At 63.9% G+C, this 48,052-nt stretch carries 39 protein-coding genes and 1 pseudogene; 10 read left to right on the top strand and 30 right to left on the bottom strand.

The genetic code is table 11. The annotated features are described in order from the left end of the window. Positions 1-64: 64 nt before the first annotated feature. From asd to QPK27_RS23195, 7 genes are all read right to left on the bottom strand, one after another. Entirely contained in the window at positions 65-1,192 is a 1,128-nt protein-coding gene (asd, locus tag QPK27_RS23225) for an aspartate-semialdehyde dehydrogenase (protein ID WP_290420545.1), read from the bottom strand. Between the two features lie 24 nt (positions 1,193-1,216). Beyond that, positions 1,217-2,287, bottom strand: a complete 1,071-nt coding sequence (gene leuB, locus QPK27_RS23220; RefSeq protein ID WP_290420541.1) for a 3-isopropylmalate dehydrogenase — start codon at positions 2,285-2,287, stop codon at positions 1,217-1,219. A gap of 16 nt (positions 2,288-2,303) precedes the next feature. Beyond that, positions 2,304-2,951, bottom strand: a complete 648-nt coding sequence (leuD, locus tag QPK27_RS23215; RefSeq protein WP_290420540.1) for a 3-isopropylmalate dehydratase small subunit — start codon at positions 2,949-2,951, stop codon at positions 2,304-2,306. Between the two features lie 46 nt (positions 2,952-2,997). Next, the gene (locus QPK27_RS23210) at positions 2,998-3,120 is read right to left on the bottom strand and encodes a hypothetical protein (RefSeq protein WP_290420539.1); all 123 of its coding nucleotides are present in this window, start codon (positions 3,118-3,120) and stop codon (positions 2,998-3,000) included. A 42-nt stretch (positions 3,121-3,162) separates the two neighbouring features. Then, on the bottom strand, positions 3,163-4,575 hold the full coding sequence (gene leuC, locus QPK27_RS23205) for a 3-isopropylmalate dehydratase large subunit (RefSeq protein ID WP_290420538.1): 1,413 nt from the start codon (positions 4,573-4,575) through the stop codon (positions 3,163-3,165). A gap of 234 nt (positions 4,576-4,809) precedes the next feature. Next, positions 4,810-6,714: a chemotaxis protein CheA gene (locus QPK27_RS23200; protein WP_290420537.1), complete on the bottom strand. Its 1,905-nt coding sequence runs from the start codon at positions 6,712-6,714 to the stop codon at positions 4,810-4,812. After that, on the bottom strand, positions 6,714-7,586 hold the full coding sequence (locus QPK27_RS23195; protein WP_290420536.1) for a protein phosphatase CheZ: 873 nt from the start codon (positions 7,584-7,586) through the stop codon (positions 6,714-6,716). The genes QPK27_RS23200 and QPK27_RS23195 overlap by 1 nt, the downstream gene beginning before the upstream one ends. 394 nt (positions 7,587-7,980) lie before the next feature. Between QPK27_RS23195 and QPK27_RS23190 the strand changes: the two genes are divergently transcribed. From QPK27_RS23190 to QPK27_RS23180, 3 genes are all read left to right on the top strand, one after another. Beyond that, entirely contained in the window at positions 7,981-8,448 is a 468-nt protein-coding gene (locus tag QPK27_RS23190; RefSeq protein WP_290420535.1) for a universal stress protein, read from the top strand. 146 nt (positions 8,449-8,594) lie between these two features. Further along, complete coding sequence (locus tag QPK27_RS23185; RefSeq protein WP_290420534.1) at positions 8,595-9,239, top strand: response regulator transcription factor; 645 nt, start codon at positions 8,595-8,597, stop codon at positions 9,237-9,239. 401 nt (positions 9,240-9,640) lie between these two features. After that, the gene (locus QPK27_RS23180) at positions 9,641-10,432 is read left to right on the top strand and encodes a Crp/Fnr family transcriptional regulator (protein ID WP_290420544.1); all 792 of its coding nucleotides are present in this window, start codon (positions 9,641-9,643) and stop codon (positions 10,430-10,432) included. Positions 10,433-10,541: 109 nt separating this feature from the next. Here QPK27_RS23180 and QPK27_RS23175 read toward each other — a convergent pair whose 3' ends face one another. The 19 genes from QPK27_RS23175 to QPK27_RS23085 form a co-directional block, all read right to left on the bottom strand. After that, positions 10,542-11,249: a hypothetical protein gene (locus QPK27_RS23175; protein ID WP_290420533.1), complete on the bottom strand. Its 708-nt coding sequence runs from the start codon at positions 11,247-11,249 to the stop codon at positions 10,542-10,544. A gap of 132 nt (positions 11,250-11,381) precedes the next feature. Beyond that, positions 11,382-12,032: a ligase-associated DNA damage response endonuclease PdeM gene (pdeM, locus tag QPK27_RS23170; RefSeq protein ID WP_290420532.1), complete on the bottom strand. Its 651-nt coding sequence runs from the start codon at positions 12,030-12,032 to the stop codon at positions 11,382-11,384. Then, complete coding sequence (locus QPK27_RS23165; protein WP_290420531.1) at positions 12,029-14,521, bottom strand: ligase-associated DNA damage response DEXH box helicase; 2,493 nt, start codon at positions 14,519-14,521, stop codon at positions 12,029-12,031. Before QPK27_RS23165 ends, pdeM begins: the two co-directional genes overlap by 4 nt. Next, positions 14,518-16,152: an ATP-dependent DNA ligase gene (locus QPK27_RS23160; protein ID WP_290420530.1), complete on the bottom strand. Its 1,635-nt coding sequence runs from the start codon at positions 16,150-16,152 to the stop codon at positions 14,518-14,520. The genes QPK27_RS23165 and QPK27_RS23160 overlap by 4 nt, the downstream gene beginning before the upstream one ends. Continuing rightward, positions 16,145-17,248, bottom strand: coding sequence for a ligase-associated DNA damage response exonuclease (locus QPK27_RS23155; RefSeq protein ID WP_290420529.1), 1,104 nt, complete (start codon positions 17,246-17,248; stop codon positions 16,145-16,147). The genes QPK27_RS23160 and QPK27_RS23155 overlap by 8 nt, the downstream gene beginning before the upstream one ends. Positions 17,249-17,252: 4 nt before the next feature. Beyond that, positions 17,253-18,968: an ATP-dependent DNA helicase RecQ gene (locus tag QPK27_RS23150; protein ID WP_290420528.1), complete on the bottom strand. Its 1,716-nt coding sequence runs from the start codon at positions 18,966-18,968 to the stop codon at positions 17,253-17,255. Positions 18,969-19,374: 406 nt separating this feature from the next. Further along, the gene (locus QPK27_RS23145) at positions 19,375-19,746 is read right to left on the bottom strand and encodes a DUF2264 domain-containing protein (protein WP_290420543.1); all 372 of its coding nucleotides are present in this window, start codon (positions 19,744-19,746) and stop codon (positions 19,375-19,377) included. Between the two features lie 30 nt (positions 19,747-19,776). Continuing rightward, entirely contained in the window at positions 19,777-19,902 is a 126-nt protein-coding gene (locus tag QPK27_RS23140; protein ID WP_290420527.1) for a hypothetical protein, read from the bottom strand. 89 nt (positions 19,903-19,991) lie between these two features. Beyond that, positions 19,992-21,560, bottom strand: a complete 1,569-nt coding sequence (ahpF, locus tag QPK27_RS23135) for an alkyl hydroperoxide reductase subunit F (protein WP_290420526.1) — start codon at positions 21,558-21,560, stop codon at positions 19,992-19,994. Between the two features lie 151 nt (positions 21,561-21,711). After that, positions 21,712-22,275, bottom strand: coding sequence for an alkyl hydroperoxide reductase subunit C (gene ahpC, locus QPK27_RS23130; protein ID WP_290420525.1), 564 nt, complete (start codon positions 22,273-22,275; stop codon positions 21,712-21,714). Between the two features lie 352 nt (positions 22,276-22,627). Beyond that, positions 22,628-23,842 (bottom strand): hybrid sensor histidine kinase/response regulator, encoded by a 1,215-nt coding sequence (locus tag QPK27_RS23125; protein ID WP_290420524.1) that lies wholly within the window; start codon positions 23,840-23,842, stop codon positions 22,628-22,630. After that, positions 23,839-24,456: a chemotaxis protein CheB gene (locus QPK27_RS23120; RefSeq protein WP_290420523.1), complete on the bottom strand. Its 618-nt coding sequence runs from the start codon at positions 24,454-24,456 to the stop codon at positions 23,839-23,841. The genes QPK27_RS23125 and QPK27_RS23120 overlap by 4 nt, the downstream gene beginning before the upstream one ends. Then, positions 24,453-25,244 (bottom strand): protein-glutamate O-methyltransferase CheR, encoded by a 792-nt coding sequence (locus tag QPK27_RS23115; protein ID WP_290420542.1) that lies wholly within the window; start codon positions 25,242-25,244, stop codon positions 24,453-24,455. Before QPK27_RS23115 ends, QPK27_RS23120 begins: the two co-directional genes overlap by 4 nt. Before the next feature lie 35 nt (positions 25,245-25,279). Then, entirely contained in the window at positions 25,280-28,810 is a 3,531-nt protein-coding gene (locus tag QPK27_RS23110; protein ID WP_290420522.1) for a response regulator, read from the bottom strand. Between the two features lie 288 nt (positions 28,811-29,098). Further along, the gene (uvrA, locus tag QPK27_RS23105; RefSeq protein ID WP_290420521.1) at positions 29,099-31,657 is read right to left on the bottom strand and encodes an excinuclease ABC subunit UvrA; all 2,559 of its coding nucleotides are present in this window, start codon (positions 31,655-31,657) and stop codon (positions 29,099-29,101) included. Positions 31,658-31,740: 83 nt separating this feature from the next. Then, complete coding sequence (locus tag QPK27_RS23100) at positions 31,741-32,982, bottom strand: nucleotide disphospho-sugar-binding domain-containing protein (RefSeq protein ID WP_290420520.1); 1,242 nt, start codon at positions 32,980-32,982, stop codon at positions 31,741-31,743. A gap of 22 nt (positions 32,983-33,004) precedes the next feature. Continuing rightward, on the bottom strand, positions 33,005-33,541 hold the full coding sequence (locus QPK27_RS23095; RefSeq protein ID WP_290420519.1) for a pyridoxamine 5'-phosphate oxidase family protein: 537 nt from the start codon (positions 33,539-33,541) through the stop codon (positions 33,005-33,007). A 162-nt stretch (positions 33,542-33,703) separates the two neighbouring features. Then, entirely contained in the window at positions 33,704-34,183 is a 480-nt protein-coding gene (locus QPK27_RS23090) for a DUF1854 domain-containing protein (protein ID WP_290420518.1), read from the bottom strand. After that, the gene (locus tag QPK27_RS23085) at positions 34,184-36,463 is read right to left on the bottom strand and encodes an ABC transporter ATP-binding protein (RefSeq protein ID WP_290420517.1); all 2,280 of its coding nucleotides are present in this window, start codon (positions 36,461-36,463) and stop codon (positions 34,184-34,186) included. It lies immediately after the preceding gene. A 329-nt stretch (positions 36,464-36,792) separates the two neighbouring features. Here QPK27_RS23085 and cphA (QPK27_RS23080) point away from each other — a divergent pair, with 329 nt between their 5' ends. The 3 genes from cphA (QPK27_RS23080) (at position 36,793) to QPK27_RS23070 (ending at position 42,540) form a co-directional block, all read left to right on the top strand. Then, positions 36,793-38,979 (top strand): cyanophycin synthetase, encoded by a 2,187-nt coding sequence (gene cphA, locus QPK27_RS23080; protein WP_290420516.1) that lies wholly within the window; start codon positions 36,793-36,795, stop codon positions 38,977-38,979. An 81-nt stretch (positions 38,980-39,060) separates the two neighbouring features. Next, positions 39,061-41,643 (top strand): cyanophycin synthetase, encoded by a 2,583-nt coding sequence (cphA, locus tag QPK27_RS23075; protein ID WP_290420515.1) that lies wholly within the window; start codon positions 39,061-39,063, stop codon positions 41,641-41,643. A 39-nt stretch (positions 41,644-41,682) separates the two neighbouring features. Beyond that, positions 41,683-42,540 carry a MaoC/PaaZ C-terminal domain-containing protein gene (locus tag QPK27_RS23070; RefSeq protein ID WP_290420514.1) on the top strand — a complete coding sequence of 286 codons (858 nt, stop codon included), beginning with the start codon at positions 41,683-41,685 and terminating at the stop codon, positions 42,538-42,540. A 42-nt stretch (positions 42,541-42,582) separates the two neighbouring features. Here the strand turns inward: QPK27_RS23070 and QPK27_RS23065 are convergent, their stop codons facing one another. Beyond that, complete coding sequence (locus tag QPK27_RS23065) at positions 42,583-42,963, bottom strand: lysozyme inhibitor LprI family protein (protein WP_290420513.1); 381 nt, start codon at positions 42,961-42,963, stop codon at positions 42,583-42,585. 271 nt (positions 42,964-43,234) lie between these two features. Here QPK27_RS23065 and QPK27_RS23060 point away from each other — a divergent pair, with 271 nt between their 5' ends. The 3 genes from QPK27_RS23060 to QPK27_RS23050 all read left to right on the top strand — a co-directional run bounded on the left by QPK27_RS23060 (position 43,235) and on the right by QPK27_RS23050 (position 45,860). Then, positions 43,235-43,693 carry a hypothetical protein gene (locus QPK27_RS23060; RefSeq protein WP_290420512.1) on the top strand — a complete coding sequence of 153 codons (459 nt, stop codon included), beginning with the start codon at positions 43,235-43,237 and terminating at the stop codon, positions 43,691-43,693. 214 nt (positions 43,694-43,907) lie between these two features. Then, positions 43,908-44,366: a hypothetical protein gene (locus tag QPK27_RS23055; RefSeq protein WP_290420511.1), complete on the top strand. Its 459-nt coding sequence runs from the start codon at positions 43,908-43,910 to the stop codon at positions 44,364-44,366. A gap of 471 nt (positions 44,367-44,837) precedes the next feature. Then, positions 44,838-45,860 carry a hypothetical protein gene (locus QPK27_RS23050; protein ID WP_290420510.1) on the top strand — a complete coding sequence of 341 codons (1,023 nt, stop codon included), beginning with the start codon at positions 44,838-44,840 and terminating at the stop codon, positions 45,858-45,860. Positions 45,861-46,099: 239 nt separating this feature from the next. Here the strand turns inward: QPK27_RS23050 and QPK27_RS23045 are convergent, their stop codons facing one another. Then, complete coding sequence (locus QPK27_RS23045) at positions 46,100-46,330, bottom strand: hypothetical protein (RefSeq protein ID WP_290420509.1); 231 nt, start codon at positions 46,328-46,330, stop codon at positions 46,100-46,102. A 348-nt stretch (positions 46,331-46,678) separates the two neighbouring features. Between QPK27_RS23045 and QPK27_RS23040 the strand changes: the two genes are divergently transcribed. Then, positions 46,679-46,831 (top strand): AlpA family phage regulatory protein, encoded by a 153-nt coding sequence (locus QPK27_RS23040; protein WP_290420508.1) that lies wholly within the window; start codon positions 46,679-46,681, stop codon positions 46,829-46,831. Between the two features lie 18 nt (positions 46,832-46,849). On the opposite strand, the gene QPK27_RS23035 is transcribed toward QPK27_RS23040, so the two are convergent. Both QPK27_RS23035 and QPK27_RS23030 read right to left on the bottom strand, forming a co-directional pair. Then, entirely contained in the window at positions 46,850-47,731 is an 882-nt protein-coding gene (locus QPK27_RS23035; RefSeq protein ID WP_290420507.1) for a hypothetical protein, read from the bottom strand. A gap of 6 nt (positions 47,732-47,737) precedes the next feature. Then, a pseudogene (locus QPK27_RS23030) lies at positions 47,738-48,052 on the bottom strand (hypothetical protein); the annotation flags it as partial.

The raw sequence follows: 48,052 nt of genomic DNA, 5'->3' as shown, positions 1-48,052 counted from the left end.
CAAGATACAAGGGTTGGCGGCTCCGCCGCCGACGCGTTCAAGCAGCGCTTGAACTACCAAACGATCAGCGCTCCAGCACGATCCGCAGCATGCGGCGCAGCGGCTCCGCCGCGCCCCACAGCAGCTGGTCGCCGACGGTGAAGGCCGACAGGTAATCCTCGCCCATCGACATCTTGCGCAGGCGGCCGACCGGGATCGTCAGCCCGCCGGTGACGGCGGCCGGCGACAGGTCGCGCATCGATGCTTCGCGCGTGTTCGGCACGACTTTCGACCACTGGTTGTGCGAGGCGATGATGTCGGTGATCTCGTCGATCGGCACGTCTTTCGTCAGCTTGATGGTCAAGGCTTGCGAGTGGCAACGCATGGCGCCGATACGCACGCACAGGCCGTCCACCGGGATCGGTTTGGCGTCGAACCCTGCGCCGCGGCCCAGGATCTTATTGGTCTCGGCGCCCGCCTTCCACTCTTCCTTCGACTGGCCGTTACCGAGGTCCTTGTCGATCCACGGGATCAGGTTGCCGGCCAGCGGCACGCCGAACTGCCTGGTCTCCTCGGCGGACAGGCCATGCTGGGTCGCCAGCACGGTGCGGTCGATCTCGAGGATGGCCGAGGCCGGGTCGTCCAGCAGCGGCTTGACGGAATTGTTGATGGTGCCGAACTGGGTCAGCAGTTCACGCATGTGCTGGGCGCCGCCGCCCGATGCCGCCTGGTAGGTCATGGAGGTCATCCACTCGACCAGGCCCTGCTCGAACAGTCCGCCCAGACCGATCAGCATGCACGACACGGTGCAGTTGCCGCCGATGTAGTTCTTGACGCCGCGCGACAGCGCCGCATCGATTACCGAGCGGTTCACCGGGTCCAGCACGATGACGGCGTCGTCGTTCATGCGCAGGGTCGACGCGGCGTCGATCCAGTAGCCGTTCCAGCCGGCCGCGCGCAGTTTCGGGAACACCTCGGTGGTGTAGTCGCCACCCTGGCAGGAGATGATGATCTCGCATTTCGACAGCTCAGCGATGTCGGTCGCGCTTTTCAGGGTGGTTTCATTTTTCGCCATCTTCGGCGCGGCGCCGCCCGGATTCGAGGTGGTGAAAAACACCGGCTCGATGTGGTCGAAATCGCCCTCTTCCTGCATGCGCTGCATCAGGACCGAGCCGACCATGCCGCGCCAACCTACCAGACCTACTAATTTCATCATCTTCCCTTGGTTAGTGTCATTTTATGCGAGCGCCGCGACCACCGCGTTGCCCATCTCTTCGGTGCCCACTTTCGTGGTCCCTGCTTCGAAGATATCCGGCGTGCGCAGCCCTTGTGCCAGCACGCGCTTGACCGCATTCTCGATGCGGTCCGCCTGTTCGGTCAGGCCAAGCGTAAAGCGCAGCATCATCGCGGCGGACAGAATGGTGGCCAGCGGATTCGCAACGCCCTGCCCCGCGATGTCCGGCGCCGAACCGTGCGACGGTTCGTACAGGCCTTTATTGCTGGCGTCGAGCGACGCCGATGGCAGCATGCCGATCGAACCGGTCAGCATCGCCGCAGCGTCCGACAGGATATCGCCGAACATATTACCAGTAACGATCACGTCGAACTTCTTCGGGGCCCGTACCAGCTGCATGGCCGCGTTGTCGACGTACATGTGTTCGAGTTGGACGTCCTGGTATTCCTGGTGCACCTCGGTGACGATGTCGCGCCAGAACTGGAACGTTTCCAGCACGTTGGCCTTGTCGACGCTGGTCACGCGCTTGCCGCGCTTGCGTGCTGCCTGGAACGCCACATGGGCGATGCGGCGGATCTCGCCTTCGGCATAGCGCATGGTGTCGAAGCCTTCGCGCTGGCCCTTGAAAGGACCGTCCGGGCATTCGCGCACGCCGCGCGGCTTGCCGAAATAGATGTCGCCGGTCAGTTCGCGGATGATCAGGATGTCCAGGCCCGAGACGACTTCCGGCTTCAGGGTCGAGGCGCCCGCGAGTTCCGGATACAGGATCGCCGGACGCAGGTTGGCGAACAGGCCCAGTTCGCGGCGCAGGCCGAGGATGGCCTGCTCGGGGCGCAGCGCGCGCTCGAGCGTGTCGTACTGGTAGTCGCCGACGGCGCCGAACAGCACCGCGTCGGCGTCCTTGGCCAGCTTCAGCGTGCCTTCCGGCAGCGGGTGGCCATGGGCCGCGTAGCCGGCGCCGCCGACGTCCGCGCTCTCCATCTCGAACGATTCGCCCAGTGCGTTCAGGACCTTGACCGCCTGCGCGGTGATCTCCGGGCCGATGCCGTCGCCCGGCAGGATCGCAATCTTCATGTGCTGCTTTCTTGTTTTAGATGGTATTGGCCAGCCACGGCTGGGCCGCGATGTGGCGCTGTTCGAAGGCGCGGATCTCATCGGCGTGACGCAGGGTCAGGCCGATGTCATCCAGGCCGTTGAGCAGGCAGTACTTGCGGAATTCGTCGATGGCGAAACCGTACGACAGGCTGCCGTCGGCGGTGCCGATGCGCTGCCGTTCCAGATCGACGGTCAGCGTGAAGCCTTCGTTCGCCTGCACCGCCTGGAACAGCGACTCGACTTCTTCTTCGCTCAGCACGATCGGCAGCAGGCCGATCTTGAAGCAGTTGTTGAAGAAGATGTCGGCGAAGCTCGGCGCCACCACGGCGCGGAAACCGTACTGCTGCAGGGCCCATGGCGCGTGCTCGCGCGACGAACCGCAGCCGAAATTCTTGCGCGCCAGGAGGATCGAGGCGCCGGCGTAGCGCGGCTGGTTCAGCACGAAGTCCGGATTGACGGGGCGGGTGCTGCAATCCTGGCCCGGCTCGCCGTGGTCGAGATAGCGCCACTCGTCGAACAGGTTGGGACCGAAACCGGTGCGGCGGATCGATTTCAGGAACTGCTTGGGGATGATGGCGTCGGTATCGACATTGGCGCGGTCGAGCGGCGCCACGATGCCCTGGTGTACGGTGAATTGTTCCATCTGTATCTTGGGGCGCCGCAGCGGGCGCCCTGCCCTTCATTGTTGTTTATCTTCCGCCGGCGCTGGTGACGACCTGGCCTACTTTCGAGACATCGCGGCCGATGCCGGAGATGGTGTTGCAGCCGGCTAGCAGGACGGCGACGAGCGAGAGAGCGAATACTTTTTTCATGATCTGTTCAAAAATTAAAACGGTGATACAGGCTATAACGCATCAGAGCGCATTCCCGAGGACACGCACGTCGACAAAGCGCCCCGCGATTCCTGCGGCAGCGGCCATCGCCGGCGACACCAGGTGGGTGCGTCCGCCCTGGCCCTGGCGGCCTTCGAAGTTGCGGTTCGAGGTCGAGGCGCAGCGCTCGCCCGGGTTCAGGCGGTCGGCGTTCATCGCCAGGCACATCGAGCAGCCCGGCTCGCGCCATTCGAAGCCGGCGGCGACAAAGATCTTGTCCAGCCCTTCGCGCTCGGCCTGCTCCTTGACCAGGCCCGAACCCGGCACCACCATCGCCAGCTTGACGTTGGCGGCGCGCTGGCGGCCGCGCACCACGCTTGCTGCGGCGCGCAGGTCTTCGATGCGCGAGTTGGTGCACGAGCCGATGAACACCTTGTCGATGGCGATGTCGCCGATCGGGGTATTCGGCTGGAGGTCCATGTAGGCCAGCGCCTTTTCGATGGCGCCGCGGCGCACCGGATCGCTTTCCTGCTGTGGATCGGGCACGCGGCCGTCGATCGCCGTCACCATCTCGGGCGAAGTGCCCCAGGTAACCTGCGGCTGGATGTCCTGCGCATCGAGTTCGACCACGGTGTCAAAGACAGCGCCATCGTCCGAATGCAGCGTGCGCCAGTAGGCCACCGCCCGGTCCCACTGCTCGCCCTTGGGCGAGAACGGACGGCCTTGCACGTACTCGATGGTGGTGTCGTCCACCGCCACCATGCCGGCGCGCGCGCCCGCTTCGATCGCCATGTTACAGACCGTCATGCGGCCCTCCATCGACAGCGCGCGGATCGCCGCGCCGCCGAATTCGATGGCGTAGCCGGTGCCGCCGGCGGTGCCGATCTTGCCGATCACGGCCAGCACGATGTCTTTTGCGGTCACGCCGGGATTCAGTTCACCCTCGACCTTCACCAGCATCGCCTTCGACTTCTTGGCCAGCAGCGTCTGCGTGGCCAGCACGTGCTCGACTTCCGAGGTGCCGATGCCGTGCGCCAGCGCGCCGAAGGCGCCGTGGGTCGAGGTATGCGAATCGCCGCACACCACCGTCATGCCGGGCAGCGTGGCGCCCTGCTCCGGCCCGATCACGTGCACGATGCCCTGGCGCTTGTCGCTCATGTCGAAGTAGGTCAGCCCGAACGCTCTGGTATTGGCGTCGAGCGTCTCGACCTGCAGGCGCGAGGTCGGGTCGGCGATGCCGGCGGCGCGGTCGGTGGTCGGCACGTTGTGGTCGGCCACGGCCAGGTTCGCGGAGGTGCGCCATAGTCCGCGGCCGGCTTCGCGCAGGCCGTCGAACGCCTGCGGGCTGGTCACTTCGTGCACCAGGTGGCGGTCGATATAGAGGACGGTGGTGCCATCGGCGTCGGCACGCACGACATGGGAATCCCAGAGTTTGTCGTAGAGCGTTTTTTGCATGGTCAATCCAGTGATGCGGTCTTGTGTGGCGCGGCTCGCAAGGAGGCGCTGCAAGACCCGGTTTTCGATTATGCCATAATCGTGCACTGCAGCACCAAGCTGGGGCGGCGCACGATTATGCCAAGGACCATACCATGCGGTAAATAATATTTGCAAGGGCTAACAGCCATGCAAATAAAAAAAGCCTGTGTCGACGACACAGGCTTTTCTCTGCGCTTTTATCGCAATGCTGCTTTATGCAGCCAGTCTGACGCTGCTGCGGCAGCCATCCATCAGGAACGACAGGCCCACCACCAGCACCAGTTCGCCTTCGGCCGAGCGCGCGGTGCCGGTGATGCCTTCCACCGTCAGCGCCGTCATCGGCTTGATCACCAGGTCGGCGGTGCCGTCCACCGCTTCCATCGCCAGGATGTACGGCTGCGGCGCGTTGATCACGATGCCGACCTTCTCGGCGGCCGCTTCGTAGCCGAGCGACAGCGCCAGCGAACGCACCGGCAGCGGACGGCCCTGGTCCTTCAGCACCGGGGCGCCGCCCACGCAGGCGAAGTCTTCTGGCAGTTCGACCACGCGCTCGACCACCGCCATCGGCAGCGCCAGCTGGGCGCCCGAGGTCGACACCAGCATGGTCGGCACGATCGACAGTTCGATCGGCAGGCGGATCGCGAACTTGGTGCCGCGGCCCAGCAGCGAATCGATGCGAATGGCGCCGCGGTTCTTCTCCACCGCGGTCTTGACCACGTCCATGCCGACGCCGCGGCCCGACACCGAGGAAGCGACTTCCTTGGTCGAGAAGCCCGGCAGGAACACCAGCTGGTAGGCGTCGTCGTCGTTCGGGGCGCCGTTCTCGCCGATCAGACCCTTGTCGATCGCCTTGCGGCGCAGCTTGACCGGGTCCATGCCCTTGCCGTCGTCCTGCAGCACGATCATGACGCTGTTGGCTTCCTGCCATGCCTTCAGCAGGATGAAGGCCTTGGCCGGCTTGCCGGCGGCGACGCGCTCTTCCGGCGACTCGACGCCGTGGTCCAGTGCATTGCGCAGCATGTGCACCAGCGGGTCGTACAGGCTGTCCACCACCACGCGGTCGACTTCGGTCTCGGCGCCTTCGATGGTCAGCTCGACGTCCTTGCCCAGGTCCTTGGCCAGCTCGCGCACCAGGCGCGGGAACTTCTGGAACAGGCGGCCGACCGGCTGCATGCGGGTCGCCAGCGTGGCGCGCTGCAGTTCGGCCGAGTAGCGCGAAGCGCGTTCCAGGGTTTCGGTGAGCGTGGCCATCAGCACCGCAGCCTGGCCTTCGAACTTGAACTGTTGCAGGCGTTCCAGCAGCACGGCGGCCTGGTTGGCGGCCTGTACCGATTCGCCGGCGACTTCCAGCAGCGCGTCGAGCTTGACGGCGTCGATACGGATGCTTTCGTCCTTGGCCGGCGCGGCGGCGGCCGGCTTGGTGTCCTGGCGGCGCTCGACGCCATCCCAGTTCTTGCCGCCGGCGGCTGGAGTAGCTGCGGCTGCGGCTGGCGCAGCGACGGCTGGCGCGGCGTCGGCGGCTGCGGCAGGCGCGGCGGCCGGAGCCGGAGCGGCTGCAGCTGGCGCCGCGGTGATCGCGTTGGCGGCCGGCACCACGGCGTTGTACATGCCGGTCCAGTCCAGGCCGTCTTCACCGGCAGGAGCGGCTGCGGGAGTGGCGGCAGCCGGGGCCGCGGCGACCGGCGCCGGTGCAGCGGCGGCCGGCGCAGGGGCGGCAGCCGGCGCACTGTCGGCCTTGCCTTCGATCGCGTCCATCAGGATGCGCTCGAGGTCGGCCGGCATCTGCGCCAGGCCTTCCGGCGGCGTACCGTTGTTCAGGTCGTTCAACTGGTCGGCCACGAAACCCGACGCCTGCAGCGCGGCTTCGATCGCCAGCGGCGTGACCGGTGCGGCGCCGGTACGCAGCGCGTCGAACAGGTTCTCGGTCAGGTGGCAGGCCGCCACCAGCGCGGGCAGGCCCATGAAGCCGGCGCCGCCCTTGATCGTGTGGAACGACCGGAACACCGCGTTCAGGGTTTCCTTGTTGTCGGGGTCGCGTTCGAGGCGCAGCAGGTGCTCTTCTACATTAACTGCCAGATCCATCGCCTCGACGACGAAATCCTTGAGCATATCGTCCATTAGAATCCCAGATCGGCAAGAAGATCGTCAACGTTATCCTGGTTCAGCGCCGCTTCCGGCACCGACGGGCCCTGCATCAGCGGCTCGGGCGCCGGCTGTGCTTTTTGCGCCAGTTTTTCCTTGATGTCGGCCGGCGCGTTGTCGCGCAGCAACTGGGCCAGCTCGCCCTCGACGGTCTGGGTGATCTTGACCACTTTCTTGATCAGCTGGCCGGTAATGTCCTGGAAGTCCTGGGCCATCATGATCTCGAGCAGGCGCGCCTTCTCGGATTCGGTGGCGACGTTGACCTGGGCCGCGAACTGGCGCGAATCGCCGGCCAGGGCCTTGAATTCATCCAGGCTGAGCTTGCCTTCGAAGAGGTCGGCCCAGCGCGTTTCCATGTCCTTGGCCTGCTTCGACAGCAGGTCCTGGGCCGGCATGCCTTCGTCCAGGGTGTTGAGCACCTTGTTGGCGGCCTGTTCGGTCAGGGTGGCGACGTATTCCAGGCGGTCCTGGGCGTCGACGATCTGCGACGAGGCTTCGTTGAGCGCCTTGTCGTAGCCCAGTTCGCGCAGCGAGTCGTGCAGCAGGCGCACGATGCCGCCCAGGCGTTCGAACATGCCGCCGGCTTCATGGCCGTCGTCGGCACTGGCGCCAGCTGCGGCCGGAGCCGGGGCCGGGACCGGTGCGGCCACGGCAGTGGCGGCCACTGCGGCAACTGCGGCGGCAGGTGCGGCGCTGGCCGACACCTGGTCGAACAGCGACTCGAGGTCGTCTTCGTCGGCGGCGGCCGGCGCAGGCTCGGGCGCCGCGGCAGGAGCTGGCGGGGCGCTGGAGCGCTGCGCCGCCACTTCCTCGAATAGTGCGTCGAAATCGTCAGCGGCGTCGGTCATAATCCCTGCTTCTCCTAAATATAAATGCGCAATGAACTGGGCAATCCTGGGGTCGTGCATCCATCCGGCCGCGTCCGGCGGCACTGAAAGATGGTCGTGAATTGACTGCGAGTGTAGCAGTGTGGTTGCCGCAGGTAAATCTCAGAGACGGCAATGCAACAAAATGGACAGGAAAACTTAATTCCGCGACAATCAAAACACGCTGTTCCTGATGCTTTTATTATGGCCGGTGTTGTATTTTGTGCGCCTCGCACTCTGCCGCTGTGGCAATGTTGCACCTGAACAGCGTCCCATCGCCCGGCCCGGCGTTTGACCGAACTCAAGGGTTTTGGTCCCGGCGGTCGTCGCCACGCACGGAGCCGTCCAGAATGGCATAGCAAAGGGAGGAGTCAGCATGTACCGCAAGATCCTGATCACCACCGACGGTTCAGCCGTCTCGCAACACACGGCCTGCGCCGGCGTCAAATTCGCGCAGCAGATGGGAGCCGAGGTGCTGGCCCTGTTCGTCGCGCCGGAATACCAGTACCCAGTGTACGTCGAGATCATTCCACCCTCCTACCCCAGCGAAGAAGAATACATCGCCCAGATGCGCCGCATGGGCGAGGAATACATGGGCAAGATCGTGCGTTCGTGCACCGGCGCCGGTTTGCAGCACAGCTGCATGACGGCGTTTTCCGATTCGGCGGCGCTCAAGATCGCCGACGTCGCCGAGCAGGAAGGCTGCGACCTGATCTTCATGGGTTCACACGGCCGCAGCGGCTGGAACCAGCTGTTGCTGGGCAGCGTCACCAACAAAGTGCTGGCGCACACCACCAAACCGGTGCTGGTGCACCGCTTGATCGCCGAGCCGGCGCCCGCCTGAGAAGGTAAGCCATGCGCGCACATCCGGCGCGTTTATTCGGCGCGTTTAACCGGCGCGCATGATTTGGCGTGACGGCGTCCCGGCAAGTAAACGATGTGCTAACCTAAACCGAGGCAGGAAACCGCTGCGGGCTCAAGGAAACGATTATGGTAAGAATCGTCATTGCCGATGACCACACCATCATGCGCGAAGGGCTCAAGCGCATCCTCGACGGCGCCGCCGAAGTCGAGATCGTCGGCGAAGCCACCAACGGCTTCGAGGTGCTGGCGCTGGTGCGCCAGGGCGGCTTCGACCTGCTGCTGCTCGATTTGTCGATGCCGGGCCGCAGCGGCGTCGACCTGATCCGCCAGGTGCGCAGCGAAGCGCCCAAGCTGGCGATCCTGATCCTGACCATGCACGAAGAAGAACAGTACGCGGTGCGCGCGATCCGCGCCGGCGCCCAGGGTTATCTCACCAAGGAGAGCGCCGGCACGCAGCTGGTCGGCGCGATCCGCAAGGTGGCGTCCGGACGGCCCTACATCAGCACCGAAGTGGCCGAGCAGCTGGCGCTGAACATCATGGCGCCGACCGAGCAACTGCTGCACAAGCAATTGTCCGACCGTGAGTTCGAAGTCTTTTCGCTGCTGGTAAGCGGCAAATCGATCACCGAGATCGGCAACAGCCTGCACCTGTCGGTCAAGACCGTCAGCACCCACAAGACCCGCATCATGCAGAAAATGGGAATGAGCTCGCTGTCCGAGATGGTGCAGTATGCGGTGGCGCACCGCCTGCTGTCGCCGATGAAAGCCTGAACCTCGATCTTTTTTGACCGCCGCGCCACAGTTTGGTGCGGTGCGTCCATGCAACAACCGTCCCGCTTCGGCCACCCCGCTTTCCCCTTCCTGACCTGCTCCGCCATTCGGGGCGCCAATGCACTGGGTCGGAAAACTCCTACAACTTCACCATCTGTCCTACCTACACATTCAGGCAACGCTGATATTCGTGCCGGACTCGTGTTGGCATACTGAATTCAGCGTTTCGACTTGCTTGCGATCCAAGTCACGGCGTCAGTCGCTAATGATTGATGCGGCGCAGTCCACTCCTTGGACTGCCAGGGTCGCCTGAAACCCTGAATTCCTTACTGGAGATGAGCATGCAGTCCCAGCCAACGTCAGACCAACGCAACGTCACCCAGCCGACCCTGCATTCCCCCATGGAGGCCGGGCGCCAGCGCCAGGGCCGACTCTGGTCCAACCTGAAAGAAGTCTGCGACCTGCTCCGCATTCCGGCCAGCGTATCGGTCAGTTCCGAAGAATTGCTGTTCCAACACGTGCAGTTCAAGACCGGCCAGCGCGTGCACACCATCGGCCAGGCCTTCGACACGCTCTACATCGTCAACTCCGGCTTCCTCAAGACCGTGCTCATCGACGAGTTCGGCAACGAGCAGGTGCTGAGTTTCCCGATGAAGGGCGACATGCTCGGCGTCGACGGCATCCACACCCGCCACTATGCCTCCGAGGCCGTGGCCCTGTCCGACTGCGACCTGATCCTGCTGCCGTTCAAAAAGCTGACCGCCCTGGGCCGCGTGCACAGCGAGCTCGAGAACATGATGTACGGCGTGATGAGCCGCGAGCTGGTGCGCGAGCAGACCATGATCGGCATGCTCGGCGCTCTGTCGGCCGAGGCCCGCGTGGCGCGCTTCCTGGTGTCGCTGGCCGACCGTTTCGCCGCGATGGGCTACTCGAGCAAGCTGTTCAACCTGCGCATGACCAGGCACGAGATTGGCAGCTATCTGGGCCTGACGCTCGAAACCGTCAGCCGCACGCTGTCGGCGTTCAACGAGATCGGGCTGATCACGGTCGACCAGCGCACCATCGGCATCAAGGATGCCGAAGCGCTCAAGACCCTGCGCCGCCTGCCGCCGTCGCGCTCGCGCACCAAGGGGGCCAAGGCGAAGGCCGAAGCCGACCAGTCGGGGGATGACCAGGTGCTGGCAACGGCCTGAGGCAACGCCAGTTTTTTCTGACTGACAAAAAACCGTCATTTCCGCGGAGTGCAGAAATGACGGTTTTTGCATTGTCAAAATAAGACCTGTTGCCGATAGCGCTATAGACTCAATCGCGCTCCAGCGACAACACCCCATCATTCACCCGCACCCGGTCGCCCTTGCGGTAGCCCGGATTGTTGTCATACTCGATCGCCTGCGTCGCATCGCTGGTATTGAAGCGCACCGTCACCCGATAGCGCTCGCGCGAGCGTACCTCGGTGGCCAGCGGACGCGCATCCGCGGTCGACGGCTGGATCACTTCCACCTTCTCGACGATTGCGCAGCTGGTGCAATAGCGGGCCACACGCGGCCGTTCGGTCTCGCGCGGCGGCGGCGGTGGCGCCGCGCCGGGTGCGCCAGCGCCCGGCGTCAGCCGCCGCTCGCTTGATGGCTGCAGCGGCACATCCGAGCGCACGATCGGCTTGGTCAGCATGCTGGCCACCGTCTGGCCGCCCAGGCGCGTGTCGGCGCGCACCTTGCTGTCCGGGCGCAGCCGATCACGGTCGCCGATCGTGTAGGTGCCGGCATACTTGCCCGGCTCGACCTCGTTCAGGTGCAGGCCGCGCGTGGCGCCGTCGATACTCAGCGTAACGCTGGCGCCGGAGGTGGCAAACACATCGAAATGCAGCTGGTTGCCGGGCGCCAGGCTGGAAATCTGCTGGACGTCGAAGCCGGTGACCATCAGCCCGTCGGTGCGTCCGCCCGAGGGCGGCACCTGGGCATGGGCCACAGTGCTGGTCAGCACTGCCGTGGCTGGGGCCGTGGCGATCGCCATGGCCAAAAGAATCCGATGAAGGCGCATAGATTTTCCTTCCGTGAAGTGAGCGGAAATACATGTATGAGCGGTCATGGTGACTGCCCTCGGTTCCACAAGAAGTTACGCCCATGAAAGGACTGGGTCGGTACGTTATCGAACGCTGTGCACGGCGTCGCCCGAGGTCACGTAGATGTTGTCGCCCGGCTCCGGCTTGACCGCATGGCCGCCGGTAAAGGCGCCGAACGACGGCAGGATCATGCGCGCCGAGCCCACCACGAAACACGGCAGGCGCAGCGCATCGAAGCGGGTCGCCAGCACGTACACCGGATGCACGTGCCCGGCCAGCGCATAGCCGGGCGTGTCGACGTCGGGATGGTGGCAGAACGCGAACGGCCCGATCGCATGCGGCTCGTCCACCAGTTCGATGCCGAGCGCCGCCGCCGGGTCGCCCGCGTGCAGGTCGTGGTTGCCGCGCACCAGCATGAGTTCGAGGTCGGGATGGCGCTGGCGCCAGGCCAGCATCGCCAGCTGGGTCGAGCTGGCGTGCGCCGCGCGCGCATGCAAGAAGTCGCCCAGGAATACCACGCGCCGTGCACCATGCTTCGCTACCAGCGCGTCCAGTCCGGCCAGGTTCTCGGAGGTGGTCCCGCGCGGCACCGGCACGCCCAGCGCGCGGAACGCCGCCGCCTTGCCGAAGTGGATGTCGGCGATGATCAGCATCTTCTCAAGCGGCCAGTACACCGCCTTCTCCGGCAGCAGCAGGAGGTTTTCGCCGGCCACGCGCACCGCCACCGCGCTCATGCCGCCGCCGCTTTCTCGAGTTCGCGCACCATGCGCGCCACCCGGTCGCTGAGTTTCTCGGTGCTGACCTTTTCGCGGAAGCGCTCGACCATCAGCGCGAAGCCAAATGGCGTGGCGCGCTTGACTTCGCAGTAGGCGATGCGGCGCCCGTGCAGTTCGTCCAGCGTATCGCGCAGGCGCGTCAGTTCCAGTTCCTGCTCCATCACCTCGCGCTCGGCCTGGGTCAGCAGCAGGTTGCCCGCGTCGTGCTTGCGGAAGACCTCGAAGAACAGCGACGACGACGCCTGCAATTGCCGGTTGGATTTTGGCTGCCCCGGATAACCCGAGAACACCAGCCCGGCGATGCGCGCCACTTCGCGGAAGCGCTGCTGCGACAGCTGGGTCGCGTTGAGGCTGTCGATCACGTCTTCCAGCAGCCGCTCGGTGTCGAACAGGCCCACGCCCGCCCCGGTCGGCGCATCGAACGCACGCGCCCAGTCCACCGGCTCGGGCGCCATCAGCTCGAAGCCGTAGTCGTTGATGGCGATCGAGAACGTGATCGGCTGCACCCGTCCGACGCGAAACGCGAGCAGGGAAGCCAGCCCCATGTGCACCGAGCGCCCCGCGAACGGATACACGAACAGATGGTAGCCCTCGCGGCTCTTCATCGACTCCAGCACCAGGGTTTCCGACGTTGGCAGCGCCGACCACTTTTCCTGGATCTCGATCAGCGGCTGGATCGCCCGCATCTCGGGGCCGTCGAACACGCCCTGCGCGGCCAGGCGCAGCTCTTCCAGCGCGGCGTGCGCCAGCTCGTTCGACATCGGCATCTTGGCGCCCTGCCAGCGCGCGATCGCGCCTTTCGTGCCGGTGGCGCGCTTCACGAACGCGGTCAGCTCGTGCACGCGCACGAATTCCAGGATGCGCCCGCCGAACAGAAAGCGGTCGCCCGGCTTCAGGCGCGAGATGAACGATTCCTCGACGCTGCCGATGCGGCCCCCGCTCATGTATTTCACTTGAATGGTCGCATCCGACATGATGGTGCCGATGCTCATCCGATGGCGCCGGCCGATGGCCGTATCCGGCACCCGGTACACGCCCTCTTCGTCCGGCAGCACGCGCCGGTATTCGGGATACACGGTCAGGCTCTGGCCGCCGCGCGCGACGAAGTCGAGCGCCCACTGCCATTCTTCGTGCGTCAGGTGGCGGTACGACCAGGCCTGGCGCACTTCCTCATACAGCTCTTCGGAACGGAAGCCCCCGCCCAGCGCGATCGTCACCATGTGCTGCACCAGCACGTCGAACGGTTTGTTCGGCACGTAGCGCCCCTCGATGCGGCGCGCCGCCACCGCCTTGCGCGCGCCGGCCGCTTCCAGCAGTTCCAGGCTGTTGGTCGGCACCAGCGTCACGCGCGACACGCGCCCCGGCGCATGGCCGCTGCGCCCGGCGCGCTGCAGCAGCCGCGCCACGCCCTTGGCGCTGCCTACCTGCAGCACCCGCTCGACCGGCAAGAAGTCCACGCCCAGGTCCAGGCTGGCGGTGCAGATCACCGCTTTCAGGACGCCGTTCTTCAGCCCCAGCTCGACCCATTCGCGCACCTCGCGGTCCAGGGACCCATGATGCAGCGCGATCAGGCCGGCCCAGTCGGGACGCTCTTCCAGAATGTTCTGGTACCAGATCTCGGACTGCGAGCGGGTGTTGGTGAACACCAGCGTCGCCTCGTGCCCCTCGATCTCGCGGATCACGGGACCGAGCATCTGCAGGCCGAGGTGGCCGCCCCACGGAAAGCGCGACACGTTCTCGGGGATCAGGCAATCGACCACGATCTGCTTGCGGGTGTCGCCTTCGACCAGCGTTCCCGCATTGTCGCCGTCGGCGCCGCCGAGCAGCACCTGGCGCGCCAGGTCCAGGTTGCCCATCGTCGCCGACACGCCCCACACCAGCAGTTCCGGACGCCAGCGCCGCAGCCGCGCCAGCGCCAGCTGTACCTGCACCCCGCGCTTGCTGCCCATCAGTTCATGCCACTCGTCGATGATGATCATGTCGAGGTTGCGGAACTGCTCATGCGAGGCAGCGTTGCTGAGCATGAGCGTCAGGCTCTCGGGCGTGGTCACCAGCGTGGCCGGCATGCTGCGCGTCTGCCTGGCGCGTTCGCTGGCCTTGGTGTCGCCGGTGCGCGCGCCGATGCGCCACTCGGGCATCAGTTCGGCGGCGGAGTCTTCCAGGGCGCGCTGGGTGTCCGCAGCCAGTGCGCGCATTGGCGTGATCCACAGCACGCGCAGCCCGGCCCTGGCACGGCCGGTTTCGAGGCCGGCACGCTGCAGCGCCGCGAACCAAACCGCGAAGGTCTTGCCAGCGCCGGTGTTGGCATGCAGCAGCCCGGACTTCCCGGCCAGCGCGGCATCCCACACCGCGCGCTGGAACGGGAACACGGTCCAGTTGCGCTCGGCGAACCAGGCGTCGATGCGGCGGCTGACCGGGTTGTCCATCACGACATCGCTACGACTCATGCGCTGGCCGCTCCCAGCAAACCCTTGAGCGTATCGAGTGTGTCGGCCTCTTCCACCGGCTTGTCGGTGCGGCGGCGCAGGATGCGCGGGAAGCGCACCGCGATGCCGGCCTTGTGACGTGGCGACAGCGCGATGCCCTCGAAGCCGATCTCGAACACCATGGTCGGCTTGACCGAACGCACCGGTCCGAATTTCTCGATCGTGGTGCGCCGGATCGCGTTGTCGACCTGGGCGATCTCGGCGTCGGTCAGGCCTGAATACGCTTTCGCGAACGGCACCAGCCTGCGTTCCTCGCCCTCGCCGTCCCACACCGCGAAGGTGTAGTCGGTGTACAGCGACGCGCGCCGGCCGCTGCCCGGCTGGGCGTACAGCAGCACGGCGTCGATCGCGTACGGGTCGATCTTCCACTTCCACCAGGTGCCGACGTCCTTGGTGCGGCCGACGCCATACTGGGCGACGCGCGACTTGAGCATCATCCCTTCCACGCTGCGCTCGCGCGAGCCGGCGCGCAGCTTGGCCAGTTCTTCCCAGCTGTCGGCCACCACCAGCGGCGACAGGCGCAGCTGCGGCGCATCGAGCTTGGCGATTTCGGCCTCCAACAATGCGCGCCGCTCGTGCTGTGGCAGGTTGCGCAGGTCGACGCCGTCGAGTTCCAGCAGGTCGTAGCAGCACAGCACCGCCGGCAGCTCGGCCAGCAGCTTGGCGCTCAGGGTCTTGCGGCCGATGCGCTTCTGCAGGTCGGCGAATGGCGACGGCATTGGAGAATCCGGCTGCCAGATCAGGACTTCGCCGTCCAGCACCATGCCATCCGGCAGGCGCACCGCGGCCAGCTCGGGAAAGCGCTCGGTGATCAGGTCTTCGCCGCGCGACCACAGATAGCTCTGGCCTTCGCGCCGTACCAGCTGGGCGCGGATGCCGTCGTACTTCCATTCGACGATCCAGTCGTCGGGCTCGCCCAGCTGCGCCGGATCGCCATTGAGTTGGTGCGACAGGAAGAACGGATACGGCTGGCCGCCGCGCAGCTTGTGTTCCTCGTCCGACTGCTCGGCGATCAGTTGCAGGAAGCCGGCGGCGGTCGGCTTCACGCGGCCGTCGGTCCAGCCCATCAGGCGCTGCGCGATCAGTTTGCTGTCCACCGCCGCGATCGCGGCCAGCGCGCGCGTCACCAGGAGCTTCGACACGCCGACGCGGAAACCGCCGCCGATCAGTTTGATGAGCAGGAAGCGCTCGCGCCAGTCGAGTTCATTCCAGTACGAGAACAGCGCCTCGCGAACACGCAGTGGTTCCGCGCCGCGCAATGGTGCGATGCGCTCTTCCATCCACACCGCCAGGCCGATGTCCGAGCGTTCGGTCGGCGGCGGCAGGATGTGGGCGATGGTCTCGGCGAAGTCGCCGACCGCGTGATACGACTCGTCGAAGAGCCACTCGTCCAGCGCCGCGTATTCGATCGCGTACTGGCGCAGCAGCTTGGTCGGCACCGCCTGGCGCGGCTTGCCGCCGGCCAGGAAGTACACCGCCCAGGCCGCGTTCTCGGGCGTGGCGCTGGAAAAGTAGGCTTGCAGCGCCTCCAGCTTGCGCGTGGTGGAGGTGGTTTCGTCGAGGTCGGCGTACAGGCGGGCGAATTCACGCATCGGCGTTTCTCCCCTGTTCTCCCGCCGCGCCAGTCTTCGCCCCCTCGACATTGTCCTCTTCCCTGGCAGCCTCCTTCGAGGCGGCTGCCCCGGCGGGCGGCGCCGACTCGTCCTCTTCCTCGTCGCCGTACTCGGTGTCGAAGCCCGAGGCATCCAGCCCGTTCTGGCACAGCCAGCGCACCAGCGTCGGAATCGAACCGTGGGTCACGATCACACGCTCCGCTTCGGTTGCCTTGATCGCACTCATCAGACCCGGCCAGTCGGCGTGGTCCGAGAGCACGAAGCCGCGGTCGACACCGCGCCGCCGGCGTGCGCCGCGCAACAGCATCCAGCCGCTGGCGAAGGCATCGCTGTAGTCGCCGAAACGCTTCATCCATGGCGAACCGCTGGCCGACGGCGGCGCCACCACCAGCGCGCGCCGCAACGCCGCCTTGTCGATGTCGCTCACCAGCACCGTCGGTGGAATCTCCACGCCCTCGGCGCGGTAGGCGCGGTTCAATGGCTCGACCGAGCCGTGGCAGACGATCGGCCCGATGCTTGCGTCCAGGCCTGCCAGGATGCGCTGCGCCTTGCCGAAGGAATACGCAAACACGACGGAACAGCGGCCCTCGTCCGCATTCTTGCGCCACCAGGCGTTGATCTCGTCCATCAGTTGCTGCTCGGGCTGCCAGCGGTAGATCGGCAGGCCGAAGGTCGATTCGGTGATGAAGGTATCGCAGCGCACCGGCTCGAACGGGTCGCAGGTTTTATCGGGCTCGACCTTGTAGTCGCCCGACGCCACCCACACTTCGCCGCCGCATTCCATGCGCACCTGCGCCGAGCCAAGAACGTGCCCGGCCGGATGCAGAGAGATCGAGACGCCGTTGTGGGTCACCCGTTCGCCGTACTGCAGGCTGTCGACCGAGATATCGCCCAGGCGCGACTTGAGCACGCCGATGCCGGGCGCCGCCGCCAGGTAGTGGCCACTGCCAGTGCGCGCATGGTCGCCGTGCGCGTGCGTGATCACGGCGCGCGGCACCGGACGCCATGGATCGATGTAGAAATCTCCCGGTACGCAGTACAAGCCTTCCTTGCGAACGACGACCATGTCCCCCATCGGCTTATTTCCTCGCGCGGCTGGGTTTCAGGAATTCGGCCATGAAGCTGCGCGTTTCGCCGTCCGGGAATTCGAGCGTGACCTGGTCGCCGGCCACTGCCACCACCACGCCGACGCCATACTTGGCAGACTTGGCGCGCGCGCCGACTTCATAGTGCGGCCCGGTCGGTTCCGGTTCCGGCTCGCGGTCGAACTCGTCGTCGCGGATCTCGATGTCTTCCAGCAGCGCCGCCGGCGGATTGCGGCAGTTGTCGCACTTGCAGCACTTCTCGAAGCCGTCCACGGTGTCGCCGAAGTAGTCGAGCATCAGCTTCCAGCGGCAGAAGCCGCTGACGGCGTAGCTGACCATCTGCTCCAGCGCCTCCTTGTCGTGCTCCTGCTTCTGCACGTAGACGTCGGCCAGTTCGGCGAATACACCCGGCTTCGGTTCGCTGTTGGCCGGGACGTATTCGAGCTTGCGGTTCTGGCGCAGCAGCTTGGCGTCCTTGAGCAGCTTGAGGCAGACCTTGATGTTGGCGTCGGCCAGGTCTTGCAGCGCCTCGTCGAGGCGCTCGATCGTCACCGCGCCGTCATCGGCCAGGCCGCGCACGGCGGCGTGCACCAGCTGCAGTTCGTCGGCGCTGGGATAATGCTTCATCAGGAAAAATTGCTGAAGGCGCTTGTCGTCCTGCAGGAACAGCAGCGTGCACTTGGCATCCAGGCCGTCGCGCCCGGCCCGGCCCGATTCCTGGTAGTAAGACTCCAGGTTGGCCGGGATCTGCAAATGGATGACGAAGCGGGTATCGCTCTTGTCGATGCCCATGCCGAAAGCATTGGTGGCGACCATCACGCGTCGTTCGCCTTCCATGAACAGGTCCTGGTTCACCTTGCGCTCGGCCGCAGGCAGTTTGCCATGGTAGATCGTGACCGACTCGCCGGCTGCTTCCAGCACTTCCAGCATTTCCTCGGCGGCCTTGACGGTGGCGGCATACACGATACCGACGCCCGGCGTTTCCTGCACCAGGCGCAGCGCCTGCTGGTACTTTTCCTGGGGATTGGTCACCTGCACCACCCCATAGTGCAGGTTGGGCCGGTACACGCCGGTGTTGATCACGTTCAGCTTGCGTCCCAGCTGCTTGCCGATGTCGGCGATGCATTCGTCGGTGGCGGTGGCGGTCAGGGCCAGCACCGGCGGCTTGCCGATCGCCTGCAGCGCGCTGCTCAGGCCGATGTAGGCGGGACGGAAATCATGGCCCCACTGCGAGATGCAGTGGGCCTCGTCGATGACCACGATGTCGAGCTTGACCTTCTGCAGCACCGCGATGAACTCGGGAGAGACCAGCCGCTCCGGGGTGCAGAACACGATCTCGCAGGCTTCGGTCTCGATGGCCTCGATTGCGGCGTGTTCTTCCTCGGCGTTCAGGCTGCTGTTGACCTGGACCGATCGGATGCCGAGCTCTTCGAGCTTCTCGAGCTGGTCCTTCATCAGCGAGATCAACGGAGAGACGACGATGGTGATCCCTTCCAGCATCTTGGCCGGGATCTGGTAGCACAGCGACTTGCCGCCGCCGGTGGGCATGATGGCCAGGGTGTCCTTGCCATCCAGGACGCTGTCGATCACCCGCTGCTGGCCATCGCGCAGACTGGCGATACCAAAGATGGTGTTGAGAAGACGGCGAATGGTGTTGCGGCGCACGGCGAGCAGGCCGCGGTGCATGAGGGTGGGGTCGTGTCGGGTCATGATGGCCCAACTTTATATTTCACCCCTGTGACTCGACTATAGGACGCAGCCTACTTCAGGCGTAGGAGCGCCTCTTTCGGCCGGTCGAACGCGTGACAAATATGCGACAAGGATTGTGTTCGAAGTTTATTCCTACAGTGCGACGGATTTTTTGCCGATGCCGTAGGCGACGACGGCTGACTATCATGTCACCATCATCAACAGCATTGCATCACTCGGGAGAACCATCATGTCGCGCCGCCATCCAATGACGTGGACCGCAGTCCACCTGGCCTTAGCCAGCGCAGCCACCTGGTTCCTGCTCGAGTCGGGCGCGCTGTCGAGCGCGGTGATGTTTTCGTTCCATTGAAGCTGACGATGAGCGTAGCGGTGCAACCCCGCGCTGGCGGGCTGCATTGGCAACTCGTCAATAATTTACCGCATAGTCCTTCGGGAAGGCCACACCGTTGAACGCCTTCTTCTGCGTCCAGTCCTGAGCCGGCGCAGTCCAGAACGCATCATCCGCCGGCAGGCCCAGCGCCAGCAGCCCGGCCGAAGCAATGTACATGCTGCCGTTGTTCGAGTACGAGTCGCCCAGCGTCGGCTGATGTCCGCGCAAGCCGATCGTCAGATAACCATCCTTCGTAAAATTGCCCGGCGCATCCCAGAGCGCCCGGTGCGCCGCGTGCAGCGCGGCGCGCACCTGCCCTTCCGGCAATGACTTCGGCAATTGCTTGCGCCAAGCCAGCAACGCCAGCGGCCGGAATACGGCGGTACGATGCCAGCGTCCGCATGAAATGACGACGTTGCATGGTATCTCCTCGAATGATTATTTGCGCTCGGCCAGGCGCGCCATCTCCGCTGCCGCCAGCAACACCGCACCCACCCCGAAGTGGGCGGTCGAATCGCGATCGACCACCTGGCCGGGAATGCATGATCCATGCAGTTTTTTCATGCGCCAGACGAAAAAAAACGCCACTTCCCACAGGGAAATGGCGTTTGTCTTGTCGCGTGGCGGACCGTCACGGTCCGCCGGATGTTGTTTTAAGCAGCCTTCTGCTCTTCCTCTTCCACCGGCTGGCGGATCAGGTAGTCGAACGCGGCCAGCGAAGCCTTGGCGCCCTCGCCCACGGCGATGACGATCTGCTTGAACGGCACCGTGGTCACGTCGCCGGCGGCGAACACGCCCGGCATCGAGGTGTGGCCGCGGGCGTCGATCTCGATCTCGCCATGCGCCGACAGTTCGATCGTGCCTTTCAGCCACTCGGCGTTCGGCACCAGGCCGATCTGCACGAACACGCCTTCCAGGTCCAGCTTGTGGATCTCGCCGGTATTGCGATCCTTGTAGCTCAGGCCGTTGACGATCTTGCCGTCGCCGTGGATCTCGGTGGTCTGGGCCGACTTGATCACCTTCACGTTCGGCAGCGAGTGCAATTTACGCTGCAGCACTGCATCGGCGCGCAGCTCATTGCCGTACTCGATCAGCGTCACTTCCTTGACGATGCCGGCCAGGTCGATCGCCGCTTCCACGCCCGAGTTGCCGCCGCCGATCACCGACACGCGCTTGCCCTTGAACAGCGGGCCGTCGCAGTGCGGGCAGTACGCCACGCCGTGGTTCTTGTACTCTTTTTCGCCCGGCACGTTGATTTCGCGCCAGCGGGCGCCGGTCGAGACGATCACCGACTTGGCCTTCAGCACTGCGCCGCTTTCGGTGTGCACTTCGATCAGCTTGCCGCCCACCAGTTTATTCGCACGCTGGGTGTTCATGATGTCGACGTCGTAGTGCTTGACGTGCTCTTCCAGGGCGACGGCGAATTTCGGGCCGTCGGTTTCCTTCAGCGACACGAAGTTCTCGATCGCCAGCGTATCGAGCACCTGGCCGCCGAAGCGGTCGGCCAGCACGCCGGTACGGATGCCTTTGCGCGCCGCGTAGATCGCGGCGGCCGCGCCGGCAGGACCGCCACCGACGATCAGCACGTCGAACGGCTCTTTCTTGCTCAGCTCAGCAGCTTTCTTTTCGCCGCCCTTGACGTCGATCTTCGACAGGATCTCTTCGACGTTCGTGCGGCCCTGGCCGAAGTGCTGGCCATTCAGAAACATCATCGGCACAGCCAGGATCTGCTTGTCTTCGACTTCTTTCTTGAACACGCCGCCGTCGATGGTCACGACCTTGATGCGCGGGTTGATCACCGACATCGTGTTCAGTGCCTGCACCACTTCCGGGCAGTTGTGGCACGACAGCGAGATGTAGGTCTCGAACACGTAGTCGCCGTCCAGGCTGGCGATCTGGTCGATGACCGATTGCTCCAGCTTGATGGTGTGGCCGCCGACGTGCAGCAGGGCCAGCACCAGCGAGGTGAATTCGTGGCCCAGCGGGATGCCGGCGAAACGCACGCCGATATCGGTGCCGACGCGGTTGATGGCGAACGACGGGGTGCGCTCATTCGCTTCCTGGCGCACGGTGATTTTGTTGGACAGCTCGGCGATTTCGCGCAGCAGTTCTTCCATTTCGCGCGATTTCGGCGAATCGTCGAGCGACGCAACCAGCTCGATCGGCTGCACCACTTTTTCCAGATAGGCTTGCAACTGTTTCTTCAGGGTTGCGTCAAGCATGATGTTTTCCTTGTATTGATTACGGATGTGATGTCGAGAGTGCTTAACAAAAGCTTCGGCCGAAGACTCAGTAAAAGTCTTTGATAGGCACTCTAATGAAGCGGGCCGCCGCAGCGGCCCGCTCAGGGGTGCTACTGAACTACCTTACTGCTTAGATCTTGCCGACCAGGTCCAGCGACGGGGTCAGGGTTTCGGCGCCTTCGGTCCACTTGGCCGGGCAGACTTCGCCTGGGTGCGAAGCGACGTACTGGGCAGCCTTGACTTTACGCATCAGTTCCGACGCGTCGCGGCCGATGCCGTTGTCGTGCACTTCCATGACCTTGATCTGGCCTTCCGGATTGATGACAAAGGTACCGCGCAGTGCCATGCCTTCTTCTTCGATCATGACTTCGAAGTTACGCGACAGGGTGCCGGTCGGGTCGCCGATCAGCGGGTAGTTGACTTTCTTGATCGCGTCCGAGGTGTCGTGCCATGCCTTGTGGGCGAAGTGGCTGTCGGTCGACACGCCGTAGACGTTGACGCCCAGCTTTTCGAATTCTGGCTGGAACGCTGCCAGATCTTCCAGTTCGGTCGGGCAGACGAAGGTGAAGTCGGCCGGGTAGAACATCACCACCGACCAGGTGCCCTTGAAGTTCTCTTCGGTCAGGTCGATGAACTTGCCGTTGTGGTAAGCGGTTGCTTTGAACGGCTTGATCTGGGTGTTGATGAGGGACATGGAATCTCCTGTTTGGGGTTGATGAAACGTGATGACAAGCAGTTTATCGTTCTGCCCGCCGTTTGTGAAATTGATTGATCCGATATTCTTGATTGATTTTACCTATCAGTCAAGTGCGGCTCGGCCTGTTCGTAAAGAACGGGCCGTCATCGAAACTCGCACAGTGTGTCGCAAATGGCAAGCGGGTGCAACCCGCGTTTCGTTTGGATGGGGGGTGCGTAGGGTTGGCGGCTTCGCCGCCGACGCGTTCAACTCCGGCATGATTGACCACGACGCGGACACGGTTTGAACGCGTCGGCGGCGTAGCCGCGGGGCCGCCGAGGCCAACCCTACGATAGCTACTGCGGGGGCTTCAAGCGTCCGCTTCGGCGCACACCGGATGCTCGGTGCACGGCAGCACCAGGCTGAAGGTCGAGCCCTCGCCCGGGGTGCTGGTCACGCGCAGTTCGCCGCCGTGCGAGATCGCCAGCTGGCGCGAGATGTACAGGCCCAGCCCCAGCCCCTTCGGCTCGCCGTTGCGCGCGCCGCGTTCGTAGGGCTCGAAGATGCGCTCGAGGTCGGCCGGGGCGATGCCCTTGCCGTGGTCGCGCACGTCGATGCGCACCAGGTCGCCGTCGCGCTCGACGCTCACCTGCACCGGTTCGCCGCAGCCGTAGCGCAGCGCATTGGTCAGCAGGTTGACGATCACCTGCTCGACCCGGAACTCGTCCCAGCAGCCGGTGACGGGCGCATGCGGCAGCAGGGTCAGGGAGTTGCCGGTGGTGGCCGCCTGCAGCGACAGGTCGCTCACCACCCGCTCCAGCAGGTGCATCAGTTCGACCTGGGCCGGACGGATCGACAGCTTGCCGCTGCGCATGCGCGAGACGTCGAGCATGTCGTCGATCAGGCGGATCATCGACTTGATCTGGCGCTCGTCGCGCTGGATCATGCCTTCCATCTGCTGCGGCCCGAAAGCGGCGGTATTGCCGCGCTTGAGTTGCAGGCTGCGCATCTGGGTTTCCAGGAACAGCGTATTGAGCGGCGTGCGCAGCTCGTGCGCCACCAGCGACATGAATTCGTCGCGCATCTTGAGCGAGCGCTGCAGTTCCTGCTGGGTCTGGTTCAGTTCGCGCAGCAGGGTTTCCTGTTCCTGGCGGCTTTTCTCGAGCGCGATCATCTGGCGCGCCGTTTCGCGCCGCTGCTGGTCGAGCGCCACGAACACGTTGACCTTGCTGCGCACCGCGTCCGAGTCGAGCGGCTTGTACATGAAGTCGACCGCGCCGGTTTCATAGCCCTTGAAGGCGTAGTCGAGCTCGCGTCCGGCGGCCGACACGAACACGATCGGAATGTGCCGGGTGCGCGAGGTCGAGCGCATCATCTCGGCCAGTTCGAAACCGTTCATGCCCGGCATTTGCACGTCGAGGATGGCCAGCGCGAATTCGTGCTGGAGCAGCAGCGCCAGTGCGTCCTCGCCGGAACTGGCCTGGTGGATCACGCGCTGGTCGTGGCGCAGCAGGGCTTCGAGCGCCTGCAGGTTTTCGGGCAGGTCGTCGACAATCAGGATCTTGCTATGTTCTTGTTCGCTCATGGTGTCTCCAACAGGGGCAGCACGGTGCGGATGCCGGACAAGGGCAGCACCAGGTGCGGGGCGCAGCGCCGGATTGCCTCCTGGGGCATGGTATTGGACTGGGCTTCTTGTGGGTCTTGTACGATGGTCAGGCCGCCCTGTTCGCGGATCCGGCACATGCCATCGGCGCCGTCATAATTGGCGCCGGTCAGCAGGATGCCGACCATTTTCTCGCCGTACACGTCGGCGGCCGATTCCATCAGGACATCGATTGCCGGGCGCGCAAAATGCACCGGCGCTTCGCAGCTGAGCGAAAAGCTGCGGTCGTTCTCGATCGACAGATGATAGCCGGGGCCGGCGAAATAGACATTGCCCGCTTCGATCGGCTGCTTGTCGCGCGCCTCGACCACCGGCAGCGCGGTGCGGGCGTCGAACAGCGGCGCCAGGCGGCTTTCGCGGTCGGCCGGCACGTGCAGGATGCAGGCGACTGCCGGACGGAAGTTGCCCGGTAACGTGGGCAGCAGCGCGACCAGGGCATCGACTCCGCCGGCGGAGCCGCCGATCACGACCAGCTCGACCTGGCGGCCTTTCATCAGGGGCGCCAGCTGCTGCTCGGGAGTCGCAAGGTGCTTCATGCAATCACCTTGCGGAACAGGCGTTCGCGCCGCGCCAGCGGCTCGAAGCGCTCGGCGTAGCTGGAAAAGTCGATGCTTTCCTTGCTGCCCAGGCCCAGGAAGCCGCGGTGGCACAGCGACTCGTGGAACAGGCCGAACACACGGTCCTGCAGGCGCCGGTTGAAATAGATCAGCACGTTGCGGCAGCTGACGAAATGGGTTTCGGAGAACACGCTGTCGGTCGCGAGGCTGTGGTCGGCGAAGGTGACGTTTTCCATCAGCTCGCGGTCGAACAGCGCGCCGCCATAGGCCGCCGTGTAATAGTCCGAGAACGCGGCCTTGCCGCCGGCCTTCTGGTAGTTCTCGGTGTACAGGCGCATGCGCTCGAGCGGGAACACGCCGCGCCGCGCCGCTTCCAGCGATTCGGGATTGATGTCGGTGGCGTAGATGATGCTGCGCTCGAGCAGTCCTTCTTCCTTGAGCAGGATCGCCATCGAATACACTTCTTCGCCGGTGCTGCATCCCGCGATCCAGATCTTCAGCGACGGATAGGTTTTCAAGAGCGGCACCACCTGCTCGCGGATCGCCATGAAATATTCCGGATCGCGGAACATCTCGGTGACGGGAATCGTCAGGTATTGCAGCAGCTGGGCGAAGCCGTTCGGCTCGTGCAGCACCTTCGATTGCAGCTCCGAGACGGTGTCACATTCCATTTCGCGCATGGCGACCAGCACCCGGCGTTTCTGGGAAGCCCCGGTGTAGTCGCGGAAATCGTAGTTGTATTTCAAATACACGGCTTCGACGAGCATCCGCAGCTCGATGTCGAAGTCGCTTGGTGGCTTGCTCAAATGCGCTCCAGGGTCGGCATCCAGACTCGCAGCAGCGAGTACAGGCGGCTCAGGTCGATCGGTTTGGCCAGGTAATCGTTGGCGCCGGCGGTCAGGCATTGTTCCTGGTCGTCCTTCATCGCCTTGGCCGTGATGGCGATGATCGGCAGGCGGTCGAAGCGGCCGTCGGCGCGGATGCGGCGCGTCGCTTCCAGGCCGTCCATGCCCGGCATCATGATGTCCATCAGCACCAGGTCGATGCCCGGCACTTCATCCAGTTTGGCAATAGCTTCAAAACCATTCCTGCCGACTTCGACCTTGGCGCCGCGCTGCTCCAGCGCGCTGGTCAGTGCAAACACGTTGCGCACGTCGTCGTCCACCAGCAGGATGGTACGCCCTTCGAACACGCGGTCGCGTCCGCGCACGGCTTTCAGCATGTTCTGGCGCTCGCTCGACAGCTCGGACTCGACCTTGTGCAGGAACAGCGTCACTTCGTCCAGCAGGCGCTCGGGCGAACGGGCGCCCTTGATGATGATCGACTTCGAGTAGCGCAGCAATTGGGCTTCCTCGTCGCGCGTCAGGTTGCGCCCGGTGTACACGATCACCGGCGGGAACGAGCACAGCTCTTCCTGCGACATCCGTTCGAGCAGCTCGCCGCCTTGCATGTCGGGCAGCTTGAGGTCGATGACCATGCAGTCGAAGATTTCGTTTTTCAGCAGCTTGAGCGCTTCGCTGGCGGTGCCGACGGCGGCGATCTCGACGTCGTCGTCCTTGATCAGCTGGGTCACGCTGTCGCGCTGGCGTTCGTCGTCCTCGACCAGCAGCACGCGCTTGATCTTCTGGGTCGATTTTTCCTGCAGCTTGCGGAACACCTCTTCCAGTTCCTCGCGCGAGCTCGGTTTGAGCGCATAGCCGATCGCGCCCAGGTGCAGCGCTTCGCCGCTGCTCTCGATGCTCGACAGCACGTGCACCGGGATGTGGCGGGTGGATGGATTGTCTTTCAGCTGTTGCAGCACGGTCAGGCCGGAACGGTCCGGCAGGCGCACGTCCAGAAGAATGGCGTCGGGGCGCTGGCTGGCGGCCAGGGCGATGCCTTCGTCGGCGCTCATCGCCACCAGGCAGCGGTAGTCGAGCTCGTGCGCCAGGTCGTACAGGATGCGCGCGAACGGGGCTTCGTCTTCCACCACCAGCACGGTGCGGCGGCCGCCCGCGGGCTTGTCGCGGTCGTCCGGGAAAGTGGCCAGCGGCTCGGCCTCGGCGTGCGCCGCCGTCGCGGCCGCCGATGGCGGGGCGCTGATCTGGATGGTCGAGGTCGGCGCCGTGGCGGGCGCCGAGAAGACCGGCGCCGACACATTCGCCACGCTGGCGCTGCCGGCCACGATCGGAGCGGACGCCGCCGGCGTGGCCGGGATGCCGCGCGGCAGGGTCAGGGTGAACACGCTGCCCTCGCCCGGCGCGCTCGAGACGGCCATGCTGCCGCCCAGCAGGCGGGTCAGGTCGCGCGAGATCGACAGGCCGAGGCCGGTGCCGCCGAAGCGGCGGCTGGTGGTGCCGTCGGCCTGGTGGAAGGCATCAAAAATCTTTTCCTGCTGGTCCGGGGCGATGCCGATGCCGGTATCCTGCACCCGGAACGCTACTGCGCCGTCCGGCGCGACCAGCACGTCCATGCTGACCGAACCGCTGTCGGTGAATTTCACGGCGTTCGACAGCAGGTTCTTGAGCACCTGCTCGATGCGCTGGCGGTCGGTGTGCAGCGTGGCCGGCACGTCCGGCGCCACCGTGACCTTGAAGTCGAGCTGCTTTTGCAGCGCCAGCGGCTCGAAAGTGCGCACCAGGCCTTCGACCACGCGCCGCACCGGCACGTCTTCCGGCACCAGCTCCAGCTTGCCGGCCTCGACCTTGGAGATGTCGAGGATGTCGTTGATCAGCTGCAGCAGGTCGTTGCCGGCCGAATAAATGGTCTGGGCGAAGCGCACCTGCTCGTCGCTCAGGTTGCCGCTGGTATTGTCGGCCAGCAGTTTCGCCAGGATTAGCGAGCTGTTCAGCGGGGTGCGCAGCTCGTGCGACATATTCGCCAGGAACTCGGACTTGTAGCGGCTGGCGCTCTCGAGATCGATGGCGCGCTGTTGCAGCTGTTCTTGCGCCGATTGCAGCGCCGAGTTCTTCATGTCCAGGTTCAGCGCCTGCTCGGCCAGCTGGTCGTTGGTGGTGCGCAGCTCGGCCTGCTGGTTTTCCAGCGCCGACTGCGATTCTTCCAGCGCGCGCGACTGTTCTTCCAGTTCTTCGTTGGCGGTGCGCAGTTCTTCCTGCTGCACCTGCAGTTCTTCGTTCAGGGTCTGGCTTTCTTCCAGCGCGTCCTGCAGGCGCTGGCGGTAGACCACGGCGGCCATCGCGGCGCCGATCGCCGGGGCGATGAATTCCAGGAATTCGCGGTCCTGCTCGGTCACGTCGCGCAGGAAGCCGATCTCGAACACGCCTTTGACTTTACCGTGGTTGTAGAACGGCGCGATGGCCAGGCTGCGCGGCGGCGCCTCGCCCAGGGCGCTGGCGACCTTGATGTAGTTGGCCGGCAAGTCGTTGAGCACCATCAGGCGGTTTTCCGCTGCGGCCTGGCTGGCCAGGGTGGTGCCCGGCTGGATGATCTCGGCGCGCTCGGTCTCGGTATGGGTGAAACCGTAGGCGCCGATGCGGCGCATGGTGCCGTCGTCGGCGCGCACGTACATGGCGCCGACCACGCCGTCCAGGTATTTCACGACATAGGGCAGCAGCGCGTCGGCCAGCGGCTCCAGGTTGTGGATGCCGGCGCTGCGCACGGTCAGGTCGTTCTGGCCCTTGCGCAGCCAGTCCTGGTGGCGCAGTTTTTCGTTGTGCTCGGCTTCATGCGACAGCACTTCGTTGTAGGTATCCGACAGGCGCACCAACTGGCGCCGGCCGAAGGCGGCCAGGCCGGCGCCGACCGCCGCGCTCAGGATCAGGAACACCGCCACCGACCAGAAGGTGGTGCGGCGCGAGGTATCGCTGCGCTCCTGCAGCAGGCGCGATTCGTTGGCCAGCACCAGGTCGAAGTGACGCCGCATCTCGTCGGTGAGCAGGCGTCCACGCCCGCTGCTGACGGCCTCGATATAGCTGAGGTTATTGGCGCGCCGGCGCCCGATCATGTCGTTGGCGAAGTCTTCCCACTGCTTCTGGATCCGGGAGATGCGCGCCACCCGCTCGGCCTGGGGCGCGTTGTCCTTGACCAGGTCCTCCAGCGTTTCGAGGCTGGCGCCCATGCGCTGGGCCGACAGCAGGTAGGGCGCGAGGAATTCCTCGTCGCCGGCCAGCAGGTAGCCGCGCATGCCCGATTCCATCTCGGCCGACAGCTTGCGGATTTCATGGGCATTGCCGATCACCTTCTGGGAATGCTCGACCCAGGTCAGGTTGTTGATCAGGTACGCGATGATGCCGACGAAGACGATGGCGCTCAGGATGCTCATCCCGAGAGGAAGCGCGACGTTACGGGTCAGAATGCGACGAAACTCGCTGTTATCGATGGTTGGACCGGCCATGCCTGTTGTTTTGATAGAAAAAAAATATCCTAAGTGTAACGCAAACGTAAAACGGTGCGCACACTGGAGGAGCACGGTCGTGCGCAAGCATGGGCTTGCCTGGGCGTCTGAATATTATCAAAATGCTCATGGATGTGGCGCACCACTGACACGTGGCTGAAAGGCGTGGGGTTGGGAGCTTGGCCGCCGGCGCGGCGGCCGGCGCTCCGATGATGGTTGGCAGCGAGATCATCGGGCGCGAGAGCAGCGCCGCTAACAATCAACGCGTCGGCGGCATAGCCGCCAACCCTACAAATGCTTGGCCAGGTATGGCGCGGTGCGGCTGACCTTGTTGCGTGCGACTTCCTGCGGCGGGCCGGACGCCACCACCTTGCCGCCCTCGTCGCCGGCGCCGGGCCCGATGTCGATCACCCAGTCGCTGCCCGCCACCACCCGCATCGTGTGCTCGACCACGATCACCGTATTGCCGGCATCGACCAGGCGGTTAAGCTGCACCATCAGCCGGTCGGCGTCGACCGGGTGCAGGCCGGTGGTCGGCTCGTCCAGCACATACAGGGTATTGCCGCGCGTGGCGCGCTGCAGTTCGGTCGCCAGCTTGATGCGCTGGGCTTCGCCGCCCGACAGCTCGGTGGCCGGCTGGCCCAGGCGCAGGTAGTCCAGGCCCACCTCGCGCAGCACTTCCAGGGAACGCTCGACCAGCGGCTCGCCTTCGAAGAAGTCGATTGCCTCGCCCACCGTCATGCCCAGCACCTCGGCGATGTTCTTGCCGCGGTAGGTCACCTCCAGGGTCTTGGCGTTGTAGCGCGCGCCTTCGCAGGTCGGACATGGCGCGTAGACGCTGGGCAGGAACAGCAGCTCGACCATCACGAAACCTTCGCCGGCGCAGTGCTCGCAGCGGCCCTTGGCGACGTTGAACGAGAAGCGGCCGGCGTCATAGCGCCGCTTCTTCGCGTCCGGCGTCGCCGCGAACAGTTTGCGGACGCCGTCGAACAGCCCGGTATAAGTCGCCAGGTTGGAGCGCGGGGTGCGGCCGATCGGCTTCTGGTCGACCCGCACCATGCGTTTCACGCCGTCCATGCCGGCCACGATGCGGCCTTCCAGCGGCAACGCTTCGTCGCGCTCCAGATCAGGTTCTTCCGGCTGCTCGTCCTGCGCCGCAGCGCCCTGCCCCAGCGCATTGCCGACCAGTTCGACCAGCACCTGGCTCACCAGGCTCGACTTGCCCGAGCCCGAGACGCCGGTCACGCTGGTCAGCACGCCCAGCGGGAATGCGACCGCCAGGCCGTCCAGGTTATTCCGGCGCACCCCTTCGAGTTTCAGCCAGCCGCTCGGCTCGCGCGGCGTGCGGCCAGGCGCCGGCGCCTCGTCGAACAGGTAGCGCCGCGTCTGCGACCCCTCGACCTGGCGCAAGCCTTCCGGCGCGCCGCTGTACAGGATCTGGCCGCCGCGTTCGCCGGCCAGCGGACCGACGTCGACCAGCCAGTCGGCCTGGCGGATCACGTCAAGCGCGTGCTCGACCACGAACAGCGAGTTGCCGGCCGCCTTCAGCTGGGCCAGCGCGTCGAGCAAGGCTTCGGTGTCGGCCGGATGCAGGCCGGCCGACGGTTCATCCAGCACGTAGACCACGCCGAACAGGCTGGAACGCACCTGGGTGGCCAGGCGCAGGCGCTGCAATTCTCCGGGCGACAGCGTCGGCGTGCTGCGCTCGAGCGCGAGGTAGCCCAGGCCCATGGCCAGCAGCACCTCGAGGCGCGCGGCCAGGTCGGCAGCGATGCGCCGGCGCACGATCAATTGCTCGTTATGCAGTTTGGCGTCGGCCTTGTCGACCTTGCCTTCGGTTTCAGTATAGGGTTTGATCAGGCGTGCCAGCTTTTCCAGTGGCTGGCGCGACAGTTCGGCAATGTCGAGGCCGGCGAAGGTGACCGACAGCGACTCGCGCCGCAGGCGCTTGCCCGCGCATTCCGGGCACGCATTGCTGACCATATAGCGCGCCACGCGCTTCTTCATCGACGCGCTTTCGGTGTTGGCGAAGGTCTGCAGCACGTAGCGGCGCGCGCCGGTGAAGGTGCCCTGGTAGCTGGGCGTGTCCTTGCGCTTGAGCGCGGCCTTGGTCTCTTTTGGCGTGAGGCCGGCGTACACCGGCACGGTCGGGGTCTCGTCGGTGAACAGGATCCAGTCGCGATCCTTCTTCGGCAGCTCGCGCCACGGCGTATCGACGTCGTAGCCCATCGTGACCAGGATGTCGCGCAGGTTCTGGCCGTGCCAGGCCGGCGGCCAGGCGGCGACGGCGCGTTCGCGGATGGTCAGGGAGTCGTCCGGCACCAGCGACTGCTCGGTCACGTCATAGATGCGACCCAGGCCCGAGCAGCGCGGGCAGGCGCCCTGCGGCGTATTCGGCGAGAACGATTCGGCGTACAGCAATTCCTGATCCGGCGGATAATCGCCGGCGCGCGAGTACAGCATGCGCAAGGAATTGCTCAGCGTACTGACGCTGCCGACCGAAGAGCGCGCGGTCGGCGTGCCGCGCTGCTGCTGCAGGGCCACCGCCGGCGGCAGGCCCTCGATCTCGTCGACTTCCGGCACCGGCATCTGGTGGAACAGGCGGCGCGCGTAGGGCGAGACCGATTCCAGGTAGCGCCGCTGCGCCTCCGCGTACAGCGTGCCGAAGGCCAGCGACGACTTGCCCGAGCCGGACACGCCGGTGAACACCACCAACGCGCCGCGCGGAATATCCAGACTGACGTTCTTCAGATTGTGCTCGCGCGCGCCACGGACGTGGACGTAGCCGTCTTCCGCAGCAAGATGGACGTGCTTTCCAGAATTCTTGGCTTGTTTATTGCTGGGCATCTGCCCTCCGACATCATCGACGATGATTCATTGAACCGCCGCGGCCACTTGATGTCGGTGCGTTTTCCCACAGTGGCGCCAGGTTAGCGCGCCAGCGACTCCAGCCGCTGGCACAAGGCGTCGATGGGCGACGGCGCGGCGAAGCGGTGCGCTACCTGCGCACACTGGCGCGCGACCTGCTCCACCCCGACCACCCGGCGCAGCGCGGCGGCCATGCGCGCTGGCGTCACGCGCGCAGCGTGCAGGCTGGCCCCGGCGCCCAGCGCCACCACCCGCGCCGCGTTATCGAACTGGTCATGCGCCAGCGGGACCACCAGCTGCGGCGTGCCGGCGCGCAAAGCTTCGGCCGTGGTGCCGATGCCGCCGTGGTGCGCCAGTGCGGCGACGTGTGGCAGCAGCGACTTCAGGGGCACATATTCCTGCCAGCAGATGCCGGCCGGGAGCGCGGCCGCGACCTGGTCGCGGTGCGGAGTCAGGAAGATGGCGCGCAGGCCGAGTTCACTCACCGCCTGCGCCGCCGCTTCGAAATAGGCGCGCGCCTGGCGGTTGCCGGTGCCGGGCGTGAACACGACCGGCGGCGCGCCGGCGTCGAGGAAGGCGCGCAATTCGGCGCCTGGCACGGCGTCGGCAGCGGGATCATATAAAGGGAAGCCGGACTGGTACAGCGGCTGCGGCCAGTCCGGCGGCGGCGCGGCGAACCAGTCGGGAAACAGCGCCAGCGACAGATCCGGGATCGCCATCAGGTGGCCGATCAGGTCATGGATCGGCGCCAGGCCACGCGCGGCGCGCGCCGCGTTCAGGCCGGGCAAGGCGACCGGGTCGATGAAGCGCGCCGCCAGCGTGCGCCACAGCCAGCGCCGCATGCCGTGCGGCACCCAGCGCGGCACCGGCCACGGGCCCAGCAGCAGCGGATCGTGCACAGTCGGCAGGTTCGACGGCGCCAGGTAGGCCGCCGCGATGCGCAAGCCCGGCCGCGTGGCGCGGCACAGTTCGGCTTCAGGCAGCGCCAGCGGATGCACCAGCAGCACGTGCTGATGGTCGCCGGCGAGCGCCTCGACCAGGGCAGGCAACTGCGCCATCGCCGGCCGCGTCGCCTGCCATACCACGGCCAGGCCGCGGGTCGGATGCCACAGGTCGGGATGGTCGAGCACGGCCGGGTCGGCCGGCAGGCCGTGGAAGCTCAGCCCGGCGGCTTCGACGAACGGCGCATGCTGTACCGGGCCGAGAAACTCGACCCGGTGCCCGCGCGCCTGCAGCGCCCACCCGATCCACAGGAAGGGGAACAGGTCGCCGGCCGAGCCGATCGTCGCCAGGGTGAATTGCACGCTTACATCAGCGCTCACACGCTCAGAAGGTCAGCGTGCCTTCGATCGAATCATCCAGCGTCTTGCCGATGACGGCACCGACTGCCATCTTGGCGCCGGCGATCAGCTGGCCGTGCTTGTTGTCCCAGTAGTAGCCGAGTTTTGGCGTCACCTTGAGCACGGTGATGCGCGGATCGTCTTCGCCTTCGGTGAACCATACCTTCAGGTGCGAATCCCACAGCTGCTTGATGCGCGCCTTGTCCTGCGAGATCTCGGCATGGCCGTCGATTTCCAGGAAGCCGGCGTGCTTGTCGGCCTGGAACATCAGCTTGACCATCGGATTGGTTTCCAGCTCGTGGTTCTTGTGGCTGTCGACGCTGCTGAGGAACCAGATGGTGCCGGCATCGTCGACTTCGCGCACGCTCATCGGGCGCACGCCGCGGCTCGGGCCGAGGTTGCCGCCAGTGCACAGGAAGCAGGTGTCGGCGTCCTCGATCATGTCCTTGATGCGCTCGATGGCGTCCACGCCGCTCAGGTCGCGGCGGTTTTCTTCGGGTTGGTTGCGGTTGATGGAATCCATGGTTGTCTCCTGAAAGCATGGCCACATGGCCGATGAGACAACTGTAGCCGCCCTGTAACCGCCGGTATGTGGGCGGACGAACGGATGACGGCGATACGCCGGGGCGCCGGTTCAACCCCGGTTCGCCGCTCGCTCGGAGATACGCGGCGGCGAACCGCCAGCTTACAGGAAGCGGTCCAGAATCTTGCGGCTGTGCTTGTCGATCCGGACCATATCGCGCACCAGGAAATTGATGCCGTGGCTATCCGCCACCAGCAGCGAGGCCTCGCCGATGCGCCGGATATCCTCGTCCGCCTTCAGCACGAACTGGGTGTCGCCGCGGTCGGTCTCGACGAACCAGGTGCACGGCGTGGCAAAGCTCGACACCTCCTTGATACGCACGATCTCGGGAATGAACTCGCGGCCCTCGATCTCTTCGCGCACCAGTTGGCGGATGTTTTCCGGCACCTCCGCCAGATCGTCGATCCACGCCACTTCCTTGCCGCCATCGCGCACCAGCGAAATGCCTTTGGTCGGGGCCTGGATCGGAAAGGCGCGCACCGGCGTCACGCCGACGTGCTCTTCGCCGTTCTCCAGCGTGATGATCAGCTTGCCGAAACTGTCGCGGCGCAATTTGAATGGAGTAATGTTCACTGCGCTCATTTATACATCCTTGTCGTCCATGTCCTGATCCACATTGCGTGCCTGCGCTTCGTACAGGCGGTGGTACGCCCCTTCGCGCGCCATCAACTCGTCGTGGCTGCCCTCCTCCACCACCACGCCGCGGTCCAGCACCACCAGGCGGTCGGCCCGGTGCAGCGTCGACAGACGGTGCGCGATGGCGATCGTGGTACGGCCCTGCACCAGATTGTCGAGCGCCTTCTGGATTTCTTTCTCGGTCTCCGAGTCCACCGACGAGGTTGCTTCGTCCAGGATCAGGATCGGCGGATCGATCAACAATGCACGCGCGATCGAGATGCGCTGGCGCTCGCCGCCCGACAGGCCCTGGCCGCGCTCGCCGACCATCGAATCGTAGCCCTGCGGCAGGCGCAGGATGAATTCGTGGGCGTGCGCCGCACGGGCCGAGGCGATGATCTCTTCGCGCGTCGCGTTCGGCTTGCCATAGGCAATGTTCTCGGCAATCGTGCCAAAGAACAGGAAAGGTTCCTGCAGCACCAGGCCGATATTGCGGCGGTAGTCGGCCACCGCGAACGAGCGGATGTCCTTGCCGTCGAGCAGGATCGCGCCTTCGGCCACGTCGTAGAAGCGGCAGATCAGGTTCACCAGCGTGCTCTTGCCGGAGCCGGAATGGCCGACCAGGCCGACCATCTCGCCGGCGTTGATCTTCAGCGAAATGCCGCGGTTCACGGCGCGGTTGCCGTAACGGAAACCGACTTCGCGCAGCTCGATGTTGCCCTTGACCTCGTCCACCTTGACCGGGTTGACCGGGTCCGGCACGCTCGAGACGTGGTCGAGAATGTCGAAGATGCGCTTGGCGGCCGAGGCCGACTTCTGCGTCACCGACACGATGCGGCTCATTGAATCGAGCTTCACGTAGAAGCGGCCGCTGTAAGCAATGAAAGCGGTCAGCGTGCCGACCGTGATGTCGCCCTGCGACACTTGCCAGATACCGAAGATCCAGATCACCAGCAAACCGAGTTCGGTCAGCAGCGACACAGTCGGCGAAAACAGCGACCACACCCGGTTCAGCTTGTCGTTGACGGCCAGGTTATGCTTGTTCGCTTCGCGGAAGCGCGCCGATTCGCGCTTTTCCTGGGCAAAGGCCTTCACCACGCGGATGCCGGGGATGGTGTCGGCCAGCACGTTGGTGACCTCGCCCCAGACGCGGTCGATCTTTTCGAAGCCGGTGCGCAGGCGGTCGCGCACCACGTGGATCATCCAGGCGATGAAGGGCAGCGGCACCAGGGTGACCAGCGCCAGCCAGGGATTCATACTGAACAGGATCACGCCGGTCATGATGATGAGCAAGACGTCGGACAGGAAGTCGAGCAGGTGCAGCGACAGGAACACGCTGATGCGATCGGAACCACTGCCGATACGGCTCATCAAGTCGCCGGTGCGTTTGCCGCCGAAATATTCCAGCGACAGCCGCAGCAGGTGTTCGTAGGTGGTCGAGCGCAAATCGGCACTGATGCGTTCCGACGCCAGCGCCAGCACATAGGTCTTGCCCCAGCCCAGCGCCCAGGCCAGCAACGATGCGCCAAACAGCCCGCCCATGTACAGCCAGACCAGCGAGTTGTCGATGTTCTGGCCGTTCTGGTACGGGATCAGCACATTGTCCATCAAGGGCTTGGTGAGATAGGGCGGAATCATGTGCGCTGCCGTCGAGCCCAGCATCAACAGGAAACCCAGCAGCAGTTGCCCCTTGTACGGCTTGGCGAAGCGCCAAAGGCGGAACAGGGTCCAGGTCGACGGCGGCGTATGCAGTACCTTCTCGCAGATCGGGCAGTCTTGCTGGTCGGCCTCGAGCGGCGCCTTGCAGCTCGGGCAGGTGTGCTGCTCGGGCGGCTGGACAGCGACGCCGGACACCACGCTCTCGACCTGGTCGCCGAAATGGTCGACCACCCGGATTGCCTGCAGGTTCTGTCCCAAGGTAAAGCGCCACGAGGCCAGCAAACCGTGATCATCGACCAGTTCCAGGTGACCGACGCCGGCGTGGTCATGATGGCGTAGCGCGAGGTCGCTACGGTACGGCCAGTCGCGCCAGGCAGCGTCGCCCGGGGCGCGCGTCAGCAGGCGGCGGCTGGTCACCAGCACCAGGCCTTTTGAAAAATGTAATTTGGCGTCGAGGTCAACCTCCACGCCGGCTAAAACGTTTTCCCCTGGTGCAAGCTGTTTCGCGACGTCACTTTGCCAGACTTCAGGCAAAAAACTGGCGGCTACCGCCAGGGACGACGGACTAGCAAGTTGTTGAGTTGTCATGTATTGCGCCCGCTAATCAGGCAGTGTGTTCTGGTAAGGGTACGGCAGTACGGAGGCTCGGCGACGCACAAGGATCGTCAATACACCTTTGCGCGCGATTGCGTGAAACGCTCCACAGAGCGCTAGAACGTTCTTGGGTATCGTTTGGATGACAAGCGGGGGCGTATTGATGGGAATGACGGCGCAGCAAGCCGGACAGTATACAGGACGGTGCATGGTGTGCGCTGCGGTCGGCGGGCTTTCGCTACCGTAGTGGACAGTCAGGCAAACAAGGCAAAGCCGGCGGGCGCGCGATTCACATCGGGCGCCAGGCGGCAACAGAAAATGACATGATCAAGAAGAACGACATCAAGTTCCTGCGCGTGACTTACCTGCGTGGACCGAATATCTGGACCTACCGTCCGGTGCTCGAAGCCTGGCTCGACATCGGCGAGCTGGAAGAAACGCCCTCGAACCTTCTGCCCGGTTTCACCGAACGCCTGACCGCCTGGCTGCCGGGCCTGATCGAACACCATTGCGGCGTCGGCCACCGCGGCGGCTTCCTGGAGCGGCTGCGTGACGGCACCTGGGCCGGCCACATCCTCGAGCACATCGTGCTGGAGATCCAGAACCTGGCCGGCATGAAGACCGGCTTCGGCAAGACCCGCTCCACGGGCGACTACGGCATCTACAAGATGGCCTTCCGCACCCGCGACGAGACGGTCGGCCGCGCCGCGCTCGACGTCGCCCACCGCCTGATGATGGCCGCCATCAACGATGAAGCCTTCGATTTGCCGGCCGCCGTGCAGCGCCTGACCGACATGGTCGACCGCCACTGCCTGGGCCCGTCGACCGCGCACATCGTCGACGCCGCCACGGATCGCCGCATTCCCTCGATCCGCCTGACCGACGGCAACCTGGTGCAGCTGGGTTATGGCGCCGCCCAGCGCCGCATCTGGACCGCCGAAACCGACCGCACCAGCGCCATCGCCGAAGGCATCGCCAGCGACAAGGACATGACCAAGTCGCTGCTGGCCTCGTGCGGCGTGCCGGTGCCGGAAGGCGCCATCGCCCGCAGCGCCGACGACGCGTGGGAAGAAGCCCAGGACATCGGCCTGCCGGTGGTAGTCAAACCGGTCGACGCCAACCACGGCCGCGGCGTGTCGCTCAACCTGATGACCGAGGCGGAAGTGAAAGCCGCCTACACCATTGCCTCCAACGAAGGCGACAGCCGCTCGGTGCTGGTCGAGCGCTACGTCACTGGCAACGAGCACCGCCTGCTGGTGGTCGGCCGCAAGGTGGTCGCTGCCGCGCGCGGCGAGTCGGTGTGGGTGACTGGCGACGGCCGCAGCAGCGTGGCCGCGCTGTGCGACATCCAGATCAACATCGACCCGCGCCGCGGCGAGAGCGAGGAATTCCCGCTCAGCCCCGTCAAGCCGCGCGAGAGCGAGGAAAACCAGCTGGTGCTGCAGCGCCAGGGCTTGAGCCCGGATTCGGTGCCGCAAGACGGTCAGAAAGTGCTGATCCAGCTGAACGGCAACGTGGCCGACGACGTCACCGACCTGGTACACCCGGACGTGGCGCACGCCGCCGCGCTGGCCGCGCGCATCGTCGGCCTCGACATCGCCGGCATCGACCTGGTGTGCGAAGACATCGCGCGCCCGTTGGCCGAGCAGCGCGGCGCCATCATCGAGGTCAATGCCAGTCCGGGCCTGCTGGCCCACATGAAGCCGGCCAGCGGCACCCCGCGCAACGTCGGCAAGGACATCGTCGACCACCTGTTCGCGCAGGAAGAAACGGGCCGCATCCCGGTGGTGGGCGTGACCGGCTCCAAGGGCTGCAGCCTGATCACGCGCCTGGTCGGCTGCCTGGTCAACATCGCCGGCAAGGAAGTGGGCGTCGCCAACGGCGAAGGCCTGTACCTGAACGCGCGCGCCATCTCGAACCGCGACAGCACCGGTGTCGAAGCGGCCCAGCGCGTGCTGATCAACCGGAACGTGCAGACCGCCGTGTTCGAATCGAACGCGCGCTCGATCCTGCAGGACGGCCTGCCCTACGACCGCTGCACGGTGGGCGTGGTGACCGACATGGACGGCATCGAGGACGTGGCCGAATTCCACATCCGCGACGACGACGCCATGCGCAACGTGATCCGCAGCCAGGTCGACGTGATCCTGCCGAGCGGCGTGGCGGTGCTCAACGCCGACAACGAGCGGGTGGCGGCGCTGGCCGAGCTGTCGGACGGCGGCGTGATCTATTACGCGCTGGACGAGCACAATCCGGTCCTGGCGGCGCACCGCGCGGCCGGCGAACGCGCCGTGTTCGCGCGCGACGGCCGCATCGTGCTGGCCGCGGGCGCCGACGAAACCAGTCTGGTGGCGCTGTCGGCGATGAAGCCGGCCACCGTGAAGTATCCGGAAAACGTGCTGGCGGCAGTGGCGGCGGCGTGGGCGCTGGGCGTGTCCAGCGACCTGATTTGCGGCGGCCTGCGCGCCTTCGACGCTACCCCGGCCACCCCGAAGCAAACGACTCACTAAATGAAGGCCCGGCCCTGCGCCGGCGCCATGGTGTCCGCCCCGGTGCAAGCCGTGGGCGGCCCACGAAAGGAATGACGGTTTATGGAAGTATCTCGCGTACGGGCCCTGCGTGGCCCCAACCTCTGGAGCCACCACACGTCGGTCGAGGCGATCGTCTCGTGCACGCCGGAAGAAGCCTCGATCGCCACGCTGGCGGGCTTCGAGGCGCGCCTGCGCACCCGCTTCCCGCAGATGGGCGCGCTGCAGCCCTTCGGGCATGACGACACCATCCCGCTGGCCCACGTGCTGGAACTGGTGGCCTTGAGCCTGCAGGCCGAGGCCGGCTGCCCGGTCACCTTCAGCCGCACCACCGCGACGCTGGAAACCGGCATCTACCAGGTGGTGGTCGAGTACAGCGAAGAAGACGTCGGCCGCCTGGCGCTCGACCTGGCCCAGCAGCTGATCGACTCGGCGCGGGGCGACACCCCGTTCGACCTGGCCGCCACCCTGAAGCAGCTGCGCGACCTGGACGAAGACGTGCGCCTGGGCCCGTCGACCGGCGCCATCGTCGACGCGGCGATCGCCCGCAACATCCCGTTCCGCCGCATGACCGAAGGCAGCATGGTGATGTTCGGCTGGGGCAGCCGCCAGCGCCGCATCCAGGCCGCCGAGCTCGACGCCACCGGCGCCATCGCCGAAACCATCGCCCAGGACAAGGAACTGACCAAGAAGCTGCTGGACGCCGCCGGCGTGCCGGTGCCGCACGGCCGCAGCGTGACCGACCCGGACGACGCCTGGGCCGCCGCCATGGAAATCGGCCTGCCGGTGGTGATCAAGCCGAAGGACGGCAACCAGGGCAAGGGCGTGACGGTCAACGTCACCACCCGCGAGCAGCTCGACGCCGGCTTCAAGGCCGCCTCGGGCTTCCGCGACGACATCCTGGTCGAACGCTACCTGCCGGGCCACGACTACCGCCTGCTGGTGGTGGGCGACAAGCTGGTGGCCGCCGCGCGGCGCGAGCCGCCGCAGGTGATCGGCGACGGCAAGCACAGCGTGCGCGAGCTGGTGGAGCAGGTGAACCTGGATCCGCGCCGCGGCGACGGCCATGCCACTTCGCTGACCAAGATCCGCTTCGACGACATCGCCCTCGGCACGCTGGTGCAGCAAGGGATGAGCGCCGACTCGGTGCCTGCCATCGGCCAGCGCGTGGTGCTGCGCAATAACGCGAATCTCTCGACCGGCGGCACCGCCACCGACGTCACCGACGACGTGCATCCGGAAGTCGCGGCGCGCGCGGTAGCCGCCGCCCACATGATCGGCCTCGACATCTGCGGCGTCGACCTGGTGTGCGACAGCGTGCTGCGCCCGATCGAAGAACAGAACGGCGGCATCGTGGAAGTCAACGCCGCACCGGGCCTGCGCATGCACCTGGCGCCCTCGTTCGGCAAGCCGCGTCCGATCGGCGAAGCCGTGATGGACACCCTGTACGCGCCGGGCGACGACGGCCGCATCCCGGTGATCGCGGTCACCGGCACCAACGGCAAGACTACCACCGTGCGGCTGATCGCGCACCTGATGTCGGCCTCGGGCCTGCGCACCGGCATGACGAATACCGACGGCGTCTACATCGAAGGCCGCCGCATCGACAGCGGCGACTGCAGCGGCCCGCGCAGCGCGCGCAACGTGCTGCTGCATCCGGACGTCGACGCCGCCGTGTTCGAGACCGCGCGCGGCGGCCTGCTGCGCGAAGGCCTGGCCTTCGACAAGTGCCAGGTGGCGGTGGTGACCAATATCGGCGCCGGCGACCATCTTGGCCTGAACTACATCACCACGCTGGAAGACCTGGCCATACTCAAGCGCGTGATCGTGCAGAACGTGGCGAGGAACGGCATGGCGGTGCTCAACGCCGCCGATCCGACCGTGGCGGCGATGGCGCAGAAGACGCGCGGCTACGTCACCTTCTTTGCCCAGGACGTCGGCATTCCCGTGATGTCGATGCACCGCGCCCAGGGCAAGCGCGTGGTGTTCGTCGAGGACGGGCATCTGGTCGCGGCCGAGGGCAAGTTCGAGGAGCGTATCGACTTGAACGAAGTGCCGATCACGCGCGGTGGCGTGGTCGGGTTCCAGGTCGAGAACGTGATGGCGTCGGTGGCCGCCGCCTGGGCCGCGGGCGTGAGCTGGGACGTGATCCGCCTCGGCCTGAAGACCTTCGTCGGCGAGAGCGACAATGCACCGGGGCGCTTCAACGTGTTCGAGTACCGCGGCGCCACCGTGATCGCCGACTACGGCCACAATCCGGATGCGATCGCGGCGCTGGTCAATGCCGTGGAAAGCATGCCGGGCAAGCGCCGTTCGGTGGTGATCAGCGGCGCCGGCGACCGGCGCGACCAGGACATCACGCAGCAGACCGAAATCCTCGGCAAGGCATTCGACGACGTGCTGCTGTACCAGGACCAGTGCCAGCGCGGGCGTGCGGATGGCGAAGTGATCGCGCTGCTGCGCGCCGGGCTGGATGGCGCGACCCGCACCACGCACGTCGAAGAGATCAATGGCGAGTTCGTGGCGATCGACCGCGCACTCGAGCGCCTCGACAGCGGCGACCTGTGCCTGATCCTGATCGACCAGGTCGACGAAGCGCTGGCGCACATCGCGCGCCGCGTCAAGGAGGCCCAGGCAGCCGCCTGATGGCTTCCACCGGGGCGGGAAGCGCGTTATCCTGAAAGGATGAGCAACCCGTCCCTGTCTTCCCTCCCCTCCCTGCCGGCGCTCGGCGTAGCGACGCTATTGCGGGCGCTGTTCAAGCGGCCTGCGCGTTCTGCCGCCATGCCGCTGAGCGCCACCTTCCGGCTCGACCGGATCGACCGCGCGCACGTGCGGCGCTATAACGCGGCGTTCGGTTTTGCCGGCGATACGGTGCCGATCACCTATCTCTATCTGCTGGCGCAGCGGGCGCAATTGGCGACGCTGGTCGGGCGGCCGATCCCGTTCCGGATTCCGGGACTGATTCATGTCGAGAACCGGCTGGCGATGCACGGCGAGATCGATGCGGATGCGGCGCTCGCGCTGGCGACGGACGTGTCTGTTCCGCCTCCCGCGGCCAATGGCGCTGTCATGTGCGTGCTGGAGACGCGCGCTTTCGCAGGCGAGCAGCTGGCATTCACCTGCGTCAGCACCTATCTGATCAAACGCGGCAGTCGTACGGAACGCGGTGCCACTCAGCCTGCGTCGGCTGCGGGTGCGCCGGTGGGCAACTGGAGGCTGACGTCGAACGCCGGCCGGGCGTACGCCGCCTTGTCCGGCGACTGGAATCCCATCCACCTGTGGCCATGGACGGCGCGGCTAATGGGCATGCGCGCGCCGATCATCCATGGCATGCATTCGGTGGCGCAGGCCTGCGCCATGCTGGAGCAGGCACGGGGCCAGCGGGTCACTCGGTTGGACAGCCGATTCAAAGCACCTGTACCGCTCGGCAGCGAGGTAAAGCTTGTTAACGGCTTGGATGGCGACAGCTTCGTCGTGCTGTGCAACGCTCGCGTCGCTGTCGAAGCGAGCATGGCGACGCCGCACTCGCGCGTTTCATGACGCTGGTCCGCCTCATAAGGAAGACCAGTGATTGGGAGCGCATTACAAAGATGCTTCTTTCAACATGGCTTCGAGTTCCTTGTTGCGCTGTGCCGTTATTCGCGCCAGACAGCTCGAGCGAACCAGTGGATACATCGAGCCGCCATCGTAATTTGACGAATCAAAATCACACTGCAAGTCCCGGAAGTTGATCCATGTAACTTGGACTTGCTTGAGCTTAGCGCGGCGGTCTTTCTCCAGTTTCGCCACCAGTTCCTTATAACGCTTGTTCAAGGTGGCATCCTCCCGCTGGTAATCCTTCCCGGCGCACACGTTCATCGCCATCTGCGATATAGGATTCTTGCAGTCTTCTTCTGCAGCCATGGCGTTTGCTGCGAACATGGAAGCCGATATCAGAGTCAAGCCGATCAGTTTCTTCATCATCCTTTGTTCTCCATCGTCATGAGCGTAGCTCATCTTACTCCTACGCGCGACGCATGAAAAACCGTTGATGCATGGCTATATAAAAACAAAGCCTTTTCAAGTTCTCGAACGCACCCGGGATTCACGGTGTCGGTGTACGCTAAGTCAAGCAATACGACCGCACACGGTCATTCGCGTCCGAGCGTAATCTTTTGTCCCGGCCAATCGTGAATGGCGCTGCACCGCATGCACTTAAAATGGAATAGTTGCCCGCAAAAGGAAGGCGATTGCAATGATCAACATTGGACGCGCGCTCGCCCCGCACTATCTCGCGGTAGTGGGAAAGTTTGCCATAATCGGGCCGGGCATCGGTGTGCTGATCGTGCTGTTGTTCGAGGGGCTGGATTCCGTTCCCGATCCCGGCAACTTTTTATTCGTCGTTATCGTATTTGGATACGCCCTCGGTCTGATACCTGCCGCCCTCGCCGGAATGATCTACACCGTCGCGTGGAGCATGAGATCGCACTTGCCCCGCTTGAGTGCAAGGCAATTCGGAACACTCCTCGGTACCGTAGCCGGGCTGGTTGCCTTCCCCGTGTTCACGGCAACTGCCATGTCGAGCGGGATGCCGGACGATCTGCAAGTCTACCTGCTCCCAGCGTTCGCCGGCGCCGTTTGCGGGGCCCTGGTGGCGCGCGAACGCGAACAAGCGCATGACATGACCGATGAATATGGACACAGTAGCGAGTGATACTGGCGCGCGTTCCCATCCATTCAGTCACGCCGCGATGCGCTTGGCAGCTGAGCACAAACATCTGGTTCAAGCATCGTCCTATCCCTCAACGGCTACCCGAACAACGGTCGGTCCGGATTCGCTATTTCCCTAACAAACCGGTTGCAAACGGCGGCCCACCGCATATGGCTAGAATTGAATACTGCATGCCAAAGGAAAGCGTTAGGAACTCATGCGTCTTAGACATTACCTTACCCAGCCGCACCTCGCAGTCGTGGCGATATTCGCGTTGTTGGGCCCTGCTTTCGGCCTGCTGACTGCGCTACTGATCAATGCACCAAATTTACCAACTGACCTCGACGGCAACCTGCTATTCATCACCCTCGCATTGGCATACGGCTTTGGCGTGATGCCTGCCCTGCTCGCCGGGCTGCTCTACACCACGGCATGGAACATCAGATCGTATTTCCCGCGCCTGACTGCGACTCAATTTGGCGTCTTACTCGACGCAGTAGCTGGGCTTATTGCGTTCGCCGCTGTTGCTGGACTGGCCTCTTCCAAGGGAATACTGGAAGACATCGTCTTTTATTCGCTTCCACTAAGCGCTGGTGCGGCATGCGGTGGACTGGTGGCGCGCGAACGCGAACAGCGAAACAGCCGAATCGAAGACCAGCTACGCAATGGTAGCTGACACAGGCGCACGCAGGATGGCCACCACCGCCCTGCAACGACCACCCAATAACGCAGCGCAAGCGTACTTCCACCATCGTCCTACCCCATCAATCGGGGTAAAATGGCAAGTCCCTGGCTTTGCACCTGCTCTGCCGTACCGATCCAAACACATGACCACCGTTCCCATCGAAATCAACGCCGCCGCGGCAAAGAGCAGCGCGGCAGCCAAGTACACGCCATGATGCATCGGCGTGTTTCCCTTTAAATTCGTTCAGTTTGACGACAACCTACGCCGAAACCTACGCCTCGCGATGTGGTCGCTCCGTCGAAGGATTGCAAAATTCCGATACCTTTACTTTTATGCATAGGAACTAACCGCAGTGAGACACGACGCGATCTTGCAACGGAACTTAAATTCATCTGGACGTTATAGTCTCTCCACTCTATCCTTATGGCAATAAGTGAAACATGAATCTAGGGAGACTTGAAGATGGAAATCGTTAACATTGACGCTGCCAATCAGTCGATGGAACTGCCGATTGACAAAAAAACACTTGGCGAGTTTATTTCTGGACTTCTCGGCCAACCACAGAGTATAGGTAAGCGTTTCGAAGACGCTTTTTCAGTTGACCATGATTGGTTCATACACTTCTTTTCATTGATCCTGCAGCGGATTCAACAACAAAACTCTCCTGAACCACTTGCATTTGAAGCACGTATTCTTTACAAAGATCAGCTGCAGAGAAAAATTACGAGCTGGCAAGCTTTTCAGCATTTTTCGGAAACTCAAAACATTGTCAGTATCGCTGTTCAGTTCAACTTGGCCTTACTAATTCATTTCCCTTCGAAAGAACTACCAGAGCGTCAAGAGTTAATTATAACTTTCGACTCAACCAGAGGAAGAAGATTCACTGGAATGTTTGAAGGCTTCCTGGGAGCGTCGACACCACTAGGTATAATTGACGTGGAAATACGCCACACAGAACGAACTTGGGCAGACGACATTTTGCGACTGATCGAAACTGAAATTTCCAATATTCAGGTATCTCAACTTAAGCTACGCACTCACCTTCGTAGATTTTTTGCTCCTTTCTCAGTTTTCGCTTTCCCTATAATGATGCTTGCCTCGCTTGCTTATTCCACTTGGTCTGGGCGAACTGAGGGACTAACTGAGCGCGCTGAAAAATTGTTAAAGGTAACTGACCAGAGTGCGCAGGTGCTTCACGAAAAAATAAACATACTATTAGTGGAAGCAGCGAAGAGTTCGGTTAGTCGATCGGAAAGTTTTACTTTTCTTTTATACTCATTGTTTATTTCGGTCCTGTTTTACTTAGGAGGGATGTTTCTAGCTCAACCAAACCCGTCCTTCGTAGTTTTATCAAAAGCCGCGGAAAAAAATCGAACCCAAACTCTCAATCGCCAGAAACGCCGAGGACTCATGTTGGTAGTCTCAACAATTTTAAGCCTTGCTCTTGGAATAGCGGGCAACTTTATTTACGATAGCGTGAAGTAAATCTATTGCCGACATACATGTGGTCCACGGCATCGGAGGTTCGAATCCTTTCGCCCCGACCAATAGCATCAAGTAGTACAGCGAAAGCTGTGTGTATAGACAGTGCTGTATATTATCTGCCCGATAACATCGGTAAGCAAAGAAGCCGCCTTGCGCGGCTTTTTTGTTGCCTGTTGTGTTCACTGTCCGAACCTGACAGACCATTCCTGCACGCAACCCGGGCCGTCGTCACCCTCTGGTCACTCTTCACCTTTGATCAGCATCCCGGCGTTCTGCATAGTCGTTACGCGTGCATCGTACAGCAGCGGCAGCAGCGACCCGCCCGCCTGGGAATTTGGATCAGTCACGCTTGCGACGGTCGATGCAGCCAGGCCGAATATCCGGACTTCACCCAGCAACCGCCAGCGCCGCGCCGATCGCGTACCCCGATAACCGTTTGCCGCGTTCACGCAGCCGCTTGACTTGTCCATGCATCAGCCGAGTGTAGCAGCTTTGATCTAGATCAAAACAGTCGGCGGGATGGGCAATAGGATCGTCACATGGACACCCGAACCGACCGCCTGACCGCTGTGTACGTAGAACTTGCTGCGAATATCGCCGACGTGTTCGGGATGTTTCGTAGTGTGACCTACCTACATGAGCGAGCTGTGGACCTCGACGTCGTCCGTCGCGTGATCCTTGAACTGGGTCCGCGACGGAGCGATGGGCACGGTGTGCGGACGACCCGAAGGCAGCGGATCGCTAGGATCTGGATCAGTCGAGACGATCCGCCTGCTATCGACGGAAAATAGCAGGATAGGCCCACGTGGCGTGATGACGTGAAACGTCTTGTACGTGAAGGCAATTTCCCTAAGCCGAGGCAGCTTTCTGGCCGGCGCGTAGTATGGCTAGTTCGAGAGATTCAAGACTGGGCAGAAGCTCGACCAATTTCAGACCTGTCACCACCAGCCAATACCAACAGGCGCATTTGATACCAATGACGAAAGGTTTCATGCTTTGTCAACATTCAGTAGTTGGCCGAACAAAGCGAGTCGACTAGTCATGTCCGGCGAGACATCTTTAACAGACCACAGCATTGATTGTGTATGGCTACTCCACCGATTCTCGGCCAACTTAATATCGCTAAACACAGAGGTTGAAATCAAAAGACCATCGCAGCGGCCATCGATCACATAACGAATTACTTTTCGGATATGTCGTTCGACAAAGGCCTTATTGAAATCCGACAGAAACTGAGCGGCCCCGTCTTGACTTGGCCCGCCAAGTATGGAATCACGAGGCGCCAACTCATCTAGACTAACTGCAACAAGCCCACGCACATTCGTCTTCTTCAGCTGTTGGACTCCCTTGCGAACCTGCGCCTCAACTCCCTTTTCGGAATATATTTTTTTACAAGAGATTCCATAAGCCGTGTCCGAGAACTCGACAGTTAAATCAGGCTCAGTATGTAGAACAGTGGCGCCAAGGCGCTTCAAACGGTTCGCTAGCTCTAATTCCCACAGAGCGTCCTTACCCATTGACTGAAGTCTGTCTAGCGACCCTAACTGATTACCTGCTATTCTTCTTATGCATTCCCATGCACCAGGGTCATTCTGAGCATTAAGAATGGATTCCGCGATTCGACTCGCATATAGAAGGTTTAAGATGTCGCTGACATCGGCGTTTCTTTCACCTGACAGCCGTGTTTTAATAAGTGTCTCGGCGTTTCGCATGACCTTACCAAGCCCACTATCGCGATGAAATCGCAGTCCACGCTCAGCTAACAGGCCACGCACCCTCGCACACCGATCCAGAATCTCTTCGTACTGAGTTTCGCGATAAAAAGAGCCACCGAAACCAGGCACATCTTCAAATATCTTTTTCGCAAACATAGTTTGTTATTCGGCGACCGTGCTCGCCAGTTTCTCATAGTGGCCACTCAATTTGGCAAGCCACTCTCTCCGCTCTTTATCGTAACGATGCAGGTTGTACACTCCCTCGATCCCCTTCGGCATGTGACCAATAACGGCCTCCGCTACGTCTGCATCACACCCGAGTGCGCTCAGCTGCGTCCGACCGGTTCGACGCAGATCATGCACCGACCAGTGTGAAACCGGCAAGCGTACACGCTGATATTCTGGTCTCGTATTCGAGTAAGGCTGGTGCATCCAGACGGTAATCCCCCCATTTTTAGAGCACGCTAAAAGTAGAGG

Source organism: Massilia sp. YIM B02443, assembly GCF_030411955.1.
GTDB lineage: Bacteria > Pseudomonadota > Gammaproteobacteria > Burkholderiales > Burkholderiaceae_D > Telluria.
The sequence above is the reverse complement of the archived record's forward strand: the minus strand, read 5'-3'. Positions and strand labels throughout refer to the sequence as shown.

Coding starts and splice junctions, on each gene's coding strand:
- pdeM (WP_290420532.1), bottom strand. CDS start 12,032: ATGAGCGCGGTGGCGGTGCGCGTGGCCGGCGAAAACCTCCTGCTGCTG.
- QPK27_RS23115 (WP_290420542.1), bottom strand. CDS start 25,244: ATGCTCGTCGAAGCCGTGTATTTGAAATACAACTACGATTTCCGCGAC.
- QPK27_RS23200 (WP_290420537.1), bottom strand. CDS start 6,714: ATGGACGATATGCTCAAGGATTTCGTCGTCGAGGCGATGGATCTGGCA.
- QPK27_RS23095 (WP_290420519.1), bottom strand. CDS start 33,541: ATGGATTCCATCAACCGCAACCAACCCGAAGAAAACCGCCGCGACCTG.
- QPK27_RS23125 (WP_290420524.1), bottom strand. CDS start 23,842: ATGAGCGAACAAGAACATAGCAAGATCCTGATTGTCGACGACCTGCCC.
- cphA (WP_290420516.1), top strand. CDS start 36,793: ATGATCAAGAAGAACGACATCAAGTTCCTGCGCGTGACTTACCTGCGT.
- QPK27_RS23070 (WP_290420514.1), top strand. CDS start 41,683: ATGAGCAACCCGTCCCTGTCTTCCCTCCCCTCCCTGCCGGCGCTCGGC.
- ahpC (WP_290420525.1), bottom strand. CDS start 22,275: ATGTCCCTCATCAACACCCAGATCAAGCCGTTCAAAGCAACCGCTTAC.
- QPK27_RS23065 (WP_290420513.1), bottom strand. CDS start 42,963: ATGATGAAGAAACTGATCGGCTTGACTCTGATATCGGCTTCCATGTTC.
- uvrA (WP_290420521.1), bottom strand. CDS start 31,657: ATGCCCAGCAATAAACAAGCCAAGAATTCTGGAAAGCACGTCCATCTT.
- asd (WP_290420545.1), bottom strand. CDS start 1,192: ATGAAATTAGTAGGTCTGGTAGGTTGGCGCGGCATGGTCGGCTCGGTC.
- QPK27_RS23140 (WP_290420527.1), bottom strand. CDS start 19,902: ATGAAAAAACTGCATGGATCATGCATTCCCGGCCAGGTGGTCGATCGC.
- QPK27_RS23110 (WP_290420522.1), bottom strand. CDS start 28,810: ATGGCCGGTCCAACCATCGATAACAGCGAGTTTCGTCGCATTCTGACC.
- QPK27_RS23055 (WP_290420511.1), top strand. CDS start 43,908: ATGCGTCTTAGACATTACCTTACCCAGCCGCACCTCGCAGTCGTGGCG.
- cphA (WP_290420515.1), top strand. CDS start 39,061: ATGGAAGTATCTCGCGTACGGGCCCTGCGTGGCCCCAACCTCTGGAGC.
- QPK27_RS23150 (WP_290420528.1), bottom strand. CDS start 18,968: ATGACCCGACACGACCCCACCCTCATGCACCGCGGCCTGCTCGCCGTG.
- leuB (WP_290420541.1), bottom strand. CDS start 2,287: ATGAAGATTGCGATCCTGCCGGGCGACGGCATCGGCCCGGAGATCACC.
- QPK27_RS23160 (WP_290420530.1), bottom strand. CDS start 16,152: ATGCGTGAATTCGCCCGCCTGTACGCCGACCTCGACGAAACCACCTCC.
- QPK27_RS23060 (WP_290420512.1), top strand. CDS start 43,235: ATGATCAACATTGGACGCGCGCTCGCCCCGCACTATCTCGCGGTAGTG.
- QPK27_RS23195 (WP_290420536.1), bottom strand. CDS start 7,586: ATGACCGACGCCGCTGACGATTTCGACGCACTATTCGAGGAAGTGGCG.
- leuD (WP_290420540.1), bottom strand. CDS start 2,951: ATGGAACAATTCACCGTACACCAGGGCATCGTGGCGCCGCTCGACCGC.
- QPK27_RS23045 (WP_290420509.1), bottom strand. CDS start 46,330: ATGGACAAGTCAAGCGGCTGCGTGAACGCGGCAAACGGTTATCGGGGT.
- QPK27_RS23155 (WP_290420529.1), bottom strand. CDS start 17,248: ATGGGGGACATGGTCGTCGTTCGCAAGGAAGGCTTGTACTGCGTACCG.
- ahpF (WP_290420526.1), bottom strand. CDS start 21,560: ATGCTTGACGCAACCCTGAAGAAACAGTTGCAAGCCTATCTGGAAAAA.
- QPK27_RS23035 (WP_290420507.1), bottom strand. CDS start 47,731: ATGTTTGCGAAAAAGATATTTGAAGATGTGCCTGGTTTCGGTGGCTCT.
- QPK27_RS23165 (WP_290420531.1), bottom strand. CDS start 14,521: ATGAGTCGTAGCGATGTCGTGATGGACAACCCGGTCAGCCGCCGCATC.
- QPK27_RS23190 (WP_290420535.1), top strand. CDS start 7,981: ATGTACCGCAAGATCCTGATCACCACCGACGGTTCAGCCGTCTCGCAA.
- leuC (WP_290420538.1), bottom strand. CDS start 4,575: ATGCAAAAAACGCTCTACGACAAACTCTGGGATTCCCATGTCGTGCGT.
- QPK27_RS23090 (WP_290420518.1), bottom strand. CDS start 34,183: ATGAGCGCAGTGAACATTACTCCATTCAAATTGCGCCGCGACAGTTTC.
- QPK27_RS23085 (WP_290420517.1), bottom strand. CDS start 36,463: ATGACAACTCAACAACTTGCTAGTCCGTCGTCCCTGGCGGTAGCCGCC.
- QPK27_RS23210 (WP_290420539.1), bottom strand. CDS start 3,120: ATGAAAAAAGTATTCGCTCTCTCGCTCGTCGCCGTCCTGCTAGCCGGC.
- QPK27_RS23185 (WP_290420534.1), top strand. CDS start 8,595: ATGGTAAGAATCGTCATTGCCGATGACCACACCATCATGCGCGAAGGG.
- QPK27_RS23175 (WP_290420533.1), bottom strand. CDS start 11,249: ATGGCGATCGCCACGGCCCCAGCCACGGCAGTGCTGACCAGCACTGTG.
- QPK27_RS23180 (WP_290420544.1), top strand. CDS start 9,641: ATGGAGGCCGGGCGCCAGCGCCAGGGCCGACTCTGGTCCAACCTGAAA.
- QPK27_RS23120 (WP_290420523.1), bottom strand. CDS start 24,456: ATGAAGCACCTTGCGACTCCCGAGCAGCAGCTGGCGCCCCTGATGAAA.
- QPK27_RS23050 (WP_290420510.1), top strand. CDS start 44,838: ATGGAAATCGTTAACATTGACGCTGCCAATCAGTCGATGGAACTGCCG.